This window comes from Pseudomonas sp. FP2254, from assembly GCF_030687695.1.
GTDB lineage: Bacteria > Pseudomonadota > Gammaproteobacteria > Pseudomonadales > Pseudomonadaceae > Aquipseudomonas > Aquipseudomonas quebecensis.
Genome location: NZ_CP117444.1, coordinates 742,125 through 798,448 on the forward strand (window position 1 = coordinate 742,125; position 56,324 = coordinate 798,448).

The following is a 56,324-nucleotide window of genomic DNA, read 5'->3' on the forward strand; positions in this document are numbered from 1 at the left end:
GGCGCCCAGGCGCGGGTGAGGGTCTGGTAGAAGTGATGATGGGTGTTGATCAGACCGGGCAGGACCACATGCTCATGGGCGTCGAATACCTGTGAACAAGGCTGCGCAGGTACTTGGCCGAGTGCCAGCACTTGGACGATTACGCCGTCTTGCACCACCAGGCCGCCACGGGCATCGAGACCATTGGCGGTGAAAATCGCGAGGGGGTTTTTTAACCAGATACGGGTCGCAGGCATTGGCCGGCTCCTCTGAATGATGGGTTCAGGTTTGCCAGCTCAGTGTTGCCCTGTCTGCTGATCCAGGGTCGCCGGTGGGGCGAGGCGCTAGATTACGTGGAGTTCGGTTTGTAGGAAAGTGGATTGATTTGTGTGGGAAGGACAACCCCCTCCCACATGTATTTCCTTAATGTTCACCAGGCAATGGTGTCGCCTTTGTAGTCCACGAAGTGATGGCCACCCTTGCCGCTGAAGGCGTTCACTTGATCCACCAGGCCGCGCACGCTGGTGTCGACATCGATGTGTGCGTTTTCGCCGCCCATGTCGGTTTTCACCCAGCCCGGGTGCATTGACAGTACGGTGAGCCGATGGTCGCCAAGCTGGGTGATGAAGCTGTTGGTCATGGAGTTGAGCGCGGCCTTGCTGGCCTTGTACAGCGCCATGTCGGAGCCGTCGGCAATGGTGACGCTGCCCAGCACCGAACTCATGAACGCCAACACGCCACTGTCTTTGCGGATTTGCCCGACAAAACGCTGGGCCAGGTTGATCGGCGCTACGGCGTTGGTGAAGAACAACTTGCCGACTTCGGCGAGGGTGGCGTGGCCGGGTTCCTGGTTATCCGGGCCTTTGACGCCGGCATTGACGAACAGCAGATCGAAGGTGCGGTCCTTGAGCCGCTGATTCAGGGCGATTACGGCTTGCTGATCGTCCATGTCGAGTCTCTCGATCTGCACCGGACCAACGGCTTTCAGCGCATCGGCCTTGTTCGGATCGCGCACGGTGGCGGTCACGTCCCAACCGTCCTGGAGCAGTTGCTTGACCAGGCCGAGGCCCAGCCCACGGGAGGCGCCGATGATCAATGCGGTTTTTGACGTAGACATGAAAGGCTTCCTATGAAATCGCGGTTCAGGGAGTTTCAGCGCACAACAGTAGCAGTTTCAGCGTTGCAGGAGGATGCGGCCACGGCTCAAGTCGGCGAGTTGGGTCTGCAGGGTTTCGATCTGCGCCTCGCCCAGGGCCAGTTGCAGTTCGACGCCATTGGCGGTGAAGGTTTCTTCCACCACCAGCCCGCCCAGTTCGGCCACACGCAGTTTGACCAGATTCAATTCGGAGAAACCGCAGGCACAGGTCAACGGCACGCGGCTGATCAGCTCGATGCGCTCGGCGTTTTGCAAGCATTTATTCGCGCCACCGCCATAGGCACGGGCGAGCCCTCCGGTGCCCAGTTGGATGCCGCCGTACCAACGGATAACCAGTACCGCGACCTGGTCGAAGCCTTGCGCCTCGATGGCGGCCAGGATCGGTCGGCCGGCCGTGCCGCCAGGTTCGCCATCGTCGTTGCTGCGGTACTGATCGCCCAGTTTCCAGGCCCAGCAGTTGTGCGTGGCGTCTTGGACACTGTGCTGCTCGAAAAACGCCTGGGCGTCCTGGGGGCTGGTAATCGGTGCGGCGAGGGTTATAAAGCGGCTTTTGCGTATCTCTTCACGAAACTCGCAAAGGCCGGTGAGCGTGAAAGGCATAGGTTGCTTCGTCTAGAGGGCCGGCTTGATGCCGCAGCCTTTGAGAATGATATGGATCAGGTTGGTGCCGGCGTCGTCCATGTCTTGTTTGGTCAGGCGAGTGCGCCCGGTGACACGGCAGATCTGGGTGGCGAAGTCGGCGTAGTGCTGGGTGCTGCCCCACAGCAGGAAGATCAGGTGGACGGGGTCGACAGGGTCCATTTTGCCGGCGTCGATCCACGCCTGGAACACCGCCGCGCGCCCGCTGAACCAGGCGCGGTAGTCCTGGCTGAAATATTCGGTGAGGCATTCGCCGCCGCTGATGATTTCCATGGCGAAGATCCGCGAGGCCTGGGGCTGGCGGCGTGAAAACTCCATTTTGGTGCGGATATAGCGGGTCAGTGCTTCGGCGGGATCGTCCTCGGCGGTCAGAGCGTTGAAGGTACTGTCCCACAGCTCGAGGATATTGCTGAGCACCGCGATATACAGGCCCAGCTTATTGGTGAAGTAGTAATGCAAGTTAGCCTTGGGCAGCCCGGCGCTGGCAGCAATGGTATTCATGCTGGTGCCCTTGTAACCATGACGCGCGAACTCATCTTCAGCAGCCTGCAGAATCGCTTGTTCGTTCTTTTGCCGAATGCGGCTGGCGGGCTTACCGGCGTGGTTGCTGTGGGCAGGAACTTCGAGGCTCATGGAGATTACCGTGCTGATCGATAGAGACGACGTGTGCACAGATAACCCACCCTCAAGCCCCAGACAAGTCCCGATGCAATAAAACCGTCAAAGTGATTCCAGCGTGTCGCTTTCCACTGCGTGGTTTGCGGCAGCACCGGGGGTTTTGGCTTCCGGCAGCAGCAGGCACAGCACAATCGCAGTCAGGCCGCCGCTGGTGATGGCGGAGTCGAACAGGTTCTGTATCAGTGCGGGCATCAGGTGCAGCAGGTTCGGTTGAGCGGCGATTCCCAGGCCGACGCCGAATGAAGTGGCGATGATCAGCATGCTGCGTCTGTCCAGTGGCGCCTGCGCAAGGATACGCACGCCTGCGGCGGCGACACTGCCGAACATCACCAGGGTCGCGCCGCCCAATACCGGCTTGGGGATTTGCTGCAGCACCGCCCCGATCAGCGGAAACAGACCGAGGCAAAACAGCACTCCACCGATATATAAGCCGACGTAACGGCTGGCGACGCCGGTGAGTTGGATCACGCCGTTGTTCTGCGCGAAGGTGGTGTTGGGAAATGCACTGAAGGTGGCGGCGATCATGCAGCTCACACCGTCGCCCAGCACGCCGCCTTTGAGTCGGCTTATATAGGAGGGGCCGCTGATGGGCTGGCGGGCGATCATGCAATTGGCGGTCAGGTCGCCGACGGTTTCGATGCTGCTGATCAGATAGATCAGTGCAATCGGTAGGAAAGCGCTCCAGTCGAAGTTGAAACCAAACCGAAACGGTATCGGCAAACTGACCAGAGGCAAATTCGGCAGGGACTGAGGCACCAGCTTGCCACTAAACCAGGCCGCCAGACTCCCCAGGGCCAGGCCGATGATGATCGCCGAAAGGCGCACCCACGGCGTGTCCGAGCGATTGAGCAAAATGATCGTCAGCACCACGAACAGCCCCAGCGCCAGGTTGGTGGGAGCGCCGAAATCGGCGGCATTGAAGCCGCCGCCCAGGTCGGTAATGCCGACTTTGATCAGGCTGATGCCGATCAGCGTAATCACGATGCCGGTGACCAGCGGTGTGATTACGCGGTGCAACTGGCCAATGAAACGGCTGAGGACGATCTGCACGGCTGCGCCGAAAAAACACACGCCGAAGATCATCGCCATGATGTCTTCCGGGCTGCCGCCGCGTTGTTTGACCAGAAAACCGGCTGACAGCACCGCGCCGAGAAACGCAAAACTGGTGCCTTGCAGGCAGATCATTCCGGCGCCAATACCAAATGGCCTACGCGCCTGGATGAATGTGCCTACACCGGACACCATCAAGGCCATGCTGATCAGGTAGGGCAAATGTGCAGTAAGGCCGAGGGTGGAGCCGATGATCAGCGGCGGGGTAATGATTCCGACAAACGCGGCCAACACATGTTGCAGAGCGGCCAAGAGGGCGGCGGCGGGTTTCGGGCGATCGTTGAGGCCGTAGATCAAATCGCTGGGGGTGGAAGATTCAGGTGGCATGGCGGGCAAACTCTAGGCGGACGGTTCCAAGTCCTGATGCCCTTGCAAAAAGCTGTCCAGCTGCTCAACTTTTGTGCCTGGGCCTGAATTAGCGCGTTGCGGCCAGGCTGTCGAGAAAGCTTTCCAGCACCAAATGAGGGCGACGGCCCTTGCGCGTGACCGATGCCAGGCTCAAATCGTAAAAACGTGTAGTCGGTTTCAGCGCGCGCAGTCGGCCTTGTTGCACCCAGAGGCCTGCGTAGTGATCGGGCAAATAGCCGATGTAGCGACCGGTGAGGATCAGGAATGCCATGCCTTCGCGGTCCGAGGCGCTGGCGGTGCAATTGAGCGCCTGATAGCGGGCCTGGATGTCCGCGGGCAGGCGGAAGGTCGGGGCAATGGCGTCCTGGCTGTCGATGCGTGCGTCGTCCAGCGCCTTGTCGTCGGCATAGAACAGCGGATGACCCACCGCGCAGTAGAGCAGCGAACGTTCACTGTAGAGCGGCTGGTATTCCAGGCCGGACAGAGCGCTGGCCTGAGGCACGACGCCCACATGCAGGCGGCCATCGAGTACGCCTTGTTCCACTTCGTTGGGCGCGATCATGCGGATTTGTATCTGCACGTCCGGCCCGCGTTCTTTCAATTGTGCCAAGGCATGTGTAATGCGCATGTGGGGCAGGGTGACGAGGTTGTCGGTCAGACCGATGATCAACTCGCCACGCAAATGCTGGTGCAAGCCATTGACCTCGGTGCGAAAACTCTCCAGCGCGCTCAACAATTGCAGGGCGCACTGGTACACCTCGCGACCTTCTTCGGTGAGTGAGAACCCCGCGCGGCCACGTTGGCAAAGTCTTAGACCCAGTCGCTGTTCGAGATCGCTCATTTGTTGGCTGATGGCCGAGCGCCCGATGCCGAGCACGGTTTCGGCGGCAGAGAACCCGCCGCATTCCACCACGCTGCGGAAGATGCGCAATAAACGAATATCGAAGTCGCTGACTTGGGCCAGGGGGTCGGGACGACGGATGCTCATAGTTTAGTGACGCCCTGACTGAAGGTTAGAAGAGTTGAATTTCACCGACTTTATCGTCGTGTCAATTTAGCTGCAAGAACGCTTTTCAATCCCGACGCTGCCTTTTGCCCTGCGAGGTTTTGCTGATGAACATGCCCGAAAACGCCCCTTCGTCCCTGGCCAGCCAACTGAAATTGGATGCGCATTGGATGCCGTACACCGCCAACCGCAATTTTCAGCGCGATCCACGTTTGATCGTCGCGGCCGAGGGCAGTTGGCTGACGGATGACAAAGGGCGCAAGGTTTATGACTCGCTGTCGGGTCTTTGGACCTGTGGCGCCGGGCACACGCGCAAGGAAATCCAGGAGGCGGTGGCCAGGCAGTTGGGCACCTTGGACTACTCGCCTGGCTTTCAGTACGGTCATCCGCTGTCCTTCCAACTGGCGGAAAAGATCACCGACCTCACACCCGGCAACCTTAATCATGTGTTCTTCACTGACTCCGGTTCTGAGTGCGCCGACACCGCGGTGAAAATGGTGCGTGCGTACTGGCGCCTCAAAGGTCAGGCCACCAAGACCAAGATGATTGGTCGTGCGCGTGGCTATCACGGTGTAAACATCGCCGGCACCAGCCTCGGTGGTGTAAACGGCAACCGAAAGCTGTTTGGTCAGGGGCTGATGGATGTGGATCACCTGCCCCACACCTTGCTGGCGAGCAATGCGTTTTCTCGAGGCATGCCGGAGCAGGGTGGCATCGCCTTGGCCGATGAGCTGCTCAAGTTGATCGAGCTGCATGATGCGTCGAATATCGCCGCGGTGTTTGTCGAGCCGATGGCGGGTTCGGCGGGCGTGCTGGTGCCGCCGCAGGGCTATCTTAAGCGTCTGCGTGAGATTTGCGACCAGCACAACATCCTGTTGGTGTTTGATGAGGTGATCACCGGTTTCGGTCGCACGGGTTCGATGTTCGGCGCCGACAGCTTCGGGGTGACGCCGGATTTGATGTGCATCGCCAAGCAGGTCACTAACGGCGCGATCCCGATGGGGGCGGTAATTGCCAGCAGCGAGGTCTATCACACCTTCATGAACCAGGCGACGCCGGAGTATGCGGTGGAATTCCCGCATGGCTACACCTACTCGGCGCACCCGGTTGCCTGTGCGGCGGGTCTGGCCGCTTTGGACCTGCTGCAGAAGGAAAATCTGGTGCAGAGCGTCGCCGAAGTGGCTCCGCACTTTGAGAATGCACTGCACGGTTTGAAGGGCAGCAAGAATGTGATCGATATTCGCAACTATGGCCTGGCGGGTGCGATCCAGATCGCCCCGCGTGACGGTGACGCCATCGTGCGCCCATTTGAGGCCGGCATGGCCCTGTGGAAAGCCGGGTTTTATGTGCGTTTTGGCGGGGACACCCTGCAGTTCGGACCAACCTTCAACAGTAAGCCGCAGGATCTGGATCGCCTGTTCGATGCGGTCGGCGACGTGCTGAACAAAATCGACTGATTTTTCCTTCTATATAGAACACTTTTTCAGGAGCCCTGCATGAGCCTTATCCAGCACTTGATCAACGGCGAGTTGGTCAACGACAACGGTCGCAGTGCCGACGTATACAACCCGTCCACCGGTCAGGTGATTCACCAAGTGCCTTTGGCCAGTCGTGAAACCATCCAGCGTGCAATCGACGCTGCCAAGGCGGCGTTCCCGGCTTGGCGTAATACACCGGCGGCCAAGCGCGCCCAGGTGATGTTTCGTTTCAAGCAGTTGCTGGAACAGAACGAGGCCCGTATCTCGCAATTGATCAGCGAGGAACATGGCAAGACGTTGGAAGATGCCGCCGGTGAGCTCAAGCGCGGGATCGAGAACGTGGAGTACGCGTGCTCGGCGCCGGAGATTCTCAAGGGGGAATACAGCCGTAACGTTGGTCCGAACATTGATGCGTGGTCGGACTTTCAGCCGTTGGGCGTGGTGGCGGGTATCACGCCGTTCAACTTCCCCGCGATGGTGCCTCTGTGGATGTACCCGCTGGCGATCGTCTGCGGCAACTGTTTCATTCTCAAGCCTTCGGAGCGCGATCCAAGCTCGACGCTGCTGATCGCGCAACTGTTGCAGGAAGCCGGTCTGCCTAGAGGCGTCCTCAGCGTGGTACACGGAGACAAGGGGGCGGTGGATGCGTTGATCGAGGCGCCTGAAGTTAAAGCGCTGAGCTTTGTAGGGTCGACGCCGATTGCCGAGTACATCTATTGCGAAGCGACCAAGCGCGGCAAACGCGTACAGGCGCTGGGCGGAGCGAAGAACCACGCGGTGTTGATGCCTGACGCGGATCTGGATAATGCGGTCAGTGCTTTGATGGGCGCTGCCTATGGTTCCTGCGGTGAGCGTTGCATGGCGATTTCGGTCGCGGTGTGCGTGGGTGACCAGGTCGCCGATGCACTCATTGCCAAGCTGGTGCCGCAGGTCAAGGCTTTGAAGATTGGTGCGGGCACCTCCTGCGGCCTGGATATGGGGCCATTGGTCACTGGTCAGGCGCGGGACAAGGTCAGCGGCTATATAGAAGACGGTGTGGCAGCCGGGGCTGAGTTGGTGGTCGATGGCCGCGGGCTAAGTGTTGCCGGGCATGAACAGGGATTTTTCCTGGGCGGCAGCCTGTTTGATCGCGTGACCCCTGAGATGCGTATCTATAAAGAAGAGATTTTTGGGCCGGTGCTGTGCGTGGTACGGGTGGACAGCCTGGAAGCGGCGATGCAGCTGATCAATGATCACGAGTACGGCAATGGCACCTGTATCTTCACCCGCGATGGTGAGGCGGCGCGTCTGTTCTGTGACGAAATCGAAGTGGGCATGGTGGGTGTGAACGTTCCATTGCCGGTGCCGGTGGCCTATCACAGCTTTGGTGGCTGGAAGCGCTCATTGTTTGGCGACTTGCATGCGTATGGGCCCGATGGTGTGCGTTTTTACACTCGTCGCAAGGCGATTACCCAGCGTTGGCCGCAGCGGGCCAGTCATGAAGCGTCGCAGTTTGCTTTCCCCAGCCTGTAAGACGCTGTAGCGAAAAGCCGGTTCGTAGGACCGGCTTTTGTGTTTTTGGGTGCATTTAGGTCGATATGACAGAATTGTGAAAATAGGGGTTGACGGCAGATTCCAGAAGTCTATAATTCGCCCCACTTCCGGCGCAGTCGAAACGGAAAACTCCTTGGTAAACAAAGAGTTACGCAGAATTCGACAGCGGATCGCTTCAGTTCATCGAAGCCCAGAAGGAGTTGGTAGGGCAAGGTTGTTTGGCTCTATTAACGTTTCGATCTTCTCGGTCGAAAGCGGAGAAAAAGAGGTGTTGACAGCAGCGTGTAACGCTGTAGAATTCGCCTCCCGCTAACGAGAGATCGGAAGCGCAAGTGGTTGAAGTTGTTGAAGAAATCTTCGAAAACTTCTGAAAATAATCACTTGACAGCAAATGAGGCTGCTGTAGAATGCGCGCCTCGGTTGAGACGAAAGATCTTAACCAACCGCTCTTTAACAACTGAATCAAGCAATTCGTGTGGGTGCTTGTGGAGTCAGACTGATAGTCAACAAGATTATCAGCATCACAAGTTACTCCGCGAGAAATCAAAGATGTAACCAACGATTGCTGAGCCAAGTTTAGGGTTTCTTAAAAACCCAAAGATGTTTGAACTGAAGAGTTTGATCATGGCTCAGATTGAACGCTGGCGGCAGGCCTAACACATGCAAGTCGAGCGGTAGAGAGAAGCTTGCTTCTCTTGAGAGCGGCGGACGGGTGAGTAATGCCTAGGAATCTGCCTGGTAGTGGGGGATAACGTTCGGAAACGGACGCTAATACCGCATACGTCCTACGGGAGAAAGCAGGGGACCTTCGGGCCTTGCGCTATCAGATGAGCCTAGGTCGGATTAGCTAGTTGGTGGGGTAATGGCTCACCAAGGCGACGATCCGTAACTGGTCTGAGAGGATGATCAGTCACACTGGAACTGAGACACGGTCCAGACTCCTACGGGAGGCAGCAGTGGGGAATATTGGACAATGGGCGAAAGCCTGATCCAGCCATGCCGCGTGTGTGAAGAAGGTCTTCGGATTGTAAAGCACTTTAAGTTGGGAGGAAGGGCCATTACCTAATACGTGATGGTTTTGACGTTACCGACAGAATAAGCACCGGCTAACTCTGTGCCAGCAGCCGCGGTAATACAGAGGGTGCAAGCGTTAATCGGAATTACTGGGCGTAAAGCGCGCGTAGGTGGTTTGTTAAGTTGGATGTGAAATCCCCGGGCTCAACCTGGGAACTGCATTCAAAACTGACTGACTAGAGTATGGTAGAGGGTGGTGGAATTTCCTGTGTAGCGGTGAAATGCGTAGATATAGGAAGGAACACCAGTGGCGAAGGCGACCACCTGGACTGATACTGACACTGAGGTGCGAAAGCGTGGGGAGCAAACAGGATTAGATACCCTGGTAGTCCACGCCGTAAACGATGTCAACTAGCCGTTGGGAGCCTTGAGCTCTTAGTGGCGCAGCTAACGCATTAAGTTGACCGCCTGGGGAGTACGGCCGCAAGGTTAAAACTCAAATGAATTGACGGGGGCCCGCACAAGCGGTGGAGCATGTGGTTTAATTCGAAGCAACGCGAAGAACCTTACCAGGCCTTGACATCCAATGAACTTTCTAGAGATAGATTGGTGCCTTCGGGAACATTGAGACAGGTGCTGCATGGCTGTCGTCAGCTCGTGTCGTGAGATGTTGGGTTAAGTCCCGTAACGAGCGCAACCCTTGTCCTTAGTTACCAGCACGTTATGGTGGGCACTCTAAGGAGACTGCCGGTGACAAACCGGAGGAAGGTGGGGATGACGTCAAGTCATCATGGCCCTTACGGCCTGGGCTACACACGTGCTACAATGGTCGGTACAAAGGGTTGCCAAGCCGCGAGGTGGAGCTAATCCCATAAAACCGATCGTAGTCCGGATCGCAGTCTGCAACTCGACTGCGTGAAGTCGGAATCGCTAGTAATCGCGAATCAGAATGTCGCGGTGAATACGTTCCCGGGCCTTGTACACACCGCCCGTCACACCATGGGAGTGGGTTGCACCAGAAGTAGCTAGTCTAACCTTCGGGGGGACGGTTACCACGGTGTGATTCATGACTGGGGTGAAGTCGTAACAAGGTAGCCGTAGGGGAACCTGCGGCTGGATCACCTCCTTAATCGACGACATCAGCTGCTCCATAAGTTCCCACACGAATTGCTTGATTCATTGAAGAAGACGATAAGAAGCAGCCCGAAATTGGGTCTGTAGCTCAGTTGGTTAGAGCGCACCCCTGATAAGGGTGAGGTCGGCAGTTCGAATCTGCCCAGACCCACCAATTTTGTGTGGGAAACGCCTGTAGAAATACGGGGCCATAGCTCAGCTGGGAGAGCGCCTGCCTTGCACGCAGGAGGTCAACGGTTCGATCCCGTTTGGCTCCACCACTACTGCTTCTGTTGTATAAAGCTTAGAAATGAGCATTCCATCACTGCGATGGTGAATGTTGATTTCTAGTCTTTGACTAGTTCGTTCTTTAAAAATTTGGGTATGTGATAGAAAGATAGACTGAACGTTACTTTCACTGGTAACGGATCAGGCTAAGGTAAAATTTGTGAGTTCTCTTAATTGAGAAATTCGAATTTTCGGCGAATGTCGTCCTCACAGTATAACCAGATTGCTTGGGGTTATATGGTCAAGTGAAGAAGCGCATACGGTGGATGCCTTGGCAGTCAGAGGCGATGAAAGACGTGGTAGCCTGCGAAAAGCTTCGGGGAGTCGGCAAACAGACTTTGATCCGGAGATGTCTGAATGGGAACCCAGCATCATAAGATGGTTATCTTGTACTGAATACATAGGTGCAAGAGGCGAACCAGGGGAACTGAAACATCTAAGTACCCTGAGGAAAAGAAATCAACCGAGATTCCCTTAGTAGTGGCGAGCGAACGGGGACTAGCCCTTAAGTGGCTTTGAGATTAGCGGAACGCTCTGGAAAGTGCGGCCATAGTGGGTGATAGCCCTGTACGCGAAAATCTCTTAGTCATGAAATCGAGTAGGACGGAGCACGAGAAACTTTGTCTGAATATGGGGGGACCATCCTCCAAGGCTAAATACTACTGACTGACCGATAGTGAACTAGTACCGTGAGGGAAAGGCGAAAAGAACCCCGGAGAGGGGAGTGAAATAGATCCTGAAACCGTATGCGTACAAGCAGTGGGAGCCCACTTTGTTGGGTGACTGCGTACCTTTTGTATAATGGGTCAGCGACTTATTTTCAGTGGCGAGCTTAACCGAATAGGGGAGGCGTAGCGAAAGCGAGTCTTAATAGGGCGTCTAGTCGCTGGGAATAGACCCGAAACCGGGCGATCTATCCATGGGCAGGTTGAAGGTTGGGTAACACTAACTGGAGGACCGAACCGACTACCGTTGAAAAGTTAGCGGATGACCTGTGGATCGGAGTGAAAGGCTAATCAAGCTCGGAGATAGCTGGTTCTCCTCGAAAGCTATTTAGGTAGCGCCTCATGTATCACTGTAGGGGGTAGAGCACTGTTTCGGCTAGGGGGTCATCCCGACTTACCAAACCGATGCAAACTCCGAATACCTACAAGTGCCGAGCATGGGAGACACACGGCGGGTGCTAACGTCCGTCGTGAAAAGGGAAACAACCCAGACCGTCAGCTAAGGTCCCAAAGTTATGGTTAAGTGGGAAACGATGTGGGAAGGCTTAGACAGCTAGGAGGTTGGCTTAGAAGCAGCCACCCTTTAAAGAAAGCGTAATAGCTCACTAGTCGAGTCGGCCTGCGCGGAAGATGTAACGGGGCTCAAACCATACACCGAAGCTACGGGTATCACGTAAGTGATGCGGTAGAGGAGCGTTCTGTAAGCCTGTGAAGGTGAGTTGAGAAGCTTGCTGGAGGTATCAGAAGTGCGAATGCTGACATGAGTAACGACAATGGGTGTGAAAAACACCCACGCCGAAAGACCAAGGTTTCCTGCGCAACGTTAATCGACGCAGGGTTAGTCGGTCCCTAAGGCGAGGCTGAAAAGCGTAGTCGATGGAAAACAGGTTAATATTCCTGTACTTCTGGTTATTGCGATGGAGGGACGGAGAAGGCTAGGCCAGCTTGGCGTTGGTTGTCCAAGTTTAAGGTGGTAGGCTGAGATCTTAGGTAAATCCGGGATCTTAAGGCCGAGAGCTGATGACGAGTCATCTTTTAGATGACGAAGTGGTTGATGCCATGCTTCCAAGAAAAGCTTCTAAGCTTCAGGTAACCAGGAACCGTACCCCAAACCGACACAGGTGGTTGGGTAGAGAATACCAAGGCGCTTGAGAGAACTCGGGTGAAGGAACTAGGCAAAATGGCACCGTAACTTCGGGAGAAGGTGCGCCGGTGAGGGTGAAGGACTTGCTCCGTAAGCTCATGCCGGTCGAAGATACCAGGCCGCTGCGACTGTTTATTAAAAACACAGCACTCTGCAAACACGAAAGTGGACGTATAGGGTGTGACGCCTGCCCGGTGCCGGAAGGTTAATTGATGGGGTTAGCTAACGCGAAGCTCTTGATCGAAGCCCCGGTAAACGGCGGCCGTAACTATAACGGTCCTAAGGTAGCGAAATTCCTTGTCGGGTAAGTTCCGACCTGCACGAATGGCGTAACGATGGCGGCGCTGTCTCCACCCGAGACTCAGTGAAATTGAAATCGCTGTGAAGATGCAGTGTATCCGCGGCTAGACGGAAAGACCCCGTGAACCTTTACTATAGCTTTGCACTGGACTTTGAATTTGCTTGTGTAGGATAGGTGGGAGGCTTTGAAGCGTGGACGCCAGTCTGCGTGGAGCCATCCTTGAAATACCACCCTGGCAACTTTGAGGTTCTAACTCAGGTCCGTTATCCGGATCGAGGACAGTGTATGGTGGGTAGTTTGACTGGGGCGGTCTCCTCCTAAAGAGTAACGGAGGAGTACGAAGGTGCGCTCAGACCGGTCGGAAATCGGTCGTAGAGTATAAAGGCAAAAGCGCGCTTGACTGCGAGACAGACACGTCGAGCAGGTACGAAAGTAGGTCTTAGTGATCCGGTGGTTCTGTATGGAAGGGCCATCGCTCAACGGATAAAAGGTACTCCGGGGATAACAGGCTGATACCGCCCAAGAGTTCATATCGACGGCGGTGTTTGGCACCTCGATGTCGGCTCATCACATCCTGGGGCTGAAGCCGGTCCCAAGGGTATGGCTGTTCGCCATTTAAAGTGGTACGCGAGCTGGGTTTAGAACGTCGTGAGACAGTTCGGTCCCTATCTGCCGTGGACGTTTGAGATTTGAGAGGGGCTGCTCCTAGTACGAGAGGACCGGAGTGGACGAACCTCTGGTGTTCCGGTTGTCACGCCAGTGGCATTGCCGGGTAGCTATGTTCGGAATAGATAACCGCTGAAAGCATCTAAGCGGGAAACTAGCCTCAAGATGAGATCTCACTGGAACCTTGAGTTCCCTGAAGGGCCGTCGAAGACTACGACGTTGATAGGTTGGGTGTGTAAGCGCTGTGAGGCGTTGAGCTAACCAATACTAATTGCCCGTGAGGCTTGACCATATAACACCCAAGCAATTTGAGTCGAAAGGCCAGATTGCGGTGTATGAAGACGCAATGAACCGAAAGTTCGACGCTCACAAAACACCGACAGCTGTCACATACCCAATTTGCTGAAGCGAGGCCATCTGGCCGCGACTCAGTACCCGAATTTCTTGACGACCATAGAGCATTGGAACCACCTGATCCCATCCCGAACTCAGCAGTGAAACGATGCATCGCCGATGGTAGTGTGGGGTTTCCCCATGTGAGAGTAGGTCATCGTCAAGATTAAATTCCGAAACCCCAATTGCGAGAGCAGTTGGGGTTTTGTTTTGGGCGCTCGAAAAGCGCCACCGGCATCAGCGCGAGTACTGTTATCAGCCATTGCGCCTGCACACGCCTCGTCAAGCCGCCCGACAAATTTGCACAGTTATTTCTGAACCAGATCATTAGAATAGGCACCTAACCTTTTTTAGAGTCAGAGCCCTACCTATGCCCGATCCAGTTGATGCCCTTGAGGTATCGGACTTACCGCTGGACGATCTGGTGGCATGCCATGAGTGCGACCTGCTGATGCGCAAGCCAGAGCTCGCCCTTGGAGAAAAGGCCCAATGTCCGCGCTGCGGTTATGAGCTCTACGCTCACCGCCATAACGTGATTGAACGAAGCCTGGCGTTGGTGCTAGCCGCTTTGTTGCTATACATACCCGCGAACTTTCTACCCATCATGCAGCTCAATCTACTCGGGCAATCCTCGGAAGATACCGTATGGAGCGGCGTTGTTGGTTTGTTCGACACCGGTATGCAAGGCGTGTCCATCGTGGTGTTCCTGTGCAGCATGGGCATCCCCTTGCTCAAGCTGCTATGCCAATTGTTGGTGTTGCTGAGTGTTCGTTGGAAGATCGGCCGCAGTTACGGGTTACTGCTGTACCGCATCTACCACCATATGAAGGATTGGGGAATGCTGGAAGTCTATTTGATGGGGGTGCTCGTAGCGATCGTAAAGCTCGCAGACATGGCCTCCATCACGATCGGCTTGGGCCTGTTCTGCTTTATCAGTTTATTAATGGTTCAAGTCCTGCTTGAGGTGGTGATGTCGCCCCACCAGATCTGGCAAGCGCTGTCAGGAGAGGATGATCATGCGGGCGATTGATGCGGGTATTCTGATATGTACCGAATGCCATGAGTTGAACAGGCAAGAGCCTGATACTGATGAGCAAACCTGCACTCGTTGTGGTGCGCTGATCCATGCACGCCGCCCTGACAGCCTTGTGCGTACCTGGGCGTTGCTGATTACCGCTGCGATTCTGTATATCCCCGCCAATGTATTGCCGATCATGACGGTCAACTCACTCGGCCAGGGAGAACCCAGCACTATCATGGCCGGTGTGATCCAGTTGGTGCAGCACGGTATGTTTCCCATCGCCGCCGTGGTGTTCATCGCCAGTATCCTGGTGCCGACTTTTAAGCTCGTGGGCATTGGGCTGCTCCTGTTTTCGGTGCAGCGTCATCAGCCGCTCTCCGCACAACAACGTATCGTGATGTACCGTTTTATCGAATTCATTGGACGTTGGTCCATGTTGGATATCTTCGTGATCGCCATTCTGGTGGCGGTCGTTAACTTTGGACGACTTGCCAGCGTCGAGGCCAACCTCGGCGCTGCAGCGTTCGCCAGTGTGGTGATCTTGACGATGCTTGCCGCTGTAACTTTCGATCCCCGACTGATTTGGGATAACACGGAGTCGGACGACGACCATGAGTGACTTGCCTAAAGCTAAAACCCGCCCCTCCTCTAATTGGTCGGCAATTTGGGTCTTGCCCCTGATTGCCTTGATCATTGGCGGCTGGCTTGGCTGGCGTGCCTACTCACAACAGGGCATCGAGATTCAAGTGCGCTTTGAAAGCGGCGAAGGCATCCAGGTCAACAAAACCGAGGTGGTCTATAAAGGCATGCCCGTGGGCAAGGTCAAAGCCCTGGCGCTGGACGACGAAGGCAGCAACCGCGGGGTAATCGCCACCATCGAGATGGGCAAGGACGTCGAGCAATACCTCAAGACCAATACGCGTTTCTGGCTGGTCAAGCCCAGCGTCAGCCTCGCCGGTATCACCGGCCTGGAAACCCTGGTCTCCGGCAATTACATCGCCGCCAGCCCCGGCGATGGCGAACCCACGCGTAAATTCAAGGCTCTCTCCGAAGAGCCACCTTTATCGGACGCCAAGCCCGGCCTGCACCTGACCGTCAAAGCCGACCGTCTGGGTTCACTGAATCGTGGCAGCCCAGTGTTCTACAAACAGATCCAGGTTGGTCAGGTCAAAAGCTACCTGCTGTCCGAAGACCAGAGCACGGTCGAGATCAAGCTTTATATCGAGCCGACCTACGCTCACCTGGTGCGCAAACACACGCGCTTCTGGAATGCGAGCGGCATCAGCATCGACGCTAATCTCTCCGGTGTGAAGGTACGCAGCGAATCGCTCTCCAGCATCGTCGCCGGCGGTATCGCGTTCGCTACTCCGGAGAATCGCAAGGACAGCCCGCCCACGGATCCAAGTCTGCCGTTCCGTTTGTACGAAGATTTCGACGCCGCCGCGGCCGGCATTCGGGTCAAGGTCAAGCTCACCGACTTCGAGGGCCTGCAAGCGGGCCGCACTCCAGTCATGTACAAAGGCATTCAGGTCGGTAGCCTTAAAACCTTGAAGATCGACCCGGATCTGTCCAGCGCCAACGCCGAGTTGACCCTCGACCCCCTGGCGGAAGACTACCTGGTACAGGACACTCAATTCTGGGTGGTCAAGCCGTCCATCTCTCTGGCCGGCATCACCGGCCTGGAAGCCTTGGTAAAAGGTAACTACATCGCCATCCGCCCCGGCGATAAAGGCAGTGCTCCGCAACGTGAGTTTGTCGCGCGCGCCAAAGCGCCACCGCTGGACCTGCGTTCCCCAGGTCTGCACATGGTGTTGTTCACCGATAACCTGGGCTCCCTGGATGTCGGCAGCCCGATCCTCTACAAGCAGGTTAAGGTCGGTTCGGTGCAGAGCTACCAGTTCTCGCGCAAGAACAAGCAACTGGTGATCGGCGTTCACATCGAGAAGGAATACGAAAACCTGGTCAACGGTTCGACGCGGTTCTGGAATGCCAGCGGCGTGACCCTGACCGGCGGCCTCACCGGTGGCATCCAGGTCAAGAGTGAATCCTTGGCCAGCCTGATGGCGGGCGGGATCGCATTCGAAACGCCACAGCCCAACGTTCCGCTGAAAAAACGTATCCCTCGTTTCCGCCTGTTTGCCGACCGTGAAGCGGCCAACCAACATGGCACCCTGGTGACCATCAAGGTGGACCGTGCCGACGGCCTTCGTCCGGGAACTCCTGTGCGCTTCAAAGGCCTGGATGTCGGCAAGATCGAGAACGTCGACCTCAGTGCCGATATGCAGTCGGTGCTGCTGACCGCCCGTATTACCCAAGTGGCGGATCGCATCGCGCGGGCCGGCAGCCAATTCTGGGTGATCAAGCCTGAGCTGGGCCTGATGAAAACCTCGAATCTCGAAACCCTGGTCACCGGCCAGTACATCGAAGTGCAACCGGCAGCGAAAAATGCTGGCCCGCAGAAGAGTTTCGTCGCGCTGAACCAGCCGCCGGAAGCCGTCCACCAAGAGGCCGGCCTGAGCCTGGTGCTGAGCGCCGCGCGTCGTGGTTCGTTGAAGGAAGGCGTGCCGGTTACCTACCGTGAGGTCACCGTGGGCAAAGTCACCGGCTACGAGTTGGGGCAAACCGCCGACCGTGTGCTGATTCATATCCTGATCGAGCCCAAGTACGCGCCACTTGTGCGCAGCGGCAGCCGCTTCTGGAACACCAGCGGTTTCGGCCTCGACTTTGGCCTGTTCAAAGGCGCAACGGTACGCACCGAATCCCTGGAGACCCTGGTTGCCGGCGGCATTGCCTTCGCGACGCCGGAAGGCGAGCGCATGGGCAACGCCGCGCGACCGCAACAAACCTTTGCGCTGTTCGACAAATTTGAAGACGAATGGCTGACCTGGGCGCCTAAAATTCCACTGGGCAGATAAACCGGGGGGCTTGCCCCCGATGGGGCCCTCAACATCATTGCAAAAACCAAAAAGGCCGCGATCCATAAAATCGCGGCCTTTTTGCATTTCAGTGCCGCAGGTCAGACCTCATCCAGCTCCGGTTCATCCGCCTGCACATTCACCGTCGCCTTCACCACATCATGGCGACGGATGTACTTCCAGTCCGCCTCGTCGATATAGATGCCGTTCGGCCCGCTGCCACCTTCCAGGTCGATCGCCACCTGGGCGGATACCTGGGGTTTCACGCTCGCCAGGATCGGCACGAAGCCCAACTGCAAACTGGTTTCCAGCAGCGCTGCCTGGTTCTTCTCATCGATATCCGCCGCCTCATCCAGGTAGTACGGCAAGCGCACGCGGCCGGCCTGGTCACGGTCCATCAGGTGCAGCAACAAATACATGTTGGTCAGCGCCTTGATGGTCATGGTAGTGCCGTTGGACGCCGCGCCATCGATATCGGTGTGGATCACCGGCTGGCCGTTGACCTTAGTGATTTCGAAGGCCAGCTCGAACAGATCCTTGAGGCCCAACTGGTTGTGATTAGCGGCCACCAGGCGAGCCAGGTATTCCTTGGCTTCTTCGTTCTTGTTGTCTTGCTCGGCGCTCTGGCTGAGGTCGAATACCGACAAGGTTTCGCCTTCCTCATACTGCCCGGCGCTGTGGATGATCTGGTCGATATGCTTGAGCGCTTCCTTGTTCGGCGCCAGCACGATGCGGAAGCTTTGCAGGTTGGACACCTGGCGCTTGTTGATCTCGCGGTTGAACAGCGCCAGCTGATGTTCCAGGCTGTCGTAGTCGCTGCGGATATTGCGCAAGGTTCGCGCGATATCGGTGACCGCCGCGCGGCGTGCCTTGCCAAGAGTCAGGGCTTCATCCGTGCGGTGGGCATAAGCGTTGATCAGCAGTTGCAGGCGACGTTCCACATCATCCTCGCTGTCGAACTTGGCCACACCCTTGAGGCGCACCTGAGCGTACAGCGCTTCGATCTGGCCGTCGGCGCGCAGCAGGCCCTGCCAACTGTCCTGATAGTCATTGAGCAACGGCAGCAGGTTGTCCATGGAGTCATCGACCGGGTCCATGAACGGTGTGCCGAACGGCAGATCCGCCGGCAGCAACTGGCGACGGCGCAGCGCGTCATCCAGGGTGCGCTGCTTGGCTTCCATGTCGCCGATCTGCCGCCCGACCAGTTGCAGCTTGGCCGACAGTTGCTGGACGCGCTCGGTGAACGCATCGCTGGAGCGTTTCAACTCGTCCTGCGCCGCTTCCATCTGCGCCAGGCTTTCCAGTTTTTCGCCTTCCTCGGCGCTCAGGGTCTGCGCGCGGCGGAAGTCTTCCAAAGCTTTTTGCGCATCCAGCACCTGTTGGTACAACGCTTCGGTCTGGGTTTTGCTCGCCGCGCGGTCAGCCGCCACGGCTTGCTGGGTTTTGAGCTGCTTGAGTTCTTTTTCAAGGCGCTCTTTCTGATCGCGCAAAGCCGCGCGGTCCGCCAGGGCCTGCAATGCCGGCGGTTCGATGTGCGAGATATCGATGGACAGCCCCGGTACTTCAAAGCGCTCGCCTTTGAAGCCATCAAGGATCTGCTCCAGGGATTTGACCCACTGACCGTCCTCGTCCAGCGTGATGCCGTGTTCGCCCAGCGGCAGGCTGAACAGCGAACTGTTGAACAGACGCATCAGACGCTCGACGTCCTGCTGTGAGAATTCTTCGCGCAGTTTGGCGTAACTGTTGTTGTCCGCGTGATCGAGCTGTTGCTTGACTGACTTCAAGCGCTTTTCCAGATCGCGCAAACGCTCATCCAGGTCTTCGGCGCTGAACTGCCGCGACTGTGCCAGTGCGCCGGCCAGTTCGTCGTGGGCGTCCTTGGCGGCCAGCAGCTGTTGCTCCAGCACCTTGACGTCATCCACCAGCGCAAAGCGATGCTTGAGCACCGACAATTCACCCAGCCAACGCTGGATGCCGCTGATCTCCCGCTCCAGGCGCATCAGTTCCTGAGTACCGCCGCGCTGGTCGTTCTGCAGGGCGTCCTGCTCGTTGCGGTAGTGCTCGGCCTGGATCGTCAGCTCTTCCTTGCGCGCACTGGCGTAGTCCGACCAGGTCCCCAGCAGCGAATCCAGCAGCGGCGACAGACGATGCAGCTTGCCACGCAGAATGTCGCGCTGTTTCACGCCATTGGCCAGGGCTTCGACCAGCGGCCCGGCGGCCACCAGCGAGTTGTAGTCCTGTTCCATGCGTCGCACATCGCGGAAGGCTTCTTCGCACGCGGCGATGTAATCCACACTGCCGGACCGCAGGCTGTGTTCAAACGCATCGAGGAACAGTTGCTTGAGCTTGGCCGCGGTGATTTCGCGCATGTGCAGCAGGTTGATAAATAGCGCGCGGAAGGTCTTCAGGCTCTGCTCGCTGGTGGAGCGCAGCGGGATCAACGTCAGGTCCAGCGGGATCGACGTGTGGCCACCCACCAGCAAGCGCCGCAGTTCATCCGGTTTGAGCTCATAGGCCTTGAGGCCCTCGCGCTCCAGGTTGGTGAACAGCTCTTTCTGACGCAGGCAGGTGTCGTTCTGCTGGTAATGGGCCAGGTCCAGCTTGCCCGCGTAGGCAAAAAACTGGTGGCCGAAACCGCCGCCGGGGCCGCGACCGACCACCCCGATCACATGCGGGCCGTGGGGCAGGGAGACTTCGACGAGGATGTAGCTGGTGTCGCTGGCAAAGTAGAAACGCCGCGATTGTTCCAGGGTGTACTTGCCGAAACTCATGTCCGACATGCGCGCCAGAATCGGGAACTGCAGCGCGTTGATCGAGGCGGATTTACCCAGGTTGTTCGCGCCGTACACCGACAGCGGCTCTTCCAGCGGAAACAGGCCCAGGCTGTAGCCGGCGGTGTTCAATAGGGCGAAGCGGCGGATGCCGTAGCGTTCCTTACTCATGCGTCGGTCTCCTGTTCTTCGGCAATGGCGCGGGCCAGGGCGTCTTCTTCGCTCTCGTTGTCAAACTCGCTGAGGTCCAGCGGGTCATCGGTCTGCAACAGTTTTTCATCGCTGTCTTCGTCGATGATCACCGGCGCCGGCAGTGGCAACACGCTGTGCACGCTGGCCGCCAGATCGCGGTCCTGCTGCACCGACAGGCACACGTCGAGAAAGCGATGCATCGGTGGCAGGAAGCGGTACACGCCGTTGTCTTCGCCGGCGAATCCGAGCTGGGTCATGCGGCGCATGATTTTTTCTTCGAGTTCTTCCTGGGTTTGCACTTCAGCCTGGATAAACAGGTCGCGGTACTTTTCCAGCAGCGAGGGCAGTTCGTCGCGACCCAGGCTGCCGCCGTCGAGCACGGCGATCGGGTCGCGGCCCTGGTCGGCCAGGTGCTCGACGAGGATGAAGGTGAACAACGCCAGGCGCTGCGCGGTCTTGTTGACCTGCGCGGCAGCCACGGCGGTGTCCGGCACGAAGTAATAGAAACCGCGGGTGTCGCACACCAGCTCAAAGCCCAGGGCTTTGAACAGCATGCGGTACTGGTCCTGGAAGTTCGACAGTTGGGCGTACAGCTCCGGGTCGCGGCGGCTGACGTGGTAACCCTTGAACAGCTCGCGGAAAATCGGCGCCAGCTGGGACAGTTCGGATAGATCAAGATGCATGAGGAATGCTCGCAGAATGCTCGGCCGCGTCGGGCGTGGCCGGGAGCAGGGCGAAAGAGCGCAGGCTGACCTGATGCTCGTGGGTGTGGTAATCGCGACGTTCCAGGCGTTCGCGCTTGAAGCGTTTTTCCCGGGACAGGCGCGAGAACCAGTACAGCAACTCGTCGGTGGCGCCGTCGGGCTCCTGCTCCAGCAGCCAGGTCATCAGGTCCGGCATCGGCAGTGCGTCTTCGCAGCGATCGAGCATCTCCTTGACCGTGCGCGGCGCGCGTTGGGCTTCGCCCTTGTGGGACTTGTGTGCCTTGGGGAACCGCGCAGGCTTGGGCTCGAAGTTCGCCAGGGCATACACATAGGCTTCCACCTGGCTCGCGCTGCCCAGGAAGGTGCTTTGCGGTCGGGTGAACATAGGCATCGCCGCTTGCGGCACCGCGTCCAGGCCTTTGCGTCGAATCGCTGACAAGGCCAACGCCGCGCCACGGGTCACGGCGTTGTGCCGGCGCGCTTCTTCACGCAGCGGCAGCAACAGTTCCCGCGCATGGCGCAAGGTCAATTGGGCGCTGGTCTGCATTTCGAGGATGCGCGCGTGGGTGCGCAGCAGCATGTCATCGTCCACCAGATGGCCGAGGCGCTGCTGTTCGGTGAGCAGGCGCAACAGCACATTCTCGACCTTGCGCACGCCTTGTTCGAAGGCGCCGTCGGCGTTCACCAGTTGGATCATCGGTTCGACGTATTCATCCCAGGTCGCCAGGACTTCGGCATAGCGCTGGCGCAACGGAATCTGCCGGTCGCTGGTCTTGGCGCGGTCGGCCACGGCGGCGAGGGCCTGTTCATCGTTGGCGAGTTTTTTCAGCACGTCGCGCACGCGCATATCGAGCAGGCGCAGTTGGCGAGCCAGGTCGTGGCCGTCGCGGATGTCGAAGGCGTCCTGAATATAGCCGGCCAGACGCTCGAGGTGGCGCAGGTAGGCTTCGATCTCCAGGCACAGGCCGAGCCGGTGTTCCTTGCGAAGGTAGGCCAGGAAATCGTGAATCTGGGCGTTAAGCTCGAAGCGGTTCGGGCTCTTGGCCACAGGTACGAGGATGTCGAGGCGAATCCACACGTCCAGCAGGCTGGTGATGTCCTGCGGCGTGCTGTCCAGTTGTTGGGCGGCCAGTTGCGCGCGCAGCTCGCTCAGGCTCAGGGTGCCTTGGTCGAAGTGTTCGCACAGTGGCTCAAGTAAGGCCCAGTGTTCGGCGAGGGCGCGCAGGACGCGCTTGGGTTCGATCATGGGAATGGCCGGCTGGTTGGCGATTAAAAGTCGCGATTGTACTGCATCGGACGGGGGATTTATCCACAGCCGGTCAGTGCGCAGTGGGCGATTGAGAGCGAACAGCGGTAGAATCCCCGCTCTTTACTTATCCACAAGTGGCCGAGCTGTGCTTATCGAGTCCCGACGTCGCGCTTACTTGACCGCCATGCAGGTGGTCAATTGGCTGCCCCGTACCGAACTGCCGTTTGCTGCGCCATCGCGGCCCGAGCTGTTGCAGGCGCTTGAGCCCGATGTGGTGTTGGAGTCTTCGGGGGAGGAAGCGGCCCCGCCGGTCGCGGTGATCAAGTCGGTGCCCGAGACACGCCCGGCGGTGGAGCGGACCAAGGTCGAAGTCCCGCGGCCTTCGCCAGTGACCAAGCCCACAGTGGCCGAAGAGGCTGCGCCGGTGGTCAAGGCGCCGGTGGTGCCGCCGGCGCGTTTTGCCCTGCAATTGCTGCGTGCCGGGCGCTGCCTGCTGCTGGTGGAACTGCCTACCGGCGAGCGCTTCCAAACCCGCGACCCGGCCTACCTGCTGCTCAAGGACATGCTGCGTGCCGCCGGCCTGCCCGACAGCCCGCAGATCGTCGGCGACCCGGTGCGCTGGCCGTTGCTGGCGCGGGGCACCATGGATCAAGGCCCGGAGGCCGCGCGCGACTTCGTGCAAGGGTTTGTCGCGGCGCGCCTGGAAGACGAACCCAGCGTGTGCGTGTGGCTGATTGGCCTGCCCGCCGTGCGGTTTGCCGGTGAAGCCAACGCCGAGGCGTGGTATCGCGAGCTGCAGGTCGAAAGCCTGGGCTCGGTATGGGCCCTGCCGGGCCTGGAATTATTAATGGAAGAGCCACAGCGTAAGGCTGATGTCTGGCAAGCCATGCGCCGGCTGATGGCGCGCTGGAAAACAACCGATGAGTGAGGCTTTATCCTTCCGCCCGATGACCGAAGCCGACCTCGACGCCGTGCTGAAAATCGAATACGCGGCGTTCAGCCACCCTTGGACCCGTGGCATTTTCCTCGATGGGCTGGGCAAGTACCAGATCTGGCTGATGTTCGAAGGCGAGCAGCAGGTGGGGCACGGCGTGGTGCAGATCATTCTCGACGAGGCGCATCTGCTCAATATTACGGTCAAGCCGGAGAACCAGGGCCGTGGCCTGGGCCTGGCACTGCTGGAACACCTGATGTCGCGTGCCTATGCGGCGAATGCGCGGGAGTGTTTCCTGGAAGTGCGTGACAGCAATACCGGGGCCTTTCGGTTGTACGAGCGCTACGGATTCAATGAAATCGGCCGTCGCCGGGATTACTACCCGGCGGTCGGTGGGCGTGAAGATGCGGTGGTCATGGCCTGCACCCTGGTGGATTGACCACCCCAGCCGATGCGGGAGCGGCTGAGCCGGCTCCCGCAGGTTGAACTGCGCCGGTCAGCGATTACCGTCTACAGGGTCGATATCCGCCAGTTCTGCCTCATCCAGACCATTTCCTGCGCCAATCTCGTCTTCGTCCACAACACTCAGATCGAAATCGGCGGGGCTGTCTTCGCCGGCCTCTCGTGCATCCCGTGCGCCGTCTTCGTGGATCAGGGTTTCCGGGCTCATGTCGTCGTCGGTCGATTCATGATCGTCGGTGGAAGCCCCGGTCATCCCGGCTTCACGCACGCGCTCGTCAGGCATCAAGTGTTCGCGCTCGCCACGGGGGATTTCGTCGCCGATTTCTGCGCTGGGTGCCTCGTCGTCAAAATCCAGCTCGCGCATCGAACCCATGCGGTCTTCGTTGTCATCAATCGGTTCGGGCTGGGTAGCGCCGTAGGGACGTCGTGATTCAGTCATGGCCAATCCTCATACTGTGGGGCATATAGTGTGTGGACAGGCACGGCGCCCTAAAGATTCAAGCTAATTGCGCATGGGCGTGACCTGGACGAGTGGTCGTGTGTCACACAGCTGCGCATCATTCCTGAGGCTTTCCTGATGAACGAACTACAAGACCTGCTTGATAACAACGAACGCTGGGCGGATGCGATCAAACAGGAAGATCCCGAATTCTTCGCCAAGCTCGCCCGCCAGCAAACCCCGGAATACCTGTGGATCGGCTGTTCCGATGCGCGGGTGCCGGCCAACGAGATCGTCGGCATGCTGCCGGGCGATCTGTTCGTGCACCGGAACGTGGCCAACGTGGTGCTGCACACCGACCTCAATTGCCTGTCGGTGATCCAGTACGCAGTCGATGTACTCAAGGTCAAACACATCCTCGTCACCGGGCACTATGGCTGCGGAGGCGTGCGTGCTTCCATGCAGGACCGCCAGTTCGGCCTGATCGACGGCTGGCTGCGCACCATTCGTGATCTCTACTATGAGAACCGTGACGTGCTGGCCCAGCTGCCGACCGAAGAAGAGCGTGTGGACCGGCTGTGCGAGCTGAACGTGATTCAGCAAGTAGCCAACGTCGGCCACACCAGCATTGTGCAAAACGCCTGGCACCGCGGGCAGAGCCTGTCGATCCATGGTTGCATCTACGGCATCAAGGATGGCCGCTGGAAAAGCCTGAACACCACCATCAGCGGCTTCGAGCAACTGCCACCGCAATACCGCCTGCGTCCGCTGGGCGAAGCTTAAGGGCGCTTACGCTCGCGCCATCGAGCCATGAACGCCTGCCCTTCGGCGTTCAGCGGCTCATCGCGACCCGTGATCCAGCCCCGGCAATTGAGCTCGCCGCAATGGCAGGCGAATTGTCGGGACAGGGTGTCCTCGTTGCTGGCGTAATCGAGCGTCAGTGGCGTGCCGGCGGGGATGGGCCTTACGGTCCACAACTCGAGGTAGGTGCTGTCGAAAAATACATTCGGGTTACACGAGTGCCGCAGCAGGCCGCAGAACCAGCAGTCGTACAAGTGGATACGCGGCGACAACTGCAGCGTGCGCGGGCCTCGTTTGTTCACGGCGTAGCCGGAAACCTGTGCAATCAGCACACGGCTGTCGAATCCAACGCGCGCCTCGACACCGCCGCCTTTGCCAACGATCTTGAAGTGTTTGGACGAGGGGTAGCCTCGCTCAACGAGCAATGTCTTGAAAGGGTACAGGCAATCATTTGCTGCCGTTTCAGCCATACCCATGGTTTGAGTTTTCATGACTCTCCTAGGTGGGCCCTTGGTCAGGCTGCTTCGACCTGCGGATAATGTCTGACTGCCAGTCTTGCAATGGATGGGCGCGGCTCAAGGTTCGCCGAAGTTGGATCCGATTTCTACTGTCAAATATGACAGTAGAAATCGTTCGCGCAGGGTGGCGCCCTACAGGTGCGGCGCCATGATTGTCGGCGTCGGGGCGGCGTTCTTCAGTTGCTTGAGCTGAGTTTTTATGGTCGGGGTGGCGCACTTGGCGTTAGCTTCGGTCGGGGTCAGTTTGCGCACCGAGGTGTAGAACAATTCACAGGTCTGTTCCTTGCGCGTGACCTGCCAGGTGTTCATACAGGCCTGGAGCAGCACGTTCGCATCGCTCGCCGGTTTCTGGCCCATGCCCGCCTGCCAGCAGGCGGCGCTCAAGTCCTGGCCCATGACTTTCAAACCCGCCTCGTCGGCCTTCTGCTCGTTGCCGTCATACGTCGCCGGGTCGGCGGCGTACCAGATATAGCTGGGGTGGTTGGAGCCCAGCACCGATACGCTCTTACCGACAGCCGGGCTGATCTGCGCCAGGCCCAGCACGCCCACGGTTTGCCCGTATTGCTGCTTGATCCAGTTACGCACTGGTGCGCCGAACGCCACCATCGGCAGCGCGCCGTTGGGCAACAGGCTCAATTCCTTGACCATGCGCGTCTGGTAGTCGGTGAAATAGCTGTAGACCGCCTCCAAATCTTTACCGGCATTGGAGGGTGCGGCGATGGGGGCGATATCGATGATGGTCTGGTAGGCCGGGGTTTCGGTGGCCGGCACGCCGTTGTCGGTGAGCAGCGTGGCCCAACGGTCGGTGGTGGCCGATTCCAGGTAATCCTGGGCCTGGGTCAGCGAATAGTCCGGCGGGAAGTGCAGCAATTCGATGCTCTTGCGGTTTTCCAGGGCCATGCCCAGCGGCAGGAACAGGTACCAGTTATAGGCCCACTTGCCGTCGCTGTTGAGTTTGCTGGCGCCCTGATACGCCAGGTCGGCGGTGTTGAGCAGGGTAGTCAATGGCTGGCCATAACCGTCCGGCACGCCGCTGAATGTCGCCGTCACCTGGCCGTCATGGCTTTTGACGCTGACTTTGGCGCGGCTGTAACCGTCGCGCTGCAGGCTCTGGTTCAGGTAATGCTCGGCGGTCTGCTCCAGCGTCCAGGGCCGATAACAGATCACATTGCAGTTATTGGGAAAGGCGAACAATTGGGTGACGCGCTGGGTACTGCCCAGAGGTACTTCGATATCGGCCTGCACGACCGCACTGACCATCAGTGCGGCCAGGGTCAGGGACAGCCTGGTCGATGTGAACATAATTGATTCCTTGTCAGCGAAAGCCCGTCTGCGCGGGATGAAGGCCCACTTGCACACAGTAGCGGCTGACCAGGAAAACCGCGTGCTAAATCAGCGAACATGTCGCTATTGGATAAGAAACCCTACACGCTGAAGTGCAATGCGTTGCTCAGATCGCCCATCGGCACCTGGCCGCGTGCAATCATCGCGTCGTCGCGCTGTTTCAGGCCGGGCAGGGGCTCGAGCTGGAAAACCCGAGTAATCAACCGCAGGATCGACGCGGTGTCGTAAACCGTGTGGTCCACTGTGCCCTTGCGCGCGAAGGGCGACACCACCAGCGCCGGAACGCGCGTGCCAGGGCCCCAGCGATCACCCTTGGGCGGTGCCACGTGGTCCCACCAGCCGCCGTTTTCATCGACGGTCACCACTACCACCATGTTTTTCCATTGCGCACTTTCCTGCAACACCTTCAGCGCGCGGACGATATGCCGGTCGCCCGACGCCACATCGGCGTAACCGGCGTGCATGTTCAGGTTGCCCTGAGGCTTGTAGAACGTCACTGCCGGCAGCTTTCCAGCCTGCGCATCGGCAAAGAACTTGTTGGTACTGGACTCATCGCCCAACCCCCCATCGCGCAGACGCTTGCTGCGCTCCGCCGGGTTCTGCGGCCCCTGTTGCTTGAAGTAGTTGAACGGCTGATGGTGGTACTGGAAATTGGGAATCTTGGGGATCCCGCCCGAATCCTTGAACTGATCCAGCGTCGCCTGCCAGGCCCCGGCGTACCAGGCCCAGTCGACATTCTTCTTCGACAGCTTGTCGCCGATGTGTTCGTGGGTCTGCGGCACCAGCACATTGGGCAGGTCGGGCTTGGAGTAATCCGGATTCTGCGGGTCGCGGATCCAGGTCGGCCAATAGGGCGGGGCCAGGGTGTTTACCGCATAACCGTCCGGAGTCAACGCACTGGGGCCGAATTGCGGCGGGCCGGTCATGGCGCTGGCCGGGGATTTGTCCAATGGCTTGAGGCGCGTGTCGGTGGGGTCATCGCTTTGCAACGTGGCGATCTGCGATTTGGCCACCGATTGCGCCGCGTTCGGGTACACCGGCGCGGTGGCGCTGATCAGGTATTGATGGTTGAGGAATGAGCCGCCAAACGCGCCCTGGAAGAAGTTGTCGCAAAGCACGAACTCTTTGGCCACGTCCCACAGACGCAGGGAATAACGGCTCTGGGCGTAATGGCCCATCACCAGGCCGCCGGAATCGGCCCAGGCAACAAAACCATCGTTCTTGCCGCCGTTGATCTGCATCTGGTTCTGGTAGAACACATGCCATAAGTCGCGGGTCACCAGGCTCAAAGGCAAGTCTTCGGCATTCGGGCCCTTGAGGGCGAACGGTGCGTTGGGCAGGTTTTCCTGGAATTGCACGTCATTGGGGTAAGTCACCCCGTCCACGCTTTGCGGGCCTACCTGCAGCACGCCGCCCCAAACCGCAGGCAGGGTGGTCAGCAGGCTGCCGTCGCGGTCGCGCTGCTGGTAGTCGGCGGCGGAGAGCGCCGACAGTGGTTTCTCCACGCCGGGGAAGTCCGCAAACAGATTATTGAAACTGCGGTTTTCGGCGTAGATCACCACCACGGTTTTCACCTGTTCGCGCAAAGCCTTGTCCAGTTCCTGCGGCGTCAGTGGTCGTGCCTGCGGTGTGTCGGGCGCTTCGCTGGTATTGCCGCAGCCGCTCAAGGTAGCGCCCACCCCCAGTACCGCCGCGCCTCCCAGGAAGCGCCGACGGCTGGTGTCCACAGGCGGTTGAGTTACGGAATCGGGGGAGGGGCGGTCTTTGTGCTCGTCACTCATTGCGGGGGAGTCCTGGCGAGATGTTGCAAGATATTTCGCAGGACGGTAGCAGGGGGATATGACGGAACCAAGACAACAGCGCGACCTGCCGGCGCTGCGAGAACCTGTGGGAGGGGGCTTGCCCCCGATGACTGCCTGACAGTCGACTGGAGTGTCGCATCAGACCGAGCACATATACCGGCTGTCGCGCCTGATTGACTGCGCCCGTTGCAATAACAGGCGCACTCTCCATTCGCCTACGGCATCACCGGCGGCAAATACGCCAGCGTGGTCCCCAACGCCCACAACAAGAACAGCACCAGCGGCGCATGCACCAGCAATTGCACGAACGAAAAACCGATCAAATCCCTCGCCTTGAGCCCCAGTACTCCCAACAGCGGCAGCATATAGAACGGGTTGATCAGGTTCGGCAGCGCTTCGGCGGCGTTGTAGATCTGCACCGACCAACCCAGGTGGTATTGCAGATCGTTGGCCACCTGCATCACGTACGGCGCCTCGATGATCCACTTGCCGCCGCCCGAAGGAATAAAGAAGCCCAGCACCGCCGAGTACACCCCCATCAGCAGCGCGTAGGTGTCGTGGGAGGCGATGGAGGTGAAGAAGGTCGAGATATGGTGCGCCAGGGTCTGGCCGTCGCCGCCCTTGACCACTGTCATCAGCGCGGCGATCGAGCCGTACAACGGGAATTGGATCAACACCCCGGTGGTGGTCGGCACCGCGCGGGCCACCGCATCCAGGAAACTGCGCGGGCGCCAGTGCAGCAGCGCGCCGACCATGATGAACAGAAAGTTATAGGTGTTGAGCCCCGAGATGGCACTGATCGCCGGCTTGGTCGAAAACTCATGGAACAGCCAACCGGCGGCCAGCAGCGCCAGCAGGATGGTCAGCAGCGGGCTGTGTTCCAGCCATTCGCCGGGGCGCGTCGGTGCCTGCGGCTTGGGTAGGTTGAAGGCCGGATCGACGCCACAGGCCTGGGCGTCGCGGGCACTGTTGGGGCCTGGGGCGGTGGCGTAGGCGATGATCAGCGACACCACGATCAGCGCCAGCAACAGCACGCCGGATTGCCACAGGAAGATCGTCTCGGTGAAGGGGATCATCCCGGTGATGGCCAGGATGGATGGCGGCAAACTGCCTGGGTTGGCCTGCAACTGCGCGGCCGACGACGACAGTCCCAGCGCCCACACCGCGCCCAGGCCCAGATAGGCGGCCGCACCCGCCGCGCGGTAATCCATGCGCAGGTCGTTGCGCCGAGCCAGCGCCCGCACCAGCAGACCGCCGAACACCAGGGACAAGCCCCAATTCAGCAACGACGCGACCATGGAAATCAGCGCCACCCACGCCACGGCCGAGCGGCCGTTCTTCGGAATGCGGGCCAGGCGGTCAATCAAGCGCACCGCCGGCGGCGAGCTGGCGACCACATAACCGCCAATCACCACAAAGGCCATCTGCATAGTGAACGGGATCAGGCTCCAGAAACCATCGCCAAAGGCTTTGGCGGCGTCGGTCGGGGCGGCGCCCATGCCCAGAGTCGCCACGACGACGATGATCACCGCGAGCGCGGCAAACACCCAGGAGTCCGGGAACCAGCGTTCGGCAAAATTGGAGCAGCGCAGGGCGAATCGGGCATAGCGGCTTTCTTCGATAGCGTCGGCCACGAGTCATTACCTCTTGTCGTTATTATGGGTTTGGCAATTGGACGGCATATTCCGCTACGGCCATTCATATGGGAATGCAGTTATCTTCATCGATCCATGAGGAAAACAAATATATCTGCCGCGATTGCCATGATCCGGTTCAGCTCATAACCTGCACGCCATTTTGTTTGTCTGCCGAGCCACTCCATGACTGCCACCTCTGTCGCACAGGCGCAGCGCTTTTCCCGCTCCGACTACAAAACCCTGGGCCTGGCTGCCTTGGGCGGTGCCTTGGAAATCTATGATTTCATCATCTTTGTGTTTTTCGCGCTGACCCTCAGCCAACTGTTCTTCCCGCCGCAAATGCCCGAGTGGCTGCGCCTGCTGCAAAGCTTCGGCATCTTTGTCACCGGCTACCTGGCGCGCCCGTTGGGCGGCATCCTGATGGCGCATTTTGCCGATCACCTGGGACGCAAACGCGTATTCAGCCTGAGCATCCTGATGATGGCCTTGCCCTGCCTGCTGATCGGGATCATGCCCACCTACGCCCAGATCGGTTATTTCGCACCGCTGATCCTGTTGGCGCTGCGGGTGCTGCAAGGCGCGGCGGTGGGCGGTGAAGTGCCCAGTGCCTGGACCTTCGTTGCCGAGCATGCGCCGCGCAACCATCGCGGTTACGCGCTCGGTTTCCTACAGGCCGGGCTGACCTTCGGTTACTTGCTTGGCGCTCTGACCGCAACGCTGCTGGCGCAAGTCTTTACGCCCGCTGAGATCCTCGACTACGCCTGGCGGTTTCCTTTCCTGCTCGGTGGTGTGTTCGGGGTGATCGGCGTGTGGCTGCGCCGCTGGCTCAGTGAAACCCCGGTCTTCATGCAAATGCAGGCGCGCCGACAGGCTGCCGCCGAACTGCCGCTGCGCACCGTATTGCGCGACCATCGCGCGGTGTTGCTGCCGGCGATGATCCTCACCTGCGTGCTCACCTCGGCCGTGGTGGTGCTGGTGGTCATTACCCCGACCATGATGCAGAAAACCTTCGGCATGAGCCCCAGTCACACCTTCGCCTTGAGCGCGCTGGGCATCGTCTTTCTCAACATCGGCTGTGTGCTCGCCGGCCTGCTGGTGGACCGCATCGGTGCCTGGCGCGCGGTGCTGGTCTACAGCCTGTTGCTGCCGGTGGGGATTGCGCTGTTGTACGCCAGCCTGATCGGCGGTGGTGCGTGGCTCGGCGCCGCGTATGCCGTTGCGGGCTTGAGCTGCGGGGTGGTGGGCGCCGTGCCCTCGGTGATGGTCGGCCTGTTTCCGCCGGCGGTGAGGGTGTCGGGGATTTCCTTCACGTACAACATCGCCTACGCGCTGTGGGCCAGCACCACGCCGCTGATGCTGATCGCACTCATGCCCGCCAGTCCGTGGATCTGTGTGGGCTACTGCGTGGTGATGGGCGCGGTGGGGGTGGGCAGTGTGGCGCTGTTTGGCAAGCGCCACGCTTTGATGGCCTGAGGGTCAGGTCAGGAAGTGCCAGAGCAGCAACGTACCGACCAGGCCGACCACGGACACAATGGTCTGCAGTACCGACCAGACCCAAATGGTCTGCTTGAGCTGCAGCCCGAAATACTCACGCACCATCCAGAACCCGGCATCGTTGACGTGGCAGAAGAACACCGAGCCGGCGCCGATCGCCAGGGCCACCAGTGAGCTTTGTGTCGCCGCCAGGCCCGCCATCATCGGCGCCAGGATGCCCGCCGTTGTGGTGGTGGCGACGGTGGCCGAACCCGTGGCCTGCCGCAACGCCACGGCGATCAGCCAGGCCAGCAGCAGATACGGCATGTGCGCGCCTTCGGCGACCTTGCTGATGGTCTGGCTGACACCGGCGTCGAGCAGGGTTTGCTTGAGGCCGCCGCCGGCTCCGATGGTCAACAGCAACACCGCAATCGGCGCGAGTGCCTTGCGCAGGGTATTGCCGACCTCGGCGCGTGGCATGCCGGCCGCCCAGCCCAGGCAGATCACCGCAGCGATTACCGCCAGGCCGAGGGCGATCAGCGGTTCGCCGAGGAACTTGAGCGTCATGCCCACACTGCTTTCGGCGGGCAATGCGACTTTGGCCAAGGTGCTGCCGAGCATCAGAATCACCGGCAACAGAATGATCAGCAACGACACGCCGAAGCTCGGCTGGCGCGGTGCCTTGGGCGGCGCGCTGAACAGCGCGCCGATGTCGGCCGGCTCATCCACATGCAGGCGCTTGGACAGCCAGTTGCCATAGATCGGCCCGGCCAGTATCACCGCCGGCACCGCCAGGCAAAAGCCCAGCAGCATGGTCAGGCCCAGGTCGGCGTGAAGCGCGCCCACCGCAATCAGCGGCCCTGGGTGCGGCGGCATCAACGCGTGCAACGTGGTCATGCCCGCCAGCGCCGGGATGGCGATTTTCAGCAGTGGCTGGTTCGAGCGCTTGGCCATGACGAAGATGATCGGCACCATCATCACCAGGCCCACTTCAAAGAACAGCGGCAAGCCGATCACCATCGCCACCAAGGCCATGACCCACGGCAGCGACTTGCCCTTGCCCAGCCCCAGCAGGGTGGTGGCGATGCGATCGGCCGCACCGGACTCGGCCATCAGCGCGCCCAGCATCGAACCCAGGGCAATGATGATCCCGGCCTCGCCAAGGATCGCCCCAGCGCCTTTGCTGAAGGCCTTGGCCACGTCTTCCGGCGGCAGGCCTGCACCAACCCCGGCGATAAAGGTGCCGATCAAAATCGACAGAAACGGCGGTAGCTTGGTCGCGCTGATCAGCACGATGATGCTGGCGATGGCCAGTAGTACGCAAAACATCAGGCGGGTGTCGTGCACCATCCACGCAGCAGTCGATAACGCCAAAGCGGGACTCCTTATCGAACAGGTTAGGATAATTGTTTCTTTTTGTTTCCTGCGCCAAAAGGATACCTGATCGGACGTTGCCCCCCTATAGATCCGTTGTGTTGGCGATTTTTTTCATGTTCCGAGGGCTTGGCCACTCACGGCGGACCTTACCCGGGGAGCTTGTGCTTGAGGTATCGTAGGTTTTTTCGCTTGAAGAGCCACCCTGCATGAGCCCCGAACACTGCCGTCCTGTCCCGCTGCCCAAGGCCTACCGCTTGCTCAATCATGGCCCGACCGTACTGGTGAGCGCCGCTCATGAAGGCCAGCGCACTATCATGGCTGCCGCCTGGGCCATGCCGATGGATTTCGAACCGCCGAAGGTCGCGGTGGTGTTGGACAAATCCACCTGGACCCGCGAACTGCTGGAAGGCGCGGGCACCTTTGTGCTGCAGGTGCCGTGTGCGGCCCAGGCCGACCTGGTGCAGACCGTCGGTACCATCAGTGGCCGCGACCTCGACAAATTCGCCGCCTATGGCCTGCGCACTTTCAACGGTGAACACACCGACGCACCGTTGCTGGAGGGGTGCGTGGCGTGGTTGGAGTGCCGCCTGCTGCCCGAGCCGCATAACCAGCAGACCTACGACCTGTTTCTCGGTGAAGTGGTCGCCGCCTACGCCGATGAGCGTGTCTTCAGTGACGGGCGCTGGCACTTCGAGGGGCACGACCCATTGCGCACCTTGCACCACGTGGCGGGCGGGCATTTCCTGAGCATCGGCCAGCCGATCGATGGGCGCCAGTTGTAAGCCTGGCCAACGCATTCAACGTCCCAGCATCTTCACCCAGCGCGACGGCGGCATGCCGTAGGTGCTGCGAAATTGCCGGGTCATATGGCTCTGGTCGGTGAAGCCGGCGGTGAGCGCCGCATCTACCAGAGATTGGCCCTGGGCCAGGAGGCTGCGCACCAGGTCCAGGCGGCGCATGGTCAGGTAACGGTAGGGGCTGGTGCCGAACAGCAGGCGAAAATCCCGCGACAAGCCCCAGCGGTCTCGCCCTGCGTGCTCGGCCATGTCATCGAGTGTGATGCTGCGGCCCAGGGCACTGTGGATAAATTCCCGTGCCCGCTCGGCGGCCAGGTAGTCGAACGTCTTGCGGCTGACGACCGCTCCTGACGCAGCGCTCAACGCCTGGGCCAGGTCGAACAACGCATCCTGTTCCTGCAACGGGTCGACCGGGCAATCCAGGTTCTGCAACAGCACTTCGCTGGCGCGGAACAGCCGCGGATCGGTGGACAATCCTGCGGGCACGAACGGCAACGGCCTGCCGCCGAGGATCTGCTGAATCAACGCCGGTTCCACATAAATCATGCGGTACTTGAAGCCTTCCTCGCTCCCGGCGCGGCCGTCGTGCACCTCATCGGGATGAATCACCATGGTCGTGCCGGGCAGGCTGTGGATCATGCCGCCGCGGTAATGAAAACTCTGCACGCCGAACAACGTACGCCCGATGGCGTAAGTGTCGTGGCGATGCGGGTCGAAGGCGAAACCTGCAAAGTACGCCTCGATACGGTCCAGGCCGCTGGCGTGCGGCGCACGGTGCAGCCAATCGAGCGGGGTGGTCGAATTGCCCATGGTGACTTGTCACAGGAAGAGGTGGAAACACGGTAACTCAGTGTGGGGCGCGCTGTCTGCGGGGTCTTGAACGATCGTGCAGCCGCTGGCTACCCGCGCGTTTGGCAAGCGCTGACCGCCCATGGTAAGAAGCCCTACGTTCAACAATGAGGTCGAGTCATGGGCAAGGTGCGGGTAGGTATTATTTTCGGTGGCCGTTCGGCTGAGCATGAAGTGTCGTTGCAGTCGGCGCGCAACATCGTCGATGCCCTCGACCGTACGCGCTTCGAACCGATCCTGATTGGCATCGACAAGGCCGGTCACTGGCACCTCAACGACACCTCCAACTTCCTGCTTAATCAGGAAAACCCAGCCTTGATCGCCCTCAACCAATCCAATCGCGAACTGGCGGTCGTGCCGGGCAAAGCCAATCGCCAGGTCGTGGAGACTTCCGGCCAAGGCGTGCTGGAACATATCGACGTGATCTTTCCCATCGTCCACGGCACCCTTGGGGAAGACGGGTGCCTGCAAGGCTTGCTGCGCATGGCCGACCTGCCGTTTGTCGGTTCCGACGTGCTGGGCTCGGCGATTTGCATGGACAAGGACATCAGCAAGCGCCTGCTGCGTGACGCCGGTATCGCCGTCACTCCCTTCCTGACGCTCACCCGTGGCAATGCGGCCCGCACTTCGTTTGAGAAGGCGGCGAATATGCTGGGCCTGCCGCTGTTCGTCAAACCGGCCAACCAGGGATCTTCAGTGGGCGTGAGCAAAGTCGGCAGCGAAGCCGAGTACCGTGCCGCCGTTGAACTGGCGTTGGGGTTCGATGAGAAGGTGCTGGTGGAGTCTGCTGTTCAGGGTCGTGAAATCGAGTGTGCGGTATTGGGCAACGACAACCCCATCGCCAGCGGTTGCGGCGAGATCGTGGTGAGCAGCGGGTTCTATTCCTACGACAGCAAATACATCGACGACCAGGCTGCCCAGGTGGTGGTGCCGGCCGCGATCAGTCATGACGCCAGCGAACGCATTCGCCACCTGGCAGTGCAGGCGTTTGAAGTGTTGGGCTGCTCCGGGCTGGCGCGTGTCGATGTGTTCCTCACTGACAATGGCGAGGTATTGATCAACGAAATCAACTCGCTGCCCGGCTTCACCCGCATCAGCATGTACCCCAAGCTATGGCAGGCCGCGGGGATGAGCTACAGCGAGCTGGTCACCCGCCTGATCGAACTGGCGATGGAGCGGCACGCGGCGCGCAAGGGGCTGAAGATCAGCCGCTGAGTGAGCGTGTTGTGGTGAACGGGCTTGCCCCCTTCCAGTCAGTCACCCAGCGCTTCGCCTTCGCGCCGAGGGTCGGCGCCGCCGTTCAGCGATACCTTGCCTTGCGCGTCCCGCGTGCGGACGATGGCTTGTACGCCGCTGGTCATCTCGATCTCGCTCAGCGTGTGGCCCTTGTCTTTCAGCGCCTGTTTGAGCGCCGGGCTGACCAGGCCCGCCTCCAGCTCGGTTGCGCCATTGCGACTGCCGAAGTTAGGCAGGTTGATCGCCGCCTGCGGATCGAGTTTCCAGTCGAGCAGGGCCACCAGCGACTTGCTCACGTATTCGATGATTTGCGAGCCTCCCGGAGAGCCCACGGTGGCCAGCAGCTCACCGCTGCGGCGGTCGAATACCAATGTCGGTGCCATGGCCGAACGTGGCCGTTTGCCGGGTTGCACGCGGTTGGCGACGGGCTGGCCATTTTCTTCGGGGATGAACGAAAAGTCGGTCATCTGGTTGTTGAGCAAAAAGCCCTGGACCATCAGGTGGGAGCCAAACGCGGCTTCCACCGTGGTGGTCATCGACACCGCGCCGCCCAGGTCATCCACCGCCACCACCTGCGAGGTGGAGATGCGCAGCGGCGAACGATCCGGTGCGTAGGCCACCTGCAGGCCAGCCGGTTGACCGGGCTTGGCCACCCCCATGCTGCGTTCACCGATCAAGGTGGCGCGCCGGGCCAGGTAGTCCGGTGCGATCAGGCCTGCGACCGGAACCGGTGTGAAATCGGCGTCGGCCACATACAGCGCGCGATCGGCAAATGCCAGGCGCCCGGCCTCGGCGAGCAGGTGCACGGCCTCGGGCGTCGGTTCCAACCCGGCGGGCGATGGGCTTTTGAGCGGTGTCATCGGCGCGATGGCCAGGCGCGGATCGCGGGCTTCCAGCGCCTGCAGCGTGCCCAGGATCTGTGCCACGGCAATCCCACCGGAGGATGGCGGGGGCATGCCGCAGACTGTCCATTGTTTGTAATCGCTGCACAGCGGCGCGCGCTCCTTGGCGGCGTAGCCTTGCAGGTCGGCCTGGGACAGGCTCCCGGCATTGCGATGGCCCTGGACCTTGCGCACGATTTCGTCGGCAATCGGCCCGGTGTAGAGCGCGTCCGGCCCTTCCTTGGCGATGCGCTTGAACACGTGAGCCAGCGCCGGGTTCTTCAACAGGGTGCCGGTGGCTTTAGGCGTGCCGTCGGCATTCAGGAAATACGCCGCCATGTCCGGCGATTGGGCGATATACGGGTCGGCGGCAATCAGGCTGTGCAAGCGCGGGGAAATCGCGAAGCCTTGTTCCGCCAGACGGATCGCCGGCTCGAACAATTTGGCCCACTGCAGATGACCGGTCTTTTTATGCGCCATTTCCAGCGCACGCAGTACCCCTGGCGTACCGACCGAGCGGCCGCCGATCTGTGCTTCGGGAAACGCCATCGGCTTGCCGTCGGCGCTGAGGAACAGGTGTTCTGAGGCCCCGGCCGGTGCGGTTTCGCGGCCGTCGTACGCGTGCACCTTTTCGCCATCCCACAGCAGGATGAATGCACCGCCACCGATCCCCGATGACTGCGGCTCCACCAGGGTCAACACCGCCTGCATTGCAATCGCGGCGTCAATCGCCGAGCCGCCCTGGCGCAACATGTCGCGCCCGGCTTGCGCAGCCAGTGGGTTAGCGGCGGCGGCCATGTGGCGCTCGGCGTGACGGGGGGTAAGGCCGGTGCGATAGCCCGAGCCCAGCTCCGGAGCCGGAGGCTGTTCGTTAACCGAGCTATGGCAGGCTGCCAACGCCAGGGTCGCGGCGATGACCGTCAGTTGACGGCGAGAAATCGAAAACACGCGCTGAACTCCGTTCATGGTAAGCAGTAACCGTTGTCCTTTGGGCAAGGCTGTTCTACAGGTAAATCGTGCCTTGCATATACAGCGCAGCCTTGCCGGAAATAATCACGCGGTCGCCCTTGAGTTCGCAGTGCAGCTGGCCTTTACGTGCGCCGCCTTGCTCCGCAGTCAAGTGGGTTTTGCCCAGGCGCTCGGCCCAGAACGGCGCCAACGAGGTGTGCGCCGAACCGGTGACCGGGTCTTCATTGACCCCGACATTCGGTCCGAACCAGCGCGACACAATGTCAAACCGCGTACCGCGCGTGGTCACGGCAATTCCGCGCTTGGGCAGGCCCTTGAGCCGTGCAAAGTCCGGGGTCAGCGCCGCCACCTGGGCTTCATCCTGCAGCAGCACAATGAAGTCGTCGGTGCTGAACACGTCGGCATGTTCAATGCCCAGCGCGGCGAACATTCCGGCGGGCGGCTCGCACGGTTGTGGCGTTTTGGCCGGGAAATCCATCGCCAGCTCATCACCGTTGCGTGTCACGCGAAGCTCGCCGCTGCGGGTGGCAAAGCGCAGCACGTCGGCCCTGTCCGCCAGCTTGTGAATCAACACCCACGCCGCCGCGAGCGTGGCATGGCCACACAGGTCCACTTCGACTTCAGGGGTAAACCAGCGCAACTCATAACCTTCGCCCCGGCGTACGAAGTAAGCGGTTTCGGAGAGATTGTTCTCGGCGGCTATTGCCTGCAGCTGCTCGTCCGGCAACCACTCGGTGAGTGGGCAGACCGCAGCCGGGTTGCCGCCGAAAGGCTGTTCGCTGAAGGCGTCGACTTGGTAGATGTCCAATTTCACCGTGGGGCACTCCGTGTGTGGGGGAGGCTGGACACTAACAGCGGGTCGAGGGAGCGTCAAAATACAGTTGGAGAGTTTTTTTACGCGCATGTACAACGGCCGCGTGGGGCACGGCGGACATGCTTTTCGGCGGGCATAAAAAAACGGCCTACCTTTCGGTAAGCCGTTTTTCAGTACTTGGTGGCTACACAGGGACTTGAACCCCGGACCCCAGCATTATGAATGCTATGCTCTAACCAACTGAGCTATGTAGCCAAGTGGCGCGCATTATTCGCGCAGAACGCCAAGGCGTCAAGCGTTTATTTTGAATTTTTACCTACGCTTTCAACTGTTTAACGAAAACAGGGCGCTTCGGCGACGAGTGGCGAGGTGGATGGAGGCTTTCGGCAGTAGAGGGGCTGTCGAGCTTGCGCGGTTGGCAGGCGGTACACGAAGGCTTCGATTGGGCGATATCCCTGCCGCCCAACGTTGAGTCTCGGCTACGGATGTTGCGAAGTGTGAGTCACGCGTTTGAGCTGTTCACGTGCCCGTGAAAGGCGGGAGCGAACGGTGCCGATGGGTATGTCCAGCGCGTCAGCCGTGTCCTGATAGCTGCCGTCGGTTTCCAGCGAGGCGTAAAGTGTCTTACGCATTTCCGTGGGCAAATGATCGATGGCGTTCAGGGTCTTTTCCAGGCGGCGATTGACCTCGAACTCCCAGTCCAGGTTGTTGCTTTCATCCTGGCCGTGGGAAAGCGACTCGTCGAATTCGCAGTGCGCCGGCTTGGCGTACATGCGCCTGAAGTGATTGCGTATCAGGTTCTGCGCGATGCCGCACATCCAGGTGCTGAGCGTGGCTATGCCGCTGTAGCGCTCACGGTTGCGCCAGGCTTCCAGGTAGGTCAATTGCAGCAGATCGTCCGCATCTTCGGGGTTGAGTACGCGCTTGTGGATGAAGCGCCGGAGTTTTTTTTGCTCGTCGTCTGTCAGGTGATGCATGAATTGAGGCGAGCTGCCAACGAGGTGCGCTAAAGCTTCAATAGGGATATTCATGTTTTTTTCCTTTGGGTAGACGCAGTCGAAACGTGTCGACCAGACCCACTAAGCACTGCCTGTGCCAAGCAAAAAAACATATATAACTAGTTGATTAATATAGATAAATATCTTGAATTGAGTCGATTTTGCGCAACCGCTGGCACGCTGTGCAGGGGCGTCTGTGCAAGTCTTTTCAATTGGCGCGCACACTGGAATTGGATGGAACCGTAGCGGCGGGTCTTGCCACACAGGGAAACATTCTTGCTGTGCTGGCCTGCCATGAAGATTGAAGCCAATAACGATATTCAAGTGAACCCACGCCTGGATCTGCCGGCGGTCACCCCGGCGTCGGTACCGGTGCCCGGCAAAGGCGTTGACGAGTTGGCTGAGCTGTTCAGCCAGGAAGTGGGTAATCAGTTTCGGACCCTGGCCGAACGGAAAGTGGGTGTGCGTGTGCCCCCCGCCGAGCAGCTTGCGCAGCTCTATGATCAGCTGGGTCATCCGGCCCAGGCGACCATGGCATCCATTTCGCGTCGGATCAGGATGCAGCTGCTGCACAACCCCACCGTTGAAACACTGTTGGAACTCACCGGGCAAGACCCGGCGCGGGCTTTTGTGGTGCTCAAGTACGTGGCGGCCCAGGCGGATGCCGAAGTGCGTGCGGCTGAGGCTGCACTGGCGCGCGATGCCATTGCCAGGCTGGAGGTTCGTTTCAGTGGTGAGATTCAGGCCGGTCTGAACATCGCCTCGGCGCTGCAGGCGACGGGTGTCGATCCGCAGGAGCGCCAGGCGCTGCGTGCTCTGTATTACGCCAGTGTGGTCAGGCGCCAATCCTTGGCAACGATGATGCAAGCCCTGTTGGGTGTATACGGTGCTGAGCGGTTCCACGAAGGCATCAAGGTGATGCGCAAAGCGCTGGCCGACGATGTTGCCGCGCAGGTCTCATCGGTGCCTACTGCCGCGTTGCGCACCTTGCTGCTGGGGCTGCAAAGCTGCGGGCAACTGAGCGCAGTGCTGGCCGGCTGCCGTGGGATGATCCAACGCCTGTGCGTCGAGTACGACGCCGTCGACTTGCTCCAGCGTCTGTTGGGTTACGCCGGCGGCGGCATTGCATCCGCCGAGGCCTTGCGCCTGGCGAGTGAGCTGGGCGGTGGCCCGACCCAGCAGCAATTGGTGTGCCTCAACGCGCTTTATCCGTTGTTCCAACAACTGCCCCTGGCGGTGTGGCCCGACAGCCGAGCACGGCAGGAGGCCTTGCATGTATTGCTAGTGGTGCTGGATGAGTTGCACCGCACGACACGCCCAGCCGCACGGTTTATCAGTGAGCCGAGGGGCACGGCGTGACCGCACTGTCGGCCATCAACCGTGTATTGCTCAAAGTGGCACAGCGCGCCGAAGTGCTGGGCGCGGTGGTGGTCATGGCCATCGTGTTTATTTTTATCGTGCCACTGCCCACCTGGCTGGTGGACATCCTGATTGCACTCAATATCTGCATCTCATGCCTGCTTATCGTGCTGGCGCTTTACCTGCCGGGGCCCCTGGCGTTTTCCTCGTTTCCTTCAATCCTGCTGTTGACGACCATGTTCCGGCTGGCACTGTCGATCGCGACGACGCGCCTGATTCTGCTGGAACAGGACGCGGGGGATATCGTCGAGGCCTTCGGCAATTTTGTGGTGGGGGGCAACCTGGCGGTGGGGATGGTGATTTTCCTGATCCTGACCCTGGTCAACTTCCTGGTCATCACCAAGGGCTCCGAGCGGGTCGCCGAAGTCGCCGCGCGCTTCAGCCTCGATGCCATGCCGGGCAAGCAGATGTCCATCGACAGCGACCTGCGTGCCGGCCTGATTGACGGCGCGCAAGCGCGCGACAAGCGCGAGCAACTGTCCCGCGAGAGTCAGTTGTTCGGGGCCATGGACGGTGCCATGAAGTTCGTCAAGGGCGATGCCATAGCCGGTCTGATCATCGTGGTGGTCAACTTGCTGGGAGGCTTTTCCACGGGGATGTTCCAGCACGGTTTGAGTGCCGCCGATTCCATGGCGTTGTATTCGGTATTGACCATCGGTGATGGCCTGATTGCACAGATTCCGGCGCTGCTGATTTCGCTGACGGCCGGCATGATCATCACCCGCGTGGCGCCGGATGGGCGCAGGGGCGTGACCAACATGGGCGCCGAAATCGCCCGGCAGATGACCAGCGAACCCAAGAGTTGGGTGATCGCGTCGGTGGGCATGCTCGCATTCGCCGCGGTGCCGGGCATGCCGACCGGAGTCTTCATGCTGATCTCGCTGATCTCCGGCGCCTTGGGGTTTTACCTGTTGCGTCAGCGTCGACGGCAAGCGGAACCCGCCGCTCAGGCCACCGACGCCGTTCGCCCCGAGGAGAACGGCAGCGAGGATTTGCGCGGGTTCGATCCTTCGCGTCCTTATCTGCTGCAGTTCCCTTCGTCCTTGCGCGGTACGCCCCAGGTGGCGGAGCTCATTCACGGGATTCGCCAGTCGCGTAACGCATTGGTCGCCAATATCGGCCTGACGCTGCCGCCATTCGAAGTCGAGCTGGATGATTCGCTGGCCTCCGATGAAATGCGTTTCTGTGTGCACGAAGTGCCGATGGTCAAAGCGTCGGTGGTCAGCCATCTGGCGGTTGAGCGCAGTGCGCTGACAGTCGAGCCTGGGCGTGGCATACCGGGGTTGGTGGAGCGTGACGAGCAGAATTGGCTCTGGCTGGCGCCGGATGACCCGTTGCTCGATGATCCGCAGCTGGAGCGCTTCACCGCCACGGCGTTGATCATCGACCGCATGAAGCAGGCCATGATGCTCAGCGGGCCGCAGTTCCTGGGCATCCAGGAGAGCAAGGCGATCCTCGGTTGGCTGGAGCACAACCAGCCGGAGTTGGTGCAGGAACTGCAACGCATCATGCCGCTGTCACGCTTTTCGGCGGTGCTGCAGCGCCTGGCCAGTGAGGGGGTGCCGCTGCGGGCTGTGCGGCTGATCGTCGAGTCGCTGATCGAATACGGCCAGCACGAGCGGGAACCGGAGGCCTTGGCCGACTACGCGCGCATTGCCCTCAAGGCGCAGATATACCACCAGCACAGCGAAGACGATGGCCTGCATGCCTGGTTGCTGTCGCCGCACAGCGAAAACATCCTGCGTGAAGCCCTGCGCCAGACACAGACCGGGGTGTTCTTCGCGCTGGAGGATGAACACAGCGCAGCCTTGATCAACCTGCTCAACCAGGCCTTTACCTTGAGGGCCAAGAGCAAAAGCGTGCTGTTGGTGGCGCAGGATTTGCGCAGCCCCTTGCGTACTTTGCTGGTGGAAGAGTTCAACCATATAGCCGTGTTGTCGTTTGCCGAGTTGGGCAGCACGTCCAAGGTCAAAGTGCTGGGGCGCATTGACCTGGGCCAGGACGAGCTGATGCGTGGTGCGGCGGCATGACGACTTGGCCACGGCCGGTGTGGAGGGCCCTATGATGTTTGAGCTACGGGTGCTTGACGGACCGAGTCAGGGCGCTGCGTTGCCATTGTTCGGTGAGCAGTGGAGCATCGGTGCCCACGCCGATGCCGACCTGGTACTCCACGGTACGGGGATCGCTGAGCAACATGCGCACCTTCGTTTTATCAAGGCTAACTGGTCGGTGCAGGCGCAGGCGGGGCTGCTGCGGGACGCCGGCGGTCGGATGCTGGCACAGATCGCAAGCCTGGCGCTGAACGTACCGTTCTGGGTGGGGGAGGCGCAGTTGTGCGTCACCTTGGCCGACCAGCCCTGGCCCCAGGCCGCCGCGCCCGAGCCACCCTCGCAGTCCCCGGCCGATGACCCCGCACCGGGCTTTAAACTATCGTCGATCCCGCCATCGCAGCAAAAGCGCCTGCTCAGTCTGGTGCTGGCGGTCACGGCCATGATCGTGGTGGTGGGCATGATTTCTACAGGGGAGCCTGAGGCCCAGGCTTCCTTGATGCCGCCGGTGACCCAGAAACACAAACTCGATTCGCCGTTTGACGTGCGCCAGCAGTTGTTGAAGATGCTCAGCGAGCGTGAATTGAGCCAGCGCGTCAGCCTGCAACTGATCAATGGCCAGGTCGCACTCGGCGGCGACGTTTCCCAGGAAGAAGTGGAACTGGTGGCGCGCATGCTCAGCCGTTTTGGTGAGCAGTTCGATAGCGCGGTGCCGGTGATCAGCCGCGTGCGAGCGCGCGATGAGCAACTGCCGTTCAGGATTGTGCAGATCGTAGGAGGGCCCAACGGTCACGTGGTGCTGGAGGAGGGCAACCGACTCTTTGTAGGCGACGAAGTGGATGGGCTGCGCCTGGTACTGATCGACAACAGCAAGGTGGTCTTCGATGGCGCGCAGCGTTATGAGGTGCGCTGGTGAGTACGCAATTACAGGCGCGCCTGGACGCGTGGCAGCAGCGGCAGATCCAGTCACTGGCCAATTTTTCGCCAGTGACCATGCGCGGTCGAATCCAGCGCGTCAACGGTATGCTGCTGCAATGTCGGCTGCCCCAGGCGCGTATCGGTGATCTGTGCCAGGTGGAAAAGCACCCCGGCGATTACATGCTCGCCGAGATCATCGGCTTCGATAATCAGGATGCGGTGCTCAGTGCCCTGGGCAACCTCGAAGGCGTGCAAGTCGGCGCGGGCGTAGAGCGCCTGGGCATCTCGCATCGCGTGCAGGTCAGCCAGGCATTGCTGGGCCAGGTGCTGGATGGTTTCGGGCGACCGATCAGCGGCGAGGGCGCCAGTGCATTTGCCGAAGCCGGCGCATCGGACGCCCACTCCGTGTTGTGTGAGGCACCGCTGCCCACCGAGCGGCCGCGGATCAATCGCGCACTGGCCACCGGCGTGCGTTCGATCGACGGCCTTTTGACCCTCGGCGAAGGGCAGCGCGTCGGGCTGTTTGCCGGTGCCGGCTGCGGCAAGACCACGTTGTTGGCCGAGATTGCGCGCAACGTCGAGTGCGATGTCATCGTGTTCGGCCTGATTGGTGAGCGGGGTCGGGAACTGCGGGAGTTCCTCGACCATGAACTCGATGAGCAACTGCGCGCCAAGGCGGTGCTGGTGTGTGCCACCTCCGACCGCTCCAGCATGGAACGCGCTCGCGCGGCGTTCACCGCCACGGCTCTGGCTGAAGGGTTTCGGCGCGAGGGCCGGCGAGTCTTGCTGCTGATCGACTCACTGACCCGTTTCGCCAGGGCCCAGCGCGAAATCGGCCTGGCCGCCGGCGAACCTCTGGGGCGCGGAGGCCTGCCACCGTCGGTTTACAGCCTGCTGCCGCGCCTGGTGGAGCGTGCCGGGTTGACGCGCGATGGCGTGATCACGGCGATCTACACGGTACTGATTGAACAGGACTCCATGAACGATCCGGTGGCCGATGAAGTGCGCTCACTGCTCGACGGCCATATCGTGCTGTCCCGCAAATTGGCCGAACGCGGGCACTATCCGGCGGTGGATGTGCTGGCGAGCCTGTCGCGGATTTTGAGCAACGTCGCGGCACCTGAAGATATCCAGGCCGGCACCGGCTTGCGTCGTTTGTTGTCGGCGTACCAACAGATCGAACTGATGCTCAAGCTGGGCGAGTACCAACCCGGCAGCGACCCTCTCACTGACCTGGCGGTGGACAGTCGCCAGGCGGTCGACGGTTTCCTGCGCCAGGACCTGCGTGAGCCGACGCCGATGGCGCACACGCTGGAGCAACTCAAGGAGCTGACCACCCATGTCCCATTCTGATGTGCTGCTCGGTGAGGTGGATACATTGCGGCGCCTGCGCCGGCATCGGGCCGACCGGGCCGAGCGGGCGTTACGCGAGGCCAAGCGTGCCCGGCAGGCGCTGCTCGCACATATCCAACAGGCCGAGGAAGCACTTGAGCAGACTCGACTGGAAGAGACCCGGCAAAGTGCTCAACTGCTCAGTCAGCACCAGGGGCGAATGCTGAGCCTGCAGGATTTGAAGTCCTGGGGCGCGCAGGAGCGCTCCTTATCCGCCAGTACCCGGCGCAACCAAGGCCAGCTGGCGCAATTGCAAGGCCAGCAGGACGACAGGGAAAGCCGCGTTGGGCAGGCCCAGAAGCACGTCACCGAGTGTCTGCGTCAAGTGGAAAAACTCCAGGAGTTGTCCCGCCTTCTGGCTCAGGAGTCGACATGAGCGAGGTTTCGAATAAACCCCTTGAGCGCCCACGTCCGCTTCATGCGCGCGAGGAGCGCGAGCCGGGCGCTGTGGGCGCAGTGGCTTGGGAGCAAGGGCGACTGTTCGCTCAATTGTTTGCCGATAGCGATGAACACAGTGGTTCTGGGGCGTCCTTATCGGGCATCAAGGCATCGGCTGCGGCGGGCATGGTTGAGGCCCTCGCCGAACAATTGGCGCCTCGCATACAGGCCGCTTCCCAATGGCCCCTGCAGGCAGTGTTGTATTTACCTCGCCTGGGCCGGATCAACGCCCGCGTGCACCGTGAACAGAGCGCCTGGAGCGTTGAACTGGAAGCGGAACAGGGCGCGACGGCACGCTGGCTCAGCGGTGTGCGACAACACTGTGAAGACCGGTTTTCACACGTGCTGGGTCTGCCGGTCAATCTGCTGCTGCCTGCTGCCGGCGGCGCATGATGGTCCCGACATTGACCTTGCCCTTGATCAAGGGCGACACGGTTGCCGCGCGCCGGCGTTTGGGGCGCGGACTGCGCCTGGCGTTTCAGGTTGCTGACCAGAACGGCGAGCTGCGGTTGGAGCCCGGACGCGCGCCCACACGGGCCGAGGCCGTTTGCTTCGAAACCGCGTGTGGCGTGCTGGCGCTCGCCCAGGCAGGGCCGGTGCTCAGTCTGCTGGGCGATTGTCCAGTGACATTGGCTCCGTCCGGCAACGATCCGGATTCATGGTTCTGGGCAGTGTTCCAGCATCACCTGAGCCCTCAGGTGAGCGCGTTACTGGGCCCTGTGCGTTTGCTGGAAACCGATCGCCCTGAAGGGTTTGGTTGCCGGCTCTGCGTGTCCCTGGGCACGTCTCGGGTCGACAGCTACGTGTGGCTGACGCCTGACAGCTTCCTGGCGTTGTGCGAGGCCGGCGCGTGGCGTGCCGTGGCCGAGCCGTTGCCGGCGCAATTGCAGCTGGCAATTGCCGTGACCCTTGGGCGTTTGCACCTACTGATCGCCCAGGTGCGCGGCCTGCGTACCGGTGACGTGCTGGTGCCTGAGCAGACTTTTTTCCAAGCCCAGGGCAGCGGCTACCTGCAGGTTGGCAAACAGCGGCTGCATGGCTGCATCGACGATGCCGGCGGGGCTTTGTGCCTGACCCTTACTTCTATCGAGGACACATCCATGGATGAACATTTTGCGGCGCCCGATTATTCGAACTATGGAGAAGATGAACCCGTGGTGGATGTGTTCGGCCACGAGCCGTTCGACGAGTTGAGCATGACGTTGAACGTGCGCTGCGGCACGTTGAACCTGACACTGGGTGAGCTGCGTAATCTCGCACCCGGCTCGGTACTGGGTATCGCCGGTTATGCGCCTGGCATGGCGGGTCTCTATTACGGCGACCGCACCATCGGCCAGGGACAGTTGGTGGAAGTCGACGGGCGCCTGGGCTTGCAGTTGTCCCGCGTGATGGTCGGCCGATGACATTTGAAGGGGTCAACCCCCTGGTTCTGGCGATGTTCGTCGGGGCATTGGCGTTGCTGCCCATGCTGTTGGTGATTTGCACATCGTTTTTGAAGATTGTCATTGTGCTGATGATTACCCGCAACGCCATCGGCGTGCAGCAGGTACCGCCGAGCATGGCCATCAATGGCATCGCCCTGGCGGCTACTCTGTTTATCATGGCGCCGGTGGGGTACGCGATCGCGGAGAACGTCAAGGCTTCACCCGTGGACACGAGCAGTGTGCAACTGTTTTTGCAGACCGGGAGTGAAGCTATCCAGCCATTGCGTGCCTTCATGCTGCGCAACGTGGACCCGGACGTGTTGACCCATCTGCTGGAAAACACCACGCGGCTGTGGCCTGCGCAAATGGCGCAGGAGGTGCAGCGTGAAGACCTGATCCTGCTGGTGCCGGCGTTCGTGCTGTCGCAACTGCAGGCGGGGTTCGAGATCGGTTTTCTGATCTATATCCCCTTCATCGTGATCGACCTGATCGTCTCCAACCTGCTGCTGGCGCTGGGCATGCAGATGGTGTCGCCGATGACCATTTCCCTGCCGCTAAAACTGCTGCTGTTCGTGCTGGTGTCCGGCTGGTCGCGGCTGCTCGACAGCCTGTTCCTTTCTTACCTCTGAGTGGCTTATGGAACCGATCGTGCTGTTCAAGCAGGGCATGTTGCTGGTGGTGGTGCTGTCAGCGCCGCCGTTGATCGTGGCGGTGGTGGTCGGTGTGCTGACGTCCCTGGTGCAGGCGCTGATGCAGATACAGGACCAGACGTTGCCCTTCGGTATCAAGCTGGTGGCGGTGGGTATCACACTGATCGTGACCGGGCGTTGGATTGGTGTGGAGTTGATCCAACTGATCAACCTGACCTTCGACATGATCGGCCGTTCGGCCCTGAACTGAGGCCTCGCCCGTGCTGCTCTATCTCGAGTTCCTGCCCAGCCTGTTGATCGGCATGGCGCGTATCTACCCCTGTGCCTTCCTGGTGGCGGCGTTCTGTTTTCAGCACATACGCGGCATGCCTCGGCACACCATTGTGATGGTCATGGCATTGATGCCCGCGCCGGGTATCCATGCGGCGCTGCAGGGGCAGGATTATTCGGCGCTCATGCTCGGCGGGTTGGTACTCAAGGAGCTGGCGCTGGGCGTATTGCTGGGAGTGCTGTTGTCGATGCCGTTCTGGATGTTCGAGGCGGTAGGGGCACTGCTGGACAACCAGCGCGGTGCGCTGGCCGGCGGTCAACTCAACCCCTCATTGGGGCCGGATGCCACGCCGATCGGGCACTTGTTCAAGCAGCTGGCGATCTTTCTGCTGATGGTCAGCCTGGGGTTGGGCGCGTTGACCCAGGTGATCTGGGACAGCTACCTGATCTGGCCCCCCACGGTGTGGTTTCCGCTGCCTGCGCCTAACGGCACGAGTGTATTCGTCGGCCTGCTTGGCGATACCTTCATGCATATGATGCTGTACGCCGCGCCCTTCATTGCGGTGCTGTTGTTGCTGGAATTCGGAATCGCCTTACTGGGGGTCTACAGCCAGCAGTTACAGGTGAGTACGCTGGCACCGCCGGTCAAGAGCCTGGCAGGTATCGGGGTTGTGCTGTTGTACTTTGCGCTGCTGCAGGACCTGATGGTCGGGCGCATGTTCGGGCTTGGCGAGTTAAAACACTCGCTCGGGCTGCTGTTCAGGGCCTCGGCACCATGAGTGATTCGGGCGAAAAAAAGCACCCCGCTTCAGCCAAGAAACTGCGCGACCAGCGCAAGAAGGGGCAGGTCGCCCAGAGTCAGGACGTTCCCAAGTTGCTGGTGCTCACCGCCATCAGTGAGATCGCTTTGTTCACCGCCGAGACCAGCCTGCAGCGCTTCCAGCAATTGATGGCGCTGCCGATGTCGCGCTTTAACCAGCCGTTTGTACGAGCGCTGGAAGAAGTGCTGGTTGAAGGGCTGTTGATGTTTGTCTCGTTCGCCCTGCTGATGGTTGGCGTGGCGATTGTTACAAAGCTGATCAGCAGTTGGATGCAGTTCGGGTTGCTGTTCGCCCCGGAGGTCCTGAAGCTCGATTTCAACCGCCTCAACCCCGTCAGCCAGCTCAAGCAAATGTTCTCGGCCCAGTCGGTGATGAACCTGTTGATGAGCATCGCCAAGGCGTTCCTGATTGGCCTGATTGTGTATGTGGTGGTCTGGCCTTCGCTCGGGGTGTTGATCAATCTGGCCAACAGCGACCTGCAAAGTTACCTGCTGGCGCTGATCGCACTGTTCAGGCACTTGCTGCATGCCTGTCTCGGGCTGCTGCTGGTGCTGGCGCTGATCGACCTGAGCCTGCAGAAGTACTTTTTCGCCAAACGCATGCGCATGACCCAGGTCGAGGTCGTCAAGGAGTACAAGGACATGGAAGGCGACCCCCATGTCAAAGGCCAGCGCCGCTCACTGGCGTACCAACTGGCCCAGGAGGAGCCGAAGGTCAAGCTGCCCAAGCTGGAAGAGGCCGACATGCTGGTGGTCAACCCCACGCACTTCGCGGTGGCCCTGTACTACCGCCCGGGCAAGACGCCGTTGCCGCTGCTGGTCAGCAAAGGTACGGACGCCGATGCGCGACAGCTGATCGCCCGGGCGAAGGCCGCCGAAGTGCCGGTGATCCAATGCGTCTGGCTGGCCCGCACGCTCTACAAGAACAAACTGGGTGCAAGCATTCCTCGCGAAACCTTGCAGGCCGTGGCATTGATCTACCGGACCCTGCGTGAGCTGGATGATGAGGCCAAGCGTGAAACCCTGGAGTTGCCGGAGCTGGAGCGGCGCTGATCAGCGGTTGGACGGTGAGTCCAGGGCGGCGAGGTTGGCCAGCGACAACATCCGGCTGAGGACTGTGTCCAGCGTGTGGCGCGCCGCAGGCAATGCGTGCCAGATCACCAAAGCGTGCTGGGCATCGAGGTAGGCGAAGCAGCCCTCGTACAACGACGCATACTCAAAGCGTCGCTCCAGCACCCGTTGCAGTTGCCCGGGTTGCAAAGCCTCGCGCGCGATATACAACGCCAGCCCCGGCTGCTTGCCGCCTTGCAGCGCGCACGCCTTGATACCGGGAGCGAGCGGCAGGTGAGCGGCAGCGCCGCTCACCAGATTGTCCAGAAACGCCTGGCGTAGCACGTCGGGCATTTGCGGCGCGCTCATCGCTCCAGTGATACCGTCTGGTAGTCTTTTCGCTCGCCGGCGGGGCCTGGTTCAACGCGCATCTGTGGCGGCCACCAGATCACCATGGTGTCCTTGCTCGATTGCGGGCGAGAGCAGGAGTCGCCCTTGCAGGTGGGGGTGCAGCCGGCGACGAGCAGCGCAGTGGCGATCAGGGTGGCGCATAGCAGGCGAGGTTTCATGGCGTAACCTTTTGAGCAGGAGTGATCAAGGAGGGGCGCGGCACACTCAGGTGTTCATCCTTCACCACGGGGCGCATGGCGATAAATACCTCGGCCTCTTCACCCGGCTTGAGCCAGGCACGCGGCCACACGCTGACGGCCAGGGTCTGCGAGTTGCTGCATTCTTTCTCGTCGATACGCACATTGCGCGTGAACTGGTTGCGCAGCACCACCACTGCGACGTTGTAGTCGGGGCCGGCATACCATTGGCTGCGTTCGGTGTTCAGCGCGAGCAAGTCACGGGTGCTGCACAGCGTATTCAGCCCAAGCGGCATCGGCGCGGCCTTGAAGGCCTTGGGCACTTCACCGCTGACCAGATGCGCCAGGGTGCCGATGATATCGCTGCGCTTGATCACCGGTTGATGAGAGGCATAACGCCTGGCCAACGGGGCGAGGGCGGTCTGCAACTCAACCTGATCGGCCTGGGGCAGGTAGCGTGACGGGTCGGCCTGGTCGCCGATGACCCGCGGGGTCAGGATGAACAGGCGTTCACGTCGATTGTTCTGCCGTTCGGTCGAGGAAAACAATGCTTTGCCCAATAAGGGAATATCACCGAGCAGGGGCACCTTGCTGTGCTTGTCGCTGCTTTCGGTGACGTGGAAACCACCGACCACCAGCGAGCGTTTTTCCGCCATTACTGCCTGGGTACTGACCGTGCCACGGCGTACATCGAGGTTGCCGGATTTAGAGTTGCTGTCATCGAAGTTACCGTCTTCGATATCCACCGCCAGATGGATCTGATGCCCGCCACGGCTGGTGATGACGCGTGGCACGACCTGGACGCTGGTGCCCACGGTCACCGGCAGGATGGTGGCGACCTCACTGCCGGGCGTGAGGTATTGCGTACGGTTGAAGTCGATCACCGCCGGCTGGTTTTCCAGGGTGAGCACCGATGGGTTGGACACCATGGTTGCCAGCCCCTTGGCTTCCAGGGCGCGGATGTCGGCATAGAAACGGTCGCGGTTTTCAATCGACAGCTGCGACGAGGCGCCCGGTGATACGCCGGCGCCACCGCGGAACCGGCTGTTCTGGAACCCCCAGGTAACGCCGAACTCATGCAGCTGCGTGCGCTCGATATCCAGGATGACGGCGTCGATTTCCACCAGTTTGCGCGCGACGTCGAGTTGAGTAATCAGATCGCGATACATGGCCTGGCGTTCCGGCAGGTCATAGATCAGCACCGCGTTATTGCGCACATCGGCTTCGACGCGAATCCTGCTGGTGGGGGCTGGGGCGCGTGGAGTGAGCGTTGCACCGTTGTCCAATGGCGCTGGGTTTGCACCGGCTCCGAGCATCTGGCCCAGCAGCGGGTTGCCTAACCGGGGAATGTTGGGTGTGAGCGGCGCGGGGGGTGACGCTGGGCGCTGGCTCAGACTCGAGAGCGTCGAGGTGGAGCGCGGCTCCAACAGCCCGCGCAAAATACTGGTCACTCCGGGGATGGTGAGCTTCTCACCGCGATAATCCACGCGGCGGTCAGCCGCATTGGCGAACTTCAGTGGATAACTCAGCACGCTCTGTTTTTCATCCGGAGAGCGGCGTTGACTGCTGAAGTGCTTGATCTGCTCGATGTAGCGACGGGGGCCTGAGACGAGCACGACGCCATCTTCGGGCAACTCACCCCAGCCGAAACGGCTGTCGAGCAGGCCGATATCGGTGAGGGCCTGCTTGAGGTCGGCAATGGTTTCGGACGAGACTTCCAGGCGCGCTGATTCCTGCTGATCCAACGTGCTGATATAGAGGGTGTTGTTGTACAGGTACCACTGGAAACGGTGTTCCACACCGAGACGGTCGAGCATCGACTGCGGGGTATTAGCGCGGATCTTGCCGTTGACGTTACCTTCCAGCAGGCCTTCGACCTGGAGCTGGGTGCCGAAGGTCTGGGCGAAGTCTTCCAGTACTTCGCGCAGAGGTTTGTGTTCGGCTTCATAGGCGTAAGCGGTGTTTTTCCATTCGGGAGGGATGGCGGCAAGGGTGTTTTGCGCCGGCGTCAACAGGCAGGCCAGTAAGATCAGGCTTCGCCAATCGGCTCGTCTGCATGAAGATTCGGACGGGGCGATACACAAACTGTTGCGCTTGTGGGGCTTGTTATACATAGACATTTCTCTGATTAGTACAGCAACGAACGTAGCGAGGTGAGGGGCGGTTCAGGAGGGCGTTCATTCATGCGCGCGGCAGTGGCGCGCCAAGTATCGCGTTGGTTGAGCAGGGCTTCGATGCCGCTATTCAGATGCTGTTCGTCCGTCCGTTCAGGCAGACAATGAATCAACCAAAGTGCACCGCTGGTTGGGGCTTGAGCGAGCGCTCCCTGAAAGTGATTCAGACTGGGCTCTCCCAGTCGCATCCACGTCATCAACTGTGCTTTATCCGGAGCGCGGGTGGACAGTTGAACACTTATCAACAAACGGCTTGAACAGTAGCGAAAGATGATTTCGTCATCATTCTCGAAGTAACGGAACTCCCCGCTCTTGTTTCTCAAGTACTCACGAATCAACGTTTTCAATTTGCTATACGCTGTCCAGGCCAGATTTGGTCAGCATGAATTTAATTCGCGTCTGTTCATTGATAGCGTATTCCGCTTTGCGATATTTCATGATCAGGTCGTAAAACGCCGCCACATCTTCTTCTGATCCAGAGTTGTTTTCCGCTGCGAAGTCGACATTCCTTTTGGCATGTCTCGCATCGCTTAGAAGTCTGTCTTTATAGCTATCGAGAAAGGTCATAGGGGGGGCCTTTGAGGGGGATATTTTTTATTTTTTGGTTTTTATGTCGATTTGGTTCCATGTGTGGCCACTTATTTCTTATACGACGGTGTGGCGTGACGTTAACGGCCTTTATCGTTTTCCATGAACGCGTGGATCATCGCCTCCCAATCAATATGGAAGTCCCCCTCGTCGGTATGCAATATCAGTGTTTGAGGTTGAAGGGCATTATCTGGGCGCAGTAGCCAGTGAGTGCTGTTACGGCTGGCAAGGCACTGCTTGATTGCTTCAAGGTCATGCGGATGGCAGGCCAACGTAGCCTTGATCGCCGGAACATGGCACGCCATTAGTTGCCTGATCAGCGCAGCCAGGCGCTGTGGAGCGAGTGTTTCTTCAAGCAGATGATAAATGGCCTGGTTGGCGACTGAGGTGGCGTATTGCTCCAGGTTATCGCATAAGGCCTGATGCTCGATTTCCCAGCGTCTGAACTGCGCATCGGCACGCTCCCATACTTCAAGACTTGCTTTTTCAAGGAACTCTTGGCGTTGTTCTTTGGCTTCTTCCAGCAGTTGCCGAGCTTCCGCTTTTGCTTGATCCACCACATCAATGGCCTGCGAGTAGCTTGCCAGCGTTTCGCCAGAGATCAGGCTTCCCGACAGAGGCGGCGCCCCTTCCACGGATTTGATTTTACGTCGGACCAGCATCGTTAATCTCCATGCGCCTCTGAACTCGAAGCGCTATCGTTGCTCGACATTCCCCCTATTCGCCAAACGACGGCATGCCACAGCGTATCGAGACGGCTCTGTGAGTCGCCGCGCGACAGTATCTCTGCTTCCAGATCCAGAACGCGTTGACGGGGGAATCGCAGCCTGATTCGTTGCCAGGTATCGGCAGGAACCCAGGCGCGCAGCAATTGCAACGGATCAACATCAGGTTGCGCCATATCAAGCGCCAGCGCTTTGGATAGTCTGTTACACCACTGATAAAGTTCTTCATCCAATGCTTGGGCGCAGGCCGGGCGGCAGACACTGCCAATCAAGGCGAGCGCAAGTTCAAGTTGTGCCGCCGAGGCAATTGCCAGTTGAAGCAGGACAGGGTCGGGTGGGGGAGGCAGGCAGGGCGCAACGCCGTAATACGTGCCCACTACCACCTGCCGGGTGCGATGCAGCGCCAGGTGTGCTGGGTAGTTATCGAGTTCTCTCCAGTCCTCGTGGGCCTGTAACCAAGGTGCCGACCACCATTGGGCCCAAACCAGATTACTGCTCATTTGGGGAGCGAACAGGCACGTCAAGGGGCTGAGCTTTCTTTCGTTTACGCCAGAATATTCCCGCCGCACCTATAAGCACTACAGCGATCAGCGAGAATGTAACGCTGGCCCGCCAAAAACCGATGTCATTTCCGGGCACCAGGAAGGGCCCGAAATAGGCCAAGCGTTGCTGCTCCAGATAGGCCGTGGCCGGCACAAATACGACCGTCATTTTTTGTGGGTTGTCGACCGCTGTGGTCATGCCGGGAATGCTACTTGCAACCATCCTGCGTACACGGGCGTTGATGTTATCGGGATCAAGCCGCGGATCATGTTTGATAAACACGGACGCGGACGCAGGCTGTATAGGTTCTCCCGGCGCGACGCGCTCGGGCAGTACGACGTGCACGCGAGCGACAATAACCCCATCAATATTCGATAACGTGGTTTCCAGTTCTTGGGACAACGCGTAGATGTAGCGAGCGCGTTCTTCCAAGGGGGTTGAAATGACGCCCTCTTTGCGAAAGGTATTGCCTAACGTAGCGCGCGTCGCACGCGGCAGCCCAACGGCTTCCAGTGTTCGCACAGCGCGCGCAATATCGTTGGCATCGACGGCCACCGTAACACCGTCTTTTGTTGGAGCCTTGGTGGCGCGGATATGTTTGTCGGCCAGTTCTGCCACAACTTCATTGGCTTCTTGCTCAGTTAACTTGGTATGAAGCTCGACACGTTCACTGCAAGCGGTCAGCAAGAGTATGAGGGGCAGAGTGGATACGATAAGCAGCGTGCGAGTCATTTAAACCTATTGGAGATTGCAGATTTTATCGATGCCCTGAGCGGTTTTACCAACGCACTTGGTCAACATATGTTGAAGCAGTACTGCGTCGGATAGCTGGCTCGGGTATTTTCGAGCCTCTTCGTGTTTGTCCTTGCTGGTCAATGCACGCAGGCTTTTAGTCATGTTTTTAGTCATCGAGTCCAACGTGTTTGATGCCTCGGACAGTAGCCTCATCGAGGGCGCGGTACTTATGGCCGTACTCGCGAATGCCTGAGGTGGCAACAGGGCGTTAAAAAAATCTACATCTGAACTCGGCGGGGCGGACTCCTGGTCCTTGGTACGTGTATTGATCTCCTTCTCTCGTATGTTTCCTATAAGCATGGAACACCTGCCATCATAAAATGTGAACGAACCTATTGTTGTCAGTAATGACCGTTATTTGGTTGACATGACCTTCCCGGCACGATATGCCGGGAAAGCCCCGATGCGCTCAATCTTTACGACAAGCGAATCGTGTCAGCCGTCGCTTTTTTACCGTTGGTGTTTTCAGCGACTGCTTTTTCCAGGGCGTTTCGGACACCGTCCGCACGCTTTTTATCTTGTATCTGCTCGAAAGCGTCATCTGCCTCACTTTCAGAAAGACCTCCATAACTGCCAACGTACGGCGGGGTGTAAGCTGGAATATTACTCATACTGTTTTCTCCAAGAAGTGAGTATTCTTTTGTCGGATTCAGCAAGGCTGTTCCATAAGTTATGTGGTTCATAAAATTTGAGCGTTCCATTGCTTCACATTATGTATGTTTCAAAAAG

51 protein-coding genes, 3 tRNA genes and 3 rRNA genes (1 of these 57 only partly in view) are annotated in these 56,324 nt (G+C 59.8%); 27 read left to right on the forward strand and 30 right to left on the reverse strand.

What is annotated here, in order from left to right; all coding sequences use genetic code 11:
- The 6 genes from PSH94_RS03190 to PSH94_RS03215 form a co-directional block, all read right to left on the reverse strand.
- Positions 1-236 carry the beginning of an 8-oxoguanine deaminase gene (locus PSH94_RS03190; RefSeq protein WP_305436446.1) on the reverse strand. 1,123 nt of this gene lie to the left of the window's left edge, so 236 of the gene's 1,359 nt are visible here — the first part of the coding sequence; its start codon is at positions 234-236; its stop codon lies off the left edge, out of view.
- A 173-nt stretch (positions 237-409) separates the two neighbouring features.
- Entirely contained in the window at positions 410-1,096 is a 687-nt protein-coding gene (locus tag PSH94_RS03195) for an SDR family oxidoreductase (RefSeq protein ID WP_305436448.1), read from the reverse strand.
- 57 nt (positions 1,097-1,153) lie between these two features.
- The gene (locus PSH94_RS03200; protein WP_253510311.1) at positions 1,154-1,735 is read right to left on the reverse strand and encodes a YigZ family protein; all 582 of its coding nucleotides are present in this window, start codon (positions 1,733-1,735) and stop codon (positions 1,154-1,156) included.
- Positions 1,736-1,747: 12 nt separating this feature from the next.
- Entirely contained in the window at positions 1,748-2,407 is a 660-nt protein-coding gene (locus PSH94_RS03205; RefSeq protein WP_181080836.1) for a TetR/AcrR family transcriptional regulator, read from the reverse strand.
- Between the two features lie 87 nt (positions 2,408-2,494).
- The gene (locus PSH94_RS03210) at positions 2,495-3,889 is read right to left on the reverse strand and encodes a uracil-xanthine permease family protein (RefSeq protein ID WP_181080835.1); all 1,395 of its coding nucleotides are present in this window, start codon (positions 3,887-3,889) and stop codon (positions 2,495-2,497) included.
- A gap of 88 nt (positions 3,890-3,977) precedes the next feature.
- Entirely contained in the window at positions 3,978-4,898 is a 921-nt protein-coding gene (locus PSH94_RS03215; RefSeq protein WP_181080834.1) for a LysR family transcriptional regulator, read from the reverse strand.
- A 125-nt stretch (positions 4,899-5,023) separates the two neighbouring features.
- On the opposite strand from PSH94_RS03215, the gene PSH94_RS03220 reads away from it, so the two are divergent.
- The 10 genes from PSH94_RS03220 to PSH94_RS03265 all read left to right on the forward strand — a co-directional run bounded on the left by PSH94_RS03220 (position 5,024) and on the right by PSH94_RS03265 (position 17,507).
- Positions 5,024-6,373 carry an aspartate aminotransferase family protein gene (locus PSH94_RS03220; protein WP_181080833.1) on the forward strand — a complete coding sequence of 450 codons (1,350 nt, stop codon included), beginning with the start codon at positions 5,024-5,026 and terminating at the stop codon, positions 6,371-6,373.
- A 39-nt stretch (positions 6,374-6,412) separates the two neighbouring features.
- A complete protein-coding gene (locus PSH94_RS03225) occupies positions 6,413-7,906 on the forward strand; it encodes a CoA-acylating methylmalonate-semialdehyde dehydrogenase (RefSeq protein WP_181080832.1) in 1,494 nt (497 codons plus the stop codon).
- A gap of 627 nt (positions 7,907-8,533) precedes the next feature.
- Positions 8,534-10,070 (forward strand): 16S ribosomal RNA (locus PSH94_RS03230).
- Between the two features lie 82 nt (positions 10,071-10,152).
- Positions 10,153-10,229, forward strand: a tRNA-Ile gene (locus tag PSH94_RS03235).
- 30 nt (positions 10,230-10,259) lie between these two features.
- Positions 10,260-10,335, forward strand: a tRNA-Ala gene (locus tag PSH94_RS03240).
- Between the two features lie 246 nt (positions 10,336-10,581).
- Positions 10,582-13,470 (forward strand): 23S ribosomal RNA (locus tag PSH94_RS03245).
- A gap of 151 nt (positions 13,471-13,621) precedes the next feature.
- Positions 13,622-13,737: ribosomal RNA gene (gene rrf, locus PSH94_RS03250) — 5S ribosomal RNA — on the forward strand.
- Together the 16S, 23S and 5S rRNA genes with 2 tRNA genes alongside form the textbook arrangement of a ribosomal RNA operon.
- A 204-nt stretch (positions 13,738-13,941) precedes the next feature.
- A complete protein-coding gene (locus PSH94_RS03255) occupies positions 13,942-14,601 on the forward strand; it encodes a paraquat-inducible protein A (RefSeq protein WP_181079549.1) in 660 nt (219 codons plus the stop codon).
- On the forward strand, positions 14,588-15,211 hold the full coding sequence (locus PSH94_RS03260; RefSeq protein WP_181079550.1) for a paraquat-inducible protein A: 624 nt from the start codon (positions 14,588-14,590) through the stop codon (positions 15,209-15,211). Before PSH94_RS03255 ends, PSH94_RS03260 begins: the two co-directional genes overlap by 14 nt.
- Positions 15,204-17,507 (forward strand): PqiB family protein, encoded by a 2,304-nt coding sequence (locus PSH94_RS03265; protein WP_305436453.1) that lies wholly within the window; start codon positions 15,204-15,206, stop codon positions 17,505-17,507. Before PSH94_RS03260 ends, PSH94_RS03265 begins: the two co-directional genes overlap by 8 nt.
- Before the next feature lie 101 nt (positions 17,508-17,608).
- Here PSH94_RS03265 and mksF read toward each other — a convergent pair whose 3' ends face one another.
- From mksF to mksB, 3 genes are read right to left on the reverse strand one after another with little or no spacing between them, the layout of a single operon-like run.
- Positions 17,609-20,449 carry an Mks condensin complex protein MksF gene (gene mksF, locus PSH94_RS03270; RefSeq protein WP_181079552.1) on the reverse strand — a complete coding sequence of 947 codons (2,841 nt, stop codon included), beginning with the start codon at positions 20,447-20,449 and terminating at the stop codon, positions 17,609-17,611.
- A complete protein-coding gene (gene mksE / locus PSH94_RS03275) occupies positions 20,446-21,153 on the reverse strand; it encodes an Mks condensin complex protein MksE (protein WP_253510327.1) in 708 nt (235 codons plus the stop codon). The genes mksF and mksE overlap by 4 nt, the downstream gene beginning before the upstream one ends.
- Positions 21,143-22,420, reverse strand: a complete 1,278-nt coding sequence (mksB, locus tag PSH94_RS03280) for an Mks condensin complex protein MksB (RefSeq protein ID WP_305436455.1) — start codon at positions 22,418-22,420, stop codon at positions 21,143-21,145. The genes mksE and mksB overlap by 11 nt, the downstream gene beginning before the upstream one ends.
- Before the next feature lie 187 nt (positions 22,421-22,607).
- On the opposite strand from mksB, the gene PSH94_RS03285 reads away from it, so the two are divergent.
- Entirely contained in the window at positions 22,608-23,351 is a 744-nt protein-coding gene (locus PSH94_RS03285; RefSeq protein ID WP_305437712.1) for an energy transducer TonB, read from the forward strand.
- A complete protein-coding gene (gene rimI, locus PSH94_RS03290; RefSeq protein ID WP_003188286.1) occupies positions 23,344-23,796 on the forward strand; it encodes a ribosomal protein S18-alanine N-acetyltransferase in 453 nt (150 codons plus the stop codon). Before PSH94_RS03285 ends, rimI begins: the two co-directional genes overlap by 8 nt.
- Positions 23,797-23,853: 57 nt before the next feature.
- Here rimI and PSH94_RS03295 read toward each other — a convergent pair whose 3' ends face one another.
- Positions 23,854-24,258: a serine kinase/phosphatase gene (locus PSH94_RS03295; RefSeq protein ID WP_181079555.1), complete on the reverse strand. Its 405-nt coding sequence runs from the start codon at positions 24,256-24,258 to the stop codon at positions 23,854-23,856.
- A gap of 138 nt (positions 24,259-24,396) precedes the next feature.
- Here PSH94_RS03295 and can point away from each other — a divergent pair, with 138 nt between their 5' ends.
- Positions 24,397-25,041: a carbonate dehydratase gene (can, locus tag PSH94_RS03300; protein ID WP_025856499.1), complete on the forward strand. Its 645-nt coding sequence runs from the start codon at positions 24,397-24,399 to the stop codon at positions 25,039-25,041.
- Here can and PSH94_RS03305 read toward each other — a convergent pair.
- The 4 genes from PSH94_RS03305 to PSH94_RS03320 form a co-directional block, all read right to left on the reverse strand.
- Complete coding sequence (locus PSH94_RS03305) at positions 25,038-25,550, reverse strand: SET domain-containing protein-lysine N-methyltransferase (RefSeq protein WP_181079556.1); 513 nt, start codon at positions 25,548-25,550, stop codon at positions 25,038-25,040. The genes can and PSH94_RS03305 overlap by 4 nt on opposite strands.
- A 159-nt stretch (positions 25,551-25,709) precedes the next feature.
- Positions 25,710-26,879, reverse strand: a complete 1,170-nt coding sequence (locus PSH94_RS03310; protein WP_181079557.1) for a hypothetical protein — start codon at positions 26,877-26,879, stop codon at positions 25,710-25,712.
- A gap of 122 nt (positions 26,880-27,001) precedes the next feature.
- On the reverse strand, positions 27,002-28,702 hold the full coding sequence (gene acpA, locus PSH94_RS03315) for an acid phosphatase (protein ID WP_305436459.1): 1,701 nt from the start codon (positions 28,700-28,702) through the stop codon (positions 27,002-27,004).
- 236 nt (positions 28,703-28,938) lie between these two features.
- On the reverse strand, positions 28,939-30,357 hold the full coding sequence (locus tag PSH94_RS03320) for a short-chain fatty acid transporter (protein WP_305436461.1): 1,419 nt from the start codon (positions 30,355-30,357) through the stop codon (positions 28,939-28,941).
- 186 nt (positions 30,358-30,543) lie between these two features.
- On the opposite strand from PSH94_RS03320, the gene PSH94_RS03325 reads away from it, so the two are divergent.
- Positions 30,544-31,833 (forward strand): MFS transporter, encoded by a 1,290-nt coding sequence (locus tag PSH94_RS03325; RefSeq protein WP_181079560.1) that lies wholly within the window; start codon positions 30,544-30,546, stop codon positions 31,831-31,833.
- A gap of 3 nt (positions 31,834-31,836) precedes the next feature.
- On the opposite strand, the gene PSH94_RS03330 is transcribed toward PSH94_RS03325, so the two are convergent.
- Positions 31,837-33,207 (reverse strand): gluconate:H+ symporter, encoded by a 1,371-nt coding sequence (locus PSH94_RS03330; RefSeq protein ID WP_181079561.1) that lies wholly within the window; start codon positions 33,205-33,207, stop codon positions 31,837-31,839.
- Positions 33,208-33,416: 209 nt separating this feature from the next.
- Here PSH94_RS03330 and PSH94_RS03335 point away from each other — a divergent pair, with 209 nt between their 5' ends.
- Entirely contained in the window at positions 33,417-33,992 is a 576-nt protein-coding gene (locus tag PSH94_RS03335; protein WP_253510342.1) for a flavin reductase family protein, read from the forward strand.
- 15 nt (positions 33,993-34,007) lie between these two features.
- On the opposite strand, the gene PSH94_RS03340 is transcribed toward PSH94_RS03335, so the two are convergent.
- Positions 34,008-34,817, reverse strand: a complete 810-nt coding sequence (locus PSH94_RS03340; protein WP_181079563.1) for an AraC family transcriptional regulator — start codon at positions 34,815-34,817, stop codon at positions 34,008-34,010.
- A gap of 159 nt (positions 34,818-34,976) precedes the next feature.
- Here PSH94_RS03340 and ddlA point away from each other — a divergent pair, with 159 nt between their 5' ends.
- Positions 34,977-36,071 (forward strand): D-alanine--D-alanine ligase, encoded by a 1,095-nt coding sequence (gene ddlA, locus PSH94_RS03345; RefSeq protein ID WP_305436465.1) that lies wholly within the window; start codon positions 34,977-34,979, stop codon positions 36,069-36,071.
- Between the two features lie 38 nt (positions 36,072-36,109).
- Here the strand turns inward: ddlA and ggt are convergent, their stop codons facing one another.
- The 4 genes from ggt to PSH94_RS03365 all read right to left on the reverse strand — a co-directional run bounded on the left by ggt (position 36,110) and on the right by PSH94_RS03365 (position 39,787).
- A complete protein-coding gene (gene ggt / locus PSH94_RS03350) occupies positions 36,110-37,939 on the reverse strand; it encodes a gamma-glutamyltransferase (RefSeq protein WP_305436466.1) in 1,830 nt (609 codons plus the stop codon).
- Positions 37,940-37,976: 37 nt separating this feature from the next.
- Positions 37,977-38,756, reverse strand: a complete 780-nt coding sequence (locus tag PSH94_RS03355) for a PhzF family phenazine biosynthesis protein (protein WP_305436467.1) — start codon at positions 38,754-38,756, stop codon at positions 37,977-37,979.
- A 178-nt stretch (positions 38,757-38,934) separates the two neighbouring features.
- Positions 38,935-39,011, reverse strand: a tRNA-Met gene (locus tag PSH94_RS03360).
- Between the two features lie 224 nt (positions 39,012-39,235).
- Positions 39,236-39,787: an RNA polymerase sigma factor gene (locus PSH94_RS03365; protein ID WP_181079567.1), complete on the reverse strand. Its 552-nt coding sequence runs from the start codon at positions 39,785-39,787 to the stop codon at positions 39,236-39,238.
- Between the two features lie 261 nt (positions 39,788-40,048).
- Here PSH94_RS03365 and sctW point away from each other — a divergent pair, with 261 nt between their 5' ends.
- The 11 genes from sctW to sctU are packed head-to-tail and all read left to right on the forward strand — an operon-like array spanning position 40,049 to position 50,186.
- Positions 40,049-41,113 (forward strand): type III secretion system gatekeeper subunit SctW, encoded by a 1,065-nt coding sequence (gene sctW / locus PSH94_RS03370; RefSeq protein WP_181079568.1) that lies wholly within the window; start codon positions 40,049-40,051, stop codon positions 41,111-41,113.
- The gene (gene sctV / locus PSH94_RS03375) at positions 41,110-43,203 is read left to right on the forward strand and encodes a type III secretion system export apparatus subunit SctV (RefSeq protein ID WP_305436469.1); all 2,094 of its coding nucleotides are present in this window, start codon (positions 41,110-41,112) and stop codon (positions 43,201-43,203) included. Before sctW ends, sctV begins: the two co-directional genes overlap by 4 nt.
- Before the next feature lie 34 nt (positions 43,204-43,237).
- On the forward strand, positions 43,238-44,137 hold the full coding sequence (locus PSH94_RS03380; protein ID WP_305437713.1) for an FHA domain-containing protein: 900 nt from the start codon (positions 43,238-43,240) through the stop codon (positions 44,135-44,137).
- Complete coding sequence (locus PSH94_RS03385; protein ID WP_305436471.1) at positions 44,134-45,492, forward strand: FliI/YscN family ATPase; 1,359 nt, start codon at positions 44,134-44,136, stop codon at positions 45,490-45,492. Before PSH94_RS03380 ends, PSH94_RS03385 begins: the two co-directional genes overlap by 4 nt.
- A complete protein-coding gene (locus PSH94_RS03390) occupies positions 45,479-45,907 on the forward strand; it encodes a YscO family type III secretion system apparatus protein (RefSeq protein ID WP_181079571.1) in 429 nt (142 codons plus the stop codon). The genes PSH94_RS03385 and PSH94_RS03390 overlap by 14 nt, the downstream gene beginning before the upstream one ends.
- Positions 45,904-46,362, forward strand: a complete 459-nt coding sequence (locus PSH94_RS03395; protein WP_253510358.1) for a type III secretion system HrpP C-terminal domain-containing protein — start codon at positions 45,904-45,906, stop codon at positions 46,360-46,362. The genes PSH94_RS03390 and PSH94_RS03395 overlap by 4 nt, the downstream gene beginning before the upstream one ends.
- Complete coding sequence (locus PSH94_RS03400) at positions 46,359-47,372, forward strand: FliM/FliN family flagellar motor switch protein (RefSeq protein WP_181079573.1); 1,014 nt, start codon at positions 46,359-46,361, stop codon at positions 47,370-47,372. The genes PSH94_RS03395 and PSH94_RS03400 overlap by 4 nt, the downstream gene beginning before the upstream one ends.
- Positions 47,369-48,022: a type III secretion system export apparatus subunit SctR gene (gene sctR / locus PSH94_RS03405; RefSeq protein ID WP_181079574.1), complete on the forward strand. Its 654-nt coding sequence runs from the start codon at positions 47,369-47,371 to the stop codon at positions 48,020-48,022. Before PSH94_RS03400 ends, sctR begins: the two co-directional genes overlap by 4 nt.
- A gap of 7 nt (positions 48,023-48,029) precedes the next feature.
- Positions 48,030-48,293: a type III secretion system export apparatus subunit SctS gene (gene sctS / locus PSH94_RS03410; RefSeq protein ID WP_181079575.1), complete on the forward strand. Its 264-nt coding sequence runs from the start codon at positions 48,030-48,032 to the stop codon at positions 48,291-48,293.
- A 10-nt stretch (positions 48,294-48,303) separates the two neighbouring features.
- Positions 48,304-49,092 carry a type III secretion system export apparatus subunit SctT gene (gene sctT, locus PSH94_RS03415; protein WP_305436474.1) on the forward strand — a complete coding sequence of 263 codons (789 nt, stop codon included), beginning with the start codon at positions 48,304-48,306 and terminating at the stop codon, positions 49,090-49,092.
- Complete coding sequence (sctU, locus tag PSH94_RS03420; RefSeq protein WP_266245884.1) at positions 49,089-50,186, forward strand: type III secretion system export apparatus subunit SctU; 1,098 nt, start codon at positions 49,089-49,091, stop codon at positions 50,184-50,186. Before sctT ends, sctU begins: the two co-directional genes overlap by 4 nt.
- Here the strand turns inward: sctU and PSH94_RS03425 are convergent, their stop codons facing one another.
- The 10 genes from PSH94_RS03425 to PSH94_RS03465 all read right to left on the reverse strand — a co-directional run bounded on the left by PSH94_RS03425 (position 50,187) and on the right by PSH94_RS03465 (position 56,296).
- Entirely contained in the window at positions 50,187-50,537 is a 351-nt protein-coding gene (locus PSH94_RS03425) for a transcriptional regulator (protein ID WP_181079578.1), read from the reverse strand.
- 11 nt (positions 50,538-50,548) lie between these two features.
- Positions 50,549-50,752, reverse strand: coding sequence for an HrpT family type III secretion system protein (gene hrpT / locus PSH94_RS03430; RefSeq protein ID WP_266245887.1), 204 nt, complete (start codon positions 50,750-50,752; stop codon positions 50,549-50,551).
- Positions 50,749-52,884, reverse strand: a complete 2,136-nt coding sequence (gene sctC / locus PSH94_RS03435; RefSeq protein WP_305436476.1) for a type III secretion system outer membrane ring subunit SctC — start codon at positions 52,882-52,884, stop codon at positions 50,749-50,751. The genes hrpT and sctC overlap by 4 nt, the downstream gene beginning before the upstream one ends.
- A gap of 14 nt (positions 52,885-52,898) precedes the next feature.
- Positions 52,899-53,291 (reverse strand): type III secretion protein, encoded by a 393-nt coding sequence (locus PSH94_RS03440; RefSeq protein ID WP_181079581.1) that lies wholly within the window; start codon positions 53,289-53,291, stop codon positions 52,899-52,901.
- A gap of 4 nt (positions 53,292-53,295) precedes the next feature.
- Entirely contained in the window at positions 53,296-53,511 is a 216-nt protein-coding gene (locus PSH94_RS03445) for a hypothetical protein (RefSeq protein WP_253510369.1), read from the reverse strand.
- Positions 53,512-53,612: 101 nt separating this feature from the next.
- Positions 53,613-54,194: a type III secretion system stator protein SctL gene (gene sctL / locus PSH94_RS03450; RefSeq protein WP_181079583.1), complete on the reverse strand. Its 582-nt coding sequence runs from the start codon at positions 54,192-54,194 to the stop codon at positions 53,613-53,615.
- A gap of 2 nt (positions 54,195-54,196) precedes the next feature.
- The gene (locus PSH94_RS03455) at positions 54,197-54,757 is read right to left on the reverse strand and encodes a type III secretion protein (protein ID WP_181079584.1); all 561 of its coding nucleotides are present in this window, start codon (positions 54,755-54,757) and stop codon (positions 54,197-54,199) included.
- Positions 54,747-55,532, reverse strand: coding sequence for a type III secretion system inner membrane ring lipoprotein SctJ (gene sctJ, locus PSH94_RS03460; protein WP_181079585.1), 786 nt, complete (start codon positions 55,530-55,532; stop codon positions 54,747-54,749). The genes PSH94_RS03455 and sctJ overlap by 11 nt, the downstream gene beginning before the upstream one ends.
- Before the next feature lie 6 nt (positions 55,533-55,538).
- Positions 55,539-55,895, reverse strand: a complete 357-nt coding sequence (locus PSH94_RS26015; protein ID WP_370694739.1) for an EscI/YscI/HrpB family type III secretion system inner rod protein — start codon at positions 55,893-55,895, stop codon at positions 55,539-55,541.
- Between the two features lie 116 nt (positions 55,896-56,011).
- A complete protein-coding gene (locus PSH94_RS03465; protein ID WP_305436479.1) occupies positions 56,012-56,296 on the reverse strand; it encodes a hypothetical protein in 285 nt (94 codons plus the stop codon).
- Positions 56,297-56,324 lie beyond the last annotated feature (28 nt).

What these genes read in the sequence shown, in the direction of transcription:
- sctS (WP_181079575.1), top strand. Translation starts at nt 48,030, where the DNA reads ATGGAACCGATCGTGCTGTTCAAGCAGGGCATGTTGCTGGTGGTGGTG.
- PSH94_RS03395 (WP_253510358.1), top strand. Translation starts at nt 45,904, where the DNA reads ATGAGCGAGGTTTCGAATAAACCCCTTGAGCGCCCACGTCCGCTTCAT.
- PSH94_RS03380 (WP_305437713.1), top strand. Translation starts at nt 43,238, where the DNA reads ATGTTTGAGCTACGGGTGCTTGACGGACCGAGTCAGGGCGCTGCGTTG.
- ddlA (WP_305436465.1), top strand. Translation starts at nt 34,977, where the DNA reads ATGGGCAAGGTGCGGGTAGGTATTATTTTCGGTGGCCGTTCGGCTGAG.
- PSH94_RS03310 (WP_181079557.1), bottom strand. Translation starts at nt 26,879, where the DNA reads ATGTTCACATCGACCAGGCTGTCCCTGACCCTGGCCGCACTGATGGTC.
- PSH94_RS03195 (WP_305436448.1), bottom strand. Translation starts at nt 1,096, where the DNA reads ATGTCTACGTCAAAAACCGCATTGATCATCGGCGCCTCCCGTGGGCTG.
- PSH94_RS03225 (WP_181080832.1), top strand. Translation starts at nt 6,413, where the DNA reads ATGAGCCTTATCCAGCACTTGATCAACGGCGAGTTGGTCAACGACAAC.
- PSH94_RS03340 (WP_181079563.1), bottom strand. Translation starts at nt 34,817, where the DNA reads ATGGGCAATTCGACCACCCCGCTCGATTGGCTGCACCGTGCGCCGCAC.
- sctU (WP_266245884.1), top strand. Translation starts at nt 49,089, where the DNA reads ATGAGTGATTCGGGCGAAAAAAAGCACCCCGCTTCAGCCAAGAAACTG.
- PSH94_RS03390 (WP_181079571.1), top strand. Translation starts at nt 45,479, where the DNA reads ATGTCCCATTCTGATGTGCTGCTCGGTGAGGTGGATACATTGCGGCGC.
- PSH94_RS03285 (WP_305437712.1), top strand. Translation starts at nt 22,608, where the DNA reads ATGCAGGTGGTCAATTGGCTGCCCCGTACCGAACTGCCGTTTGCTGCG.
- sctC (WP_305436476.1), bottom strand. Translation starts at nt 52,884, where the DNA reads ATGTATAACAAGCCCCACAAGCGCAACAGTTTGTGTATCGCCCCGTCC.
- can (WP_025856499.1), top strand. Translation starts at nt 24,397, where the DNA reads ATGAACGAACTACAAGACCTGCTTGATAACAACGAACGCTGGGCGGAT.
- PSH94_RS03265 (WP_305436453.1), top strand. Translation starts at nt 15,204, where the DNA reads ATGAGTGACTTGCCTAAAGCTAAAACCCGCCCCTCCTCTAATTGGTCG.
- mksF (WP_181079552.1), bottom strand. Translation starts at nt 20,449, where the DNA reads ATGAGTAAGGAACGCTACGGCATCCGCCGCTTCGCCCTATTGAACACC.
- PSH94_RS03325 (WP_181079560.1), top strand. Translation starts at nt 30,544, where the DNA reads ATGACTGCCACCTCTGTCGCACAGGCGCAGCGCTTTTCCCGCTCCGAC.
- sctR (WP_181079574.1), top strand. Translation starts at nt 47,369, where the DNA reads ATGACATTTGAAGGGGTCAACCCCCTGGTTCTGGCGATGTTCGTCGGG.
- PSH94_RS03455 (WP_181079584.1), bottom strand. Translation starts at nt 54,757, where the DNA reads ATGAGCAGTAATCTGGTTTGGGCCCAATGGTGGTCGGCACCTTGGTTA.
- PSH94_RS03255 (WP_181079549.1), top strand. Translation starts at nt 13,942, where the DNA reads ATGCCCGATCCAGTTGATGCCCTTGAGGTATCGGACTTACCGCTGGAC.
- ggt (WP_305436466.1), bottom strand. Translation starts at nt 37,939, where the DNA reads ATGAACGGAGTTCAGCGCGTGTTTTCGATTTCTCGCCGTCAACTGACG.
- PSH94_RS03200 (WP_253510311.1), bottom strand. Translation starts at nt 1,735, where the DNA reads ATGCCTTTCACGCTCACCGGCCTTTGCGAGTTTCGTGAAGAGATACGC.
- PSH94_RS03400 (WP_181079573.1), top strand. Translation starts at nt 46,359, where the DNA reads ATGATGGTCCCGACATTGACCTTGCCCTTGATCAAGGGCGACACGGTT.
- PSH94_RS03445 (WP_253510369.1), bottom strand. Translation starts at nt 53,511, where the DNA reads ATGACCTTTCTCGATAGCTATAAAGACAGACTTCTAAGCGATGCGAGA.
- PSH94_RS03465 (WP_305436479.1), bottom strand. Translation starts at nt 56,296, where the DNA reads ATGGAACGCTCAAATTTTATGAACCACATAACTTATGGAACAGCCTTG.
- sctW (WP_181079568.1), top strand. Translation starts at nt 40,049, where the DNA reads ATGAAGATTGAAGCCAATAACGATATTCAAGTGAACCCACGCCTGGAT.
- hrpT (WP_266245887.1), bottom strand. Translation starts at nt 50,752, where the DNA reads ATGAAACCTCGCCTGCTATGCGCCACCCTGATCGCCACTGCGCTGCTC.
- PSH94_RS03260 (WP_181079550.1), top strand. Translation starts at nt 14,588, where the DNA reads ATGCGGGCGATTGATGCGGGTATTCTGATATGTACCGAATGCCATGAG.
- sctL (WP_181079583.1), bottom strand. Translation starts at nt 54,194, where the DNA reads ATGCTGGTCCGACGTAAAATCAAATCCGTGGAAGGGGCGCCGCCTCTG.
- PSH94_RS03295 (WP_181079555.1), bottom strand. Translation starts at nt 24,258, where the DNA reads ATGACTGAATCACGACGTCCCTACGGCGCTACCCAGCCCGAACCGATT.
- mksB (WP_305436455.1), bottom strand. Translation starts at nt 22,420, where the DNA reads ATGATCGAACCCAAGCGCGTCCTGCGCGCCCTCGCCGAACACTGGGCC.
- PSH94_RS03365 (WP_181079567.1), bottom strand. Translation starts at nt 39,787, where the DNA reads ATGAATATCCCTATTGAAGCTTTAGCGCACCTCGTTGGCAGCTCGCCT.
- PSH94_RS03220 (WP_181080833.1), top strand. Translation starts at nt 5,024, where the DNA reads ATGAACATGCCCGAAAACGCCCCTTCGTCCCTGGCCAGCCAACTGAAA.
- PSH94_RS03305 (WP_181079556.1), bottom strand. Translation starts at nt 25,550, where the DNA reads ATGAAAACTCAAACCATGGGTATGGCTGAAACGGCAGCAAATGATTGC.
- rimI (WP_003188286.1), top strand. Translation starts at nt 23,344, where the DNA reads ATGAGTGAGGCTTTATCCTTCCGCCCGATGACCGAAGCCGACCTCGAC.
- PSH94_RS03335 (WP_253510342.1), top strand. Translation starts at nt 33,417, where the DNA reads ATGAGCCCCGAACACTGCCGTCCTGTCCCGCTGCCCAAGGCCTACCGC.
- PSH94_RS26015 (WP_370694739.1), bottom strand. Translation starts at nt 55,895, where the DNA reads ATGCTTATAGGAAACATACGAGAGAAGGAGATCAATACACGTACCAAG.
- PSH94_RS03205 (WP_181080836.1), bottom strand. Translation starts at nt 2,407, where the DNA reads ATGAGCCTCGAAGTTCCTGCCCACAGCAACCACGCCGGTAAGCCCGCC.
- PSH94_RS03210 (WP_181080835.1), bottom strand. Translation starts at nt 3,889, where the DNA reads ATGCCACCTGAATCTTCCACCCCCAGCGATTTGATCTACGGCCTCAAC.
- sctJ (WP_181079585.1), bottom strand. Translation starts at nt 55,532, where the DNA reads ATGACTCGCACGCTGCTTATCGTATCCACTCTGCCCCTCATACTCTTG.
- acpA (WP_305436459.1), bottom strand. Translation starts at nt 28,702, where the DNA reads ATGAGTGACGAGCACAAAGACCGCCCCTCCCCCGATTCCGTAACTCAA.
- PSH94_RS03215 (WP_181080834.1), bottom strand. Translation starts at nt 4,898, where the DNA reads ATGAGCATCCGTCGTCCCGACCCCCTGGCCCAAGTCAGCGACTTCGAT.
- PSH94_RS03425 (WP_181079578.1), bottom strand. Translation starts at nt 50,537, where the DNA reads ATGCCCGACGTGCTACGCCAGGCGTTTCTGGACAATCTGGTGAGCGGC.
- mksE (WP_253510327.1), bottom strand. Translation starts at nt 21,153, where the DNA reads ATGCATCTTGATCTATCCGAACTGTCCCAGCTGGCGCCGATTTTCCGC.